The following is a 45,613-nucleotide window of genomic DNA, read 5'->3' as shown; positions in this document are numbered from 1 at the left end:
GGGGGCTGCCCCCCGACCCGCCCGTCATGCTCATGGACGAGCCGTTCGGCGCCACCGACCCGATCACCCGCGAGCACCTGCAGAACGAGTTCGCCCGGCTGCAGAAGCAGCTGCGCAAGACCATCATCTTCGTCACCCACGACTTCGAGGAGGCCATCAAGCTGGGCGACCGCATCGCGATCCTGCGCGAGCGCTCCCACATCGCCCAGTACGACACGCCCGCCGCCATCCTCGCCGCCCCGGCCGACGAGTACGTGGCCGGGTTCATCGGCCAGGACGGCACCCTCAAGCGCCTCGCCCTGCTCAGCGTCGCCGACGTGCCACCGGCGCTGCCACCGGACAGCCGCCTGCCCCAGGTGGGCGCCGACGCCAGCCTGCGCGAGGCGCTGGACCTCATGCTCTCCCACGGCACCGACCGGTGCGGCACGCCGACCGGCGTGCTCACCTACGCCTCGCTGTGCGAGGCCGTGGGCGCCCCGGCCGAGGCGGTGGTCTCCGGTGACCGCTGACACGCTGCCCGCCGCTCCCGCCCTCCCGGCCGCGGGCCGACCGGCGGCCCTGCGTCACCTGCTCACCCCCGCCGTGGTGGCCGTCGTGCTCGTCGCCCTGTACGTCTGGGTCGGCACGCTCGAACTGGACTCCATCGAGCAGCGCAGCCTGAACGCGGCCGTGATCGTGGCCAAGGCGGTCGAGCACCTGGAGATGACCGCCGCCGCCACCGTCCTGGTGGTGATCATCGCGATCCCGCTGGGCATCGTCGCCTCGCGGGCGCGCAACCGCTTCATCGCCCCGATCATCCTGACCGCGGGCAACCTGGGCCAGGCCGTGCCGTGCATCGGGCTGCTGGTGCTGTGCACGTTCCTGATGGGCGTCGGCTTCCAGACCGCGCTCGTCGGGCTCGTCGCGTACGCCGTGCTGCCCGTGCTGCGCAACACCATGGTCGGCGTGCAGCAGGTCGACCCGGCCCTCATCGAGGCCGCCCGCGGCATGGGCATGACCGGTGGCCAGATCCTGCGCCGGGTCGAGCTCAAGCTCGCCGTTCCCGCGATCCTCGCCGGGCTGCGCACGGCGCTGGTGCTGACCGTGGGCGTGGCCACGCTGGGCGCGTTCGTCGCCGCCGGCGGGTTCGGCGAGCTGATCATCAACGGGCTCAAGCTGAACCGCATGCCCGTCACCATCGTCGGCGGCGTGCTGACCGCCTGCATCGCCTTCCTCGTCGACTGGCTGGGCGGCCTCGCCGAGGACCTGCTCAAGCCCCGCGGCATGTGACCCCCTTTCCCTATTCGGTGCACGTTTTCCGATCATCGAGAAACACGAGGTGTTTTCGACATGCTTTTCCGTCCCGTCCGGACGACCTTCGCCCTGCTCGCCGCCGCGGCACTGACCCTGGGCGCCGCCGCCTGCGGCTCGCCCGGAGAGGTCAAGGCGGGCAGCGCGGGCGACGAGCTGGCCGGCGCCACGTTCGTCGTCGGCTCCAAGGACTTCACCGAGAACATCATGCTCGGCAAGATCGCCGTCCAGCTGCTCAAGGCGCACGGGGCGGAGATCGTCGACAAGACCAACCTGGGCGGCACCGTGGCCAACCGCAAGGCCCTGGAGTCCAGCGAGATCGACATGTACTGGGAGTACTCCGGCACCGGCTGGATCGAGCACCTGAAGAACGCCAAGCCCATCCAGGGCTCCGCCGAGCAGTTCAAGGCCACCGCCGACGCCGACCTGAAGCAGAACAAGATCCACTGGATCGGCCCGACCCCGCTGAACAACACCTACGCCCTGGCCATCCGCTCGGAGAAGGCGGCGGAGCTGGGCGTCAAGACGGTGTCCGACGTGGCCGAGCTGGCCAAGACCAAGCCCGACGAGGTCAGCATCTGCATCGAGACGGAGTTCTCCACACGCGACGACGGGCTGCCCGGGCTGAGCAAGGCCTACGACCTGACCATCCCCAAGGAGCGCGTCAAGCTGCTCGACACCGGCGTCGTCTACACCGAGACCGACAAGGGCCAGACCTGCAACTTCGGCGAGGTGTTCACCACCGACGGCCGCATCGCCGCGCTCGGCCTGACCGTGCTGGAGGACGACAAGAAGTTCTTCCCCATCTACAACGCCGCCATGACCATGCGGCAGGAGACCTACGACAAGTACCCCGCGCTGGAGAAGGTGCTGCAGCCGGTTGTCGCCAAGCTGGACGACGCCACCATGCAGCAGCTCAACGCCCGGGTGGACGTCGAGGGCGAGGAGCCGGGCAAGGTGTCGGCGGACTGGCTGGGCAAGCAGGGCCTGCTCGGCTCCGACGCCTGACGACGCTCACGTTCGCGCGGCGCGTTCCGCCCGCAGTCCGGCGCAGCTCTCGCCGATGATGTCGAGGAGCTGCTCCACCCGGTCCCGGTGGGTGCGGTGGCTGACGACGCACACCCGGATCATGTACCGGCCGCCGATCCGCGTGCTGGACAGCAGCGCCCGGCCCCGCGCGATCACGCGGCGCAGCAGCTCGGCGTTGAACGCGTCGGCATCGGTCCCGTCCTGCGGAACCCAGCGGAAGGCGACGGCCGTCAGGCTCGGCCGCCACGGAACCTCGAAACCCAGCTCACGCAGCCGGTCGTGGACGAGTCCGGCCAGGTCGAGCTTCTCGTCCAGGGCGCGGCGGAAGGCGGCCAGGCCGTGCAGCTTGATCGGCAGCCACAGCCGCAGGCCGCGGAAGTCGCGGGTCAGCTCTGGGGAGTACTCGCTGAAGTTGGGGATCTCCTCCTCCTCGCTCAGGTCCTGGAGGTAGGCGGCGTCCATGTGGTGGGCCTGGCGCAGCAGGGCGCCGTCGCGTACCAGCAGCGCGCCGATCCCGTACGGCAGGAACAGGGCCTTGTGCGGATCCATCGTGATCGAGTCGGCCAGCTCGATGCCGCGCAGCCGGGCCCGGCCGCGTTCTGTGAGCTGGAACGGGCCGCCGTAGGCGGCGTCGACGTGGAACCACGCGCCGGCCCGCCCGGCGACGGCGGCGAGCTCGGTGAGCGGGTCGACGGCTCCGGTGTTCGTCGTGCCCGCGCTGCCGATCACCAGGAACGGCCGCAGCCCGGCCCGCCGGTCGTCCTCGATCATCCGCTCCAGCGCGGCCGGATCCATGGCCAGGTCAGGGCCCGTCGGCACGGCGCGTACGTGGGCGCGCGGGACGCCCGCCAGCAGGGCCGCCTTGGCGCAGGAGGCGTGGGTCTGGTCGGTGACGTAGACGGTGCCGTCGAGGAAGCTCTCACCGAGCCGGGCGACGCGGGCGGTCACGATGGCCGAGAAGTTGGCCATCGAGCCGCCGGAGGTGAGGATGCCGCGCGCCTGCTCGGGGTAGCCGAACAGGTCGCAGAGCCAGCGGACGGCCGTCGCCTCGATCTGCGCGCAGGCGGGGGCCAGTTGCCAGACGGAGACGTACTTGTTCATCACCGCGGCCATGAAGTCGGCGAGCGCGGCCGTGTACAGGCCGCCGCCCGGCACGTAGGCGAGATAGCCCGGCCCGGCGCTGGCGGCTCCGACACGGGCCGCCGCGTGCAGCGTGGACAGCAGACCTGGCAGCGGGCTGCCCAGCTCGGGGGCCGGCTCGCGCAGCGCCTTCGCCAGGTCGTCGCCGCCGGCCGGGTCGAAGGCGGGCAGGTCCGGCAGGTCGCGCAGATACTCCTCGGCGAAGGCCAGCACGGCCTCACCCATCTGACGCACCTGCTCCGGGCCCGGCTCCAGGGGGTAGTGCATGGCATCTGACATGGTCCGTATCCTGACATCCGCCCTCTACCGGACGGCAACCGTGGTCCGCGACGGCTGCGGCGCGGATGGCGACCGTGCTCGGCGGTGGCCACGGATAGGCTTTGGCGCATGTTCCCGGAGGGAGAGCCCAGGCCGCGCCTGACCGGCACGGCGGGCGGCGAGCCGAAATATCAGGCCATCTACCGCGACCTCCTCGCCCGGATCGAGGCGGGCGACGTCGCGGCCGGTCAGCCGCTGCCCTCACAGCGGGAGCTCGCCGACCACTACGGGGTCAGCCTGATGACCGTCCGCCAGGCGCTGCAGCGGCTCGGCGCGGAGGGGCGGATCGAGCAGCGGCACGGGCTCGGCACGTTCGTCGCGGGCCCGCCCGTGATCCCCTACCAGCTCAACAGCCTGGGCAGCCTGGCGGAAGAGCTGGCCGGGCAGGGCATCGACCTGGAGACGGTGCTGCTCGGGGTGCGCCGCGGGCCCGCTCCCGCGCCGGTGCCCGCGCAGCTGGGGCTGGGGCCGCATGACGAGGTCACGGTGGTCGAACGGCTGCGCGTGGTGGGCGGGACTCCGGTGATCCACCAGCTCTCCTACCTGCCGCCCGGCCTGACCGCCGACCTGGACGCCGGCTTCGAGGCGGGTCTGGACGCCGACGAGCTGAAGCGGACGCCGCTCTACCGGCTGATCGAGGAACGTGGCGGGGTCACGCCGTCGTGGGCCACCGAGGCGATCAGGCCGGTGGTCCTGTCGGAGGAGCAGGCCCGCCTGCTGGAGCAGCCCGCCGGAGGCGCCGCGCTGCTGAGCGAGCGGGTGACGTACGACGTGGACGATCGGCCGGTGCTGGCCGATCGGGCGATCATGTGCGCGTCGCAGGTGGTGTTCACGACCCGACGCCAGGCCCCCGAACGCCCAGCCGTCGCCCTACGCCTCGACCACCCCACCACGTGACCACCCACCACCCGACCGCTCGGCACCTCAGTGCCGGCTACCCGGCAGCGCCGCGCCTCACGCCCTGGGCGAGTTCGCCGGCCAACGCTTCCACGGCTCCCACGCCGCTTGCCGGGTCGGGGGCGTTCGTCAGGGCGCGGACGAACGCCGAGCCGACGATCACGCCGTCCGCGAACGCGGCGACCTCGGCGGCCCGTGCCGCGTCCCCCACCCCGAGCCCCACGCACACCGGCAGGTCCGTGACCTCCTTCACGCGCGCCACCAGGTCCTTCGCCCCGGTGTTCACCAGCTCACGCTCCCCCGTCACGCCCATCACGGAGGCCGCGTAGAGGAAGCCGCGCGAGGAGCGGGCGGCCACCTCGATGCGTTCGCGGGTGGAGGTGGGGGCGACCAGGTGGACGCGGTCGAGGTCGTGCCGGTCGGCGGCGGCGTGCCAGGCGGCGGCCTCCTCGGGCAGGAGGTCCGGGGTGATCAGCCCCGCGCCGCCCGCCGCGGCCAGGTCGGCGGCGAAGCGGGCGACGCCGTACCGGTCGATCAGCGTCCAGTAGGTCATGATCAGCGCGGGCGTGCCGCGCAGGGCACGGACGGCGCTCAGCCCGTCGGCCGGGGTGGTCCCGCGGGCGAGCGCGGCCTCGGTGGCGCGCTGGATGAGCGGGCCGTCCATGAGCGGGTCGGTGTACGGCAGGCCCACCTCGACCGCGTCCACCCCGCCCGCGACCATGGCCCGCATGGCCGCCACCGACGTCGCGACGTCAGGGAAGCCGACCGGCAGGTAGCCGATGAGCGCGGCCCTGCCTTCCCGCCCCGCCCGCTCGATCACCGCCCGGACACTTCCATGCCCGCCTTCCCGCACCTCCCCAGGCAAGCCCGCGCCCCCGCCTTCCCGAACCCGCTCAAAGCTCGCGTGCCCGGCTTCGGAACGGGTGTTCATGCGTCCTCCTCCATCAGCCCGAAGTAGCGAGCGGCCGTGTCCATGTCCTTGTCGCCGCGCCCGGAGAGGTTGACCAGGACGATTCCGTCCGGTCCCAGCCGCCGCCCCTCCCTGATGGCGCCGGCCAGCGCGTGCGCGCTCTCGATCGCCGGGATGATCCCCTCGGTGCGGCACAGCAGCTGGAACGCCTCCATCGCGGCCGCGTCGTCCACGGCCTCGTAGCGGGCCCGGCCGGTGTCGTGCAGCCAGGCATGCTGCGGCCCGATGCCGGGATAGTCGAGCCCGGCGGAGATGGAGTGACTCTCCCTGGTCTGGCCGTGCTCGTCCTGGAGCACGTACGTCCGGCTGCCGTGCAGGATGCCCGGCGTGCCACCCGAGACGGCGGCGGCGTGCCGGCCGGTCCCGATCCCGGCGCCGCCGGCCTCCAGACCGACGAGTTCGACGCCGGGGTCGTCGAGGAAGGCGTGGAAGACGCCGAGCGCGTTGGAGCCCCCGCCGACGCAGGCGCAGACGACGTCGGGCAGCCGTCCGGTCAGGTCGAGGATCTGCCGCCGCGCCTCGGTGCCGATGATCTGCTGGAACTCGCGCACCATGGCCGGGAACGGGTGCGGCCCCGCGACCGAGCCGATGAGGTAGTGGGTGTGCTCGACGTTGGTGACCCAGTCGCGCATGGCCTCGTTCATGGCGTCCTTGAGCGTGCGTGAGCCCGAGCTCACCGGGACGACCGTGGCTCCGAGCAGGCGCATCCTGACCACGTTCAGTGCCTGGCGGCGCATGTCGACCTCGCCCATGTAGATCACCGCCTCCAGCCCGAGCAGGGCGGCGGCCGTGGCGGCGGCCACGCCGTGCTGGCCCGCGCCGGTCTCGGCGATGATCCGGCGCTTGCCCATGCGCCGGGTGAGCAGCGCCTGGCCGAGCACATTGTTGATCTTGTGGGAGCCGGTGTGGTTGAGGTCCTCGCGCTTGAGCAGGACGCGGGCGTTCCCGGCGTGCCCGGCGAAGGACGGCACCTCGGTGATGATGCTCGGGCGGCCCGAGTACGAGCGGTGCAGCTCCTCCAGCCGGGCGCGGAACGCCGGGTCGCCGAGCGCGTCGCGGTAGGCGGCGTCCAGCTCGTCCAGGGCCACGACCAGGGCCTCTGGGATGAACCGGCCGCCGAATCGGCCGAAATACGGCCCGGCGCGGCCGGTCAGGGTCTCCGTCATCGGGCACCTCCCTTGTTTTTAGTGTTCTAGAAGACTAGAACTCAATGGACGAGCTCGTCAATCGGCGCGCCTTCCGTGCAGTGAAAGCAGGGGGAGCGACCACGACGGCGGGGAGCCGGCCATGAGCGCGCACAGCGACCACCCTCACACCAGCGGCGACGCGATCTCGGTGAGCGTCGTGGGCGGCGGCATCGGAGGGCTCACCACCGCACTCCCACCGCCGCGCCGCGGCGTCGACGCGCACGTTCACGAGCAGGCCGCCGAGCCGAGCGACGCCGGCGCGGGGGTGCAGATCAGCCCGGACGCCTCCCGCGCGCCGCACGGGCTCGGCCTGGCCGGGGACCTGGGGCGGACGGGGGTCAAGCCGGTGGCCCTGCACCAGCGGCGCCGGGACGCCCGCGTCGAGGCCGGCGTGCTGGTGGGCGCGGACGGCATCCACTCCCCCGCGCGCGCCGCCCCGTTCGGGCCCGAGCATCCGCGTTTCACCGGCCGCGTCGCCTATCGCGGCCTGGTGCCGGCCGAGCGGCTGCGCGCTCTGGGGCTGGAGGTCACCACGCAGTTGTGGATGGGGCCCGGCGGGCACTTCGTGCACTACTTCGTCAGCGGCGGCCGGCTGGTCGATTTCGTGGCGATCGCCGAGCGGGACCCCTGGACTCGGGAGTCCTGGACCGACCGCAGGGACGTCGCCGAGGCGCTCGCCGCGTTCGAGGGCTGACATCCGCAGGTGCGGGCGATCACCGAGGCGGTGGACGAGACGTACCTGTGGGCGCTGTTCGACCGCGCGCCCCGCTCCCGCGCTGGTCGACCGGCCGGGTGACGCCGCTGGGACGCCTGCCACGCGATGCTGCCGTTCATGGCCCAGGGAGCGGCGATGGCGGTCGAGGACGCCGCCGCCTGACCGGCTCCCGTCAGTACGCGCCCGGCGGCTGGGCACGTCCGGCCTCGGCGCATGCCCCGCCACGAGTTCAGCCGTGGCGGGTCAGCGAGTGGGCTCAGCCGCGGCGGGCCGGGGCCCAGCCGTGCCCCCAGCCGCCCTGGATCATCGTCTGGAACGCCCACCCCTCCTCCGTGCGGACGAGCAGGTCCGCGTAGTGCATGCGCTCCTCGCGGCCCTCGATCGTCATCGTGGCGTCGGTCTCGACGACCACGAGGTTCGGGCTGACGAAGTGCGGGGTGCGGACCGAGGTCAGGCCGAGGCCCGCGGTGCCGCCGCCCATCGCCTCCTTCATCGCCTCGACGTACTCCCGCCTGCTCCACTGCTTGACGGCGGCGTGCCCGCCGGGCACGTCGGTGACCACGTTCATCGGGAAGACCGCCAGGTCGGCGAGCTCCTCGATCGCCCCCTGCTCGGCCAGGGCGTCGTAGCGTGCGAACCAGCCCTCCACACTCGCCCGGTCATCGTCGCTCGGCTGGTAGACCATGAGAACCCCTTTCTTATCGTACGTTGTACCGTACACCATACGACAGATGTTGGCGACGGCCTTTCACGGCGGGCGACGGAGGCAGGGGCGGTCGAACCGGGGCGGAGGTCCCCGCGTAGTCTCTAGAGACCAGCCAAGACTCGGAGGAACGCTCTGTGGTGAGTGGGATCCCAGGGGCCCGGCCCGCCAGGAGACCGAGACCGAACGCCATCTGCGTCGGCGGCCCCTGTGACGGCATGCTCACCCACATCGAGCAGGATGTCGGCGTCGTACGGGTGCGCTTAAAACCCGACCTCCAGACCCGCGGCGTCCGCTACCGCATCACCGCGGGCCGCGTGCACCATCCTTCGTGCAACGTGCCGTTCGTCGTGCTGAGCTGGGCCGGCGACGACGCCGGCGACTGAGCTCCCGCACCCCTCCGGCGCACCCGATCCACCCCTGATCGCGAAGCGCCGCCCTCATTACGATACAGTGCTGCTCTGTATTTAAATGGGAAGGGACGGGATCAGCCATGGGTGCGTACGTGCTCGGGTTCCACGACATCGGCAGGGCCCAGCTCCCCCTCGTCGGAGGCAAGGGCGCCAACCTCGGCGAGCTGTCGTCCATCGGCGGCGTCGAGGTCCCGTACGGCTTCTGCGTCACCACCGACGCCTACCGGGAGGTCGTGGAGGCCGACGCGCAGGCCGGCGCGCTGATCGACGGGCTGGCCGGCCTGCGGGCGGACGACCGGGACGGAATCGCCGCCGCGGCGGAGCGGCTGCGTACCGTCATCGAGGCGTTGAGCGTGCCCGAGGAGATCCGGCGCGAGATCGCCCGGCACCTGGAGGAGGCGGGCGACGGCGTGGCGTTCGCGGTGCGCTCCAGCGCGACCGCCGAGGACCTGCCCTCCAGCTCCTTCGCCGGCCAGCAGGACACCTACCTCAACGTCCGCGGCGCGGCGGCGGTGATCGACGGCGTGCGGCGGTGCTGGGCGTCGCTGTTCACCGACCGGGCGGTGGCCTACCGCATCAGGAACGGCTTCGACCACCGCGCCGTGCGGCTGTCGGTGGTCGTGCAGCGGATGGTCTTCCCCGACGCGGCGGGCATCATGTTCACCGCCGACCCGGTCTCCGGCAACCGGACCGTGGTCTCGATCGACGCCGGATTCGGCCTCGGGGAGGCGTTCGTCTCGGGGCTGGTCAACGCCGACAACTACCGGGTCAGGGGCGGGCGGATCATCGGCAGGAAGGTCGCCGTGCAGACGAAGGAACTGCGCGCCGCCCCCGACGGCGGCACCAGGGAGCAGCCGGTCGGTCCGGGCCGCCAGGGCGTCCAGAAGCTCACCGACGGCCAGATCCTGCGGCTGGAGAGCCTGGGCCGGCGGATCGAGGCGCACTACGGCGAGCCCCAGGACATCGAATGGGCGCTGCACGACGACCGCCTCCACGTGCTGCAGAGCCGCCCCGTCACCACGCTCTACCCCGTGCCGCCCGCGCACGACGGCAGGAACCACGTGTACGTCTCCTACGGGCACCGGCAGATGATGACCGACGCCTTCGCCCCGCTCGGCCTGTCGTTCTTCGCCCTGCTGCACGACCGGCTCGGCCGCAGCGCCGGCGTCGTGGCGGGCAACCGCTTCTACAAGGACGTCTCCGCCGAGCTCACCTCCGCCTGGGCCAGGCCGGCCACCCTCAAGAGCCTCGCCCAGGTCGACGTGCTCATGGCGGACGGCCTGCGCACCGTGCTCAAGGACAGGGACTTCACCGCCTCGCTGGCGCGCGGCCGGACCTCGATGCTGGACTTCGGCGACGCCGGCCTGCTCACGATCGCGCGCCAGTATCTGAAGCTCTCCCGTGAGGACGACCCCGGCGTCGTGCCCGCCCTCATCGCGCACACCGAGGAGACGGTGGAACGGCTGCGCGCCGGCCTGGCGGGCAAGTCCGGCGACGAGCTGTTCCAGTACATCGTCGACGACCACGCCGTCCTGGCCGAGCTCACCTTCGACCCGCGCAGCGTGGCCGCGGCCTTCGTCGGCATCCAGGCGGTGAACTGGGTCGACAAGCACCTGGAGTCCTGGCTGGGCGTGAAGAACGCCGCCGACGCCATCGCCCGCTCCGCCGACCACAACGTGGTGGCCGCCATGGGGCTCGGCCTGCTGGACGTGGCCGACGTCGTCCGCGAGCACCCGCAGGTCGTGCGTCACCTGGAGACCGCCCCGCGCCACACCCTTCTTTCCGGCCTGGACGGGCTCGACGGCGGCGCCGAGGTGCGGGAGGCGCTGGAGGGCTACCTGCGCGCGTACGGCATGCACTGCGCCGGCGACATCGACATCACCAGGACCAGGTGGAGCGAGGACCCGGCGCCGCTCGTCCCGCTCATCCTGGCCAACGTGCGCGCCTTCGCGCCCGGCGAGCGCCGCCGCAGGACGGAACAGGGCCGCGCCGAGGCGGAACGCACCATGGAGGACCTGCTCGGCCGGGTCGGGAAGCTGCCCGGCGGCGCGGCCAAGGCCAGGCGGGCGGCCAGGAAGATGAGCCTGATCCGCCACTTCATCGGCTACCGCGAGTACTCCAAGCACTCCTTGCTGCTGCGGTACGGGCTGTACAAGCGGGCCCTCATGGCGGAGGCGGCGCGGCTGGCGGAGCGCGGGGTCGTCGAGGCGCCCGAGGACGTGTTCTTCCTGTCCATCGAGGAGTTCAGGACCGCGGTCGCCACCGGCGAGCTCGACCCCGCGCTCGTCACCGCCCGGAGGGAGGCGCACGAGGTCTACCGGAAGCTGACCCCGCCGCGCGTGATCACCTCCGAGGGGGAGGTCTTCTCCGGCGCCTACGACGCCGGCGCCCTGCCCGAGGGGGCGCTGGCGGGCATCGCCGTGTCGTCCGGCGTCGTGGAGGGCCGCGCCCGGGTCATCCGTGACCTCGCCGATGCCGACGTGGAGGAGGGGGACATCCTCGTGACGGTCTGCACCGACCCGAGCTGGTCCCCGCTGTTCGTCTCGGTCAAGGGGGTGGTGATGGAGGTCGGGGGCGTGATGACGCACGGCGCCGTGGTGGCGCGCGAGTACGGCCTGCCCGCGGTCGCCGGGGTGGACGGGGCCACGGAGCGGATCGAGGACGGCCGGCTCATCCGGGTCAACGGCAGCGAAGGCTACGTCGAACTGCTCCCCGCCCCCTGACCTGTGGCAGCGGCCAGGCGGGCTCGGCGCGGTCGTACCGCTCCACCGCGGCCAGCGCCTGCTCGACGTGGTCGTGCACGGTCACGGCCCGATCGGCGCCGGTGATCTCCAGCAGCCGGGCCACCCTGGGCCGGACCCCGGCCAGGTGCTCGTCCAGCCGTCGGCGCACCCGAGCGAGATACGACGGTCAGAGTGCCGACAGAGTGCCCGGGCATTGCGGTGAATGCCGTCCGCTGCTCAGGTTACGACTGAAGACTGTTGCACGAAAGACTATTCGTCATAGGATCTTCATGTAAAACTTTTCATCCATCTCCGCAGAGCCGGAGAAGCCGCGGAGGAAGCACACACGACCGTGCACGCAACCGAGAACGAACCGTCCACCTGGACCTTCCTGACCCACCACGCCCGGGTGCTGGTGGCGATCACCCGCGACCCCGGGGTGCGGCTGCGCGAGATCGCCGGGGTCATCGGCATCACCGAACGGGCGGTGCAGAAGATCGTCTCCGACCTCTACCAGGCCGGCTATCTGACCCGGGAGCGGGTCGGCCGGCGCAACCACTACAGCCTCAACCTCGACCAGCACTTCCGCTATCCGACCGAGGCCGACCTGCCCATCAGCATGCTGATCGGGATCTTCACCGACCGCGAGCCGCCGCACCAGGCCGACTGACCGCGCTCCCGGCGCGCTCCCGGCGCGCTCCCGGGAAGCCGTCGCCGGGAGCGCCTTTGCCAAGACCATGCGCACCCGGGCAGGCCGCGACGACGGCTCCCGGGTACGGGTGAGTCGATGGGAGAAAGGGGATCGCCGTCGGCGGCGGTCGACTCGAAAGGGGGCCCGCCGATGTCCGGCTGGAGCATCCACGAGCTCACCGCGATCGGCACGGCCGAGAAGCTGCAGCTCTCCTCCCGGCGGAGCGACGGCAGCCTGCGCAGGCCCGTGGCCGTGTGGGTGGTGCGCCACGGCGACGAGCTGTACGTCCGCTCCCTGCACGGCCGCGAGGGCGCCTGGTTCCGGGGCACGCAGACGCGGCACGAAGGCCACATCTCGGCCGGCGGCGTCGAGCGGGACGTCGAATTCGCCGACGCCGACCACTCCCTCGACGACGAGATCGACGGGGTGTACCTCGCCAAGTACCACCGTTACGGCCCGAACCTCCTGGCCGGCGTCGTCAACCCCGCCGCCAGGGCCGCCACGATCAGGCTCGTTCCCCGCTGAACCCACGACCGCCCACCGCCGGAACCACCGGAAACCGCCCTGAGCCCCGGGGCGTCACCGCCGCGCGGTCTCGGCCGGCTCAGGCGTGCCCGCGCGTACGGGAGCGGCGGGGCGCATGAGGTGGACCAGCAGGGCCAGCCCGGCGAAGATGGCGGCGCCGACGAGGCCGGTGACGTGCAGGCTCGTCGTGAACGCGGCCCGCGCGGCGTGCAGCAGCTCCGCGGCCTGGCCGGCGGGCAGGTGCGCGGCGGCGGTGACCGCGCCCGCCAGCGAGGCGGACAGCGAGGCGGACAGCGAGGCGGACAACGAGCCGGACAACGCACCGGGCAGCGAGCCGGACATGTCGTTCATGCTGCTGGCGTAGACCAGCGTGCCGACCGCACCGAGCAGCCCCAGGCCGAGGGAGCCGCCGAGGTAGTTGCCGGTCTCCGACATCGACGCCGCCGAGCCCGCGCGGCGCGGCGGCACGGATCCGACGACCAGCCCGGTGCCGAGCGCGAACAGCGGGCCGGTGCCGAGCGCCAGCACGGCGATGCCGGTCATCACCAGCGGCAGCGAGCCGGCACCGCCCACAGCAACCAGCAGCAGGGCGCCCAGCGCGGAGCAGGCCAGGCCGGCCGCGATCGCGGTCGTCCCGTCCATCCGCCTGGCCAGGGCCGGCGCGAGCATGGTGCCGGCCGCCGTGCCCAGGCCCATCGGCGCGAACAGCACCGCCGCGGCGACCGGCGAGTGTCCCAGCACGCCTTGCAGGTACTGGGTCACCATCAGCCCGGTCCCGGCCATGGCTACCCCGGCCAGGACCAGCGCGACGAGCACGGCGGTGAAGGGGCGGTTGCGGAACAGCCGCAGGTCCAGCAGCGGGGTCTCCAGGCGGAGCTGGCGGCGTACGAACACGGCTCCGACGGCCGCCCCGGCGACGAGGGTCACGGCCGGCCCGGCCTGCGCGCCCTCGACGGTCAGCTGCTTGATCCCGTACACCACCGACAGGACCGCCACGAGGGACAGCCCGACGCTGACCGGGTCCAGCCGGCCGGCCTGGTCGCCGCGGTGCTCCGGCAGCAGGAACGGCCCGGCGAGCAGCAGCACCGCCATCGCCGGGACCGCGACCAGGAACACCGATCCCCACCAGAAGTGCTGCAGCAGCAGCCCGGCCAGCACGGGCCCGAGCGCGCCGCCGGTGAACTGGCAGGTCGCCCAGATCGCGATGGCCCGCCCGCGCTGCCGTTCGTCGCGGAACAGGTCGATGATCAGGGCTAGGGTGGACGGGGTCAGCGTCGCCCCGGCGACGCCCAGCAGCGCACGCGCGACGATCAGCATCAGCGGGCTGACCGAGAACGCGGCCACGACCGACAGCACCAGGAACGCCGCCCCGCCGATCATCAGCAGCCTCCTGCGCCCGATGCGGTCGCCGAGCGTGCCCATCGTGATGACCAGGGCGGCCACGGTGAACCCGTACCCGTCGGTGATCCACAGTTGCTGGACGCCGGTCGCGCCCAGGTCGGCGCTCAGTTGCGGCAGCGCCAGGAGCAGGGCCGTCATGTCCATGGCGACGAGCAGGGTCGGTAGTGTGAGGACGGCCAGTCCCAGCCAGGCCCGTTTGACACGCATGTGGCGAACTTCCTGTTCTCTCGACGTTTCGCCGGGAGGTCGGAGCGGGCGGACGTTTCTTGACATCGGCGCCGGTGGATTTCCGTACGAATCCGCGCCGCCTGGCATGCCGGGGCCCCGCGGAAAGATTTCTGCAGAAAGTCCGGACGAGGACGTCAAGACCGCGGCGGCGGCTCCGACCAACCGGCGAAGGGCCCCGCCCCGGGGCTCGCCCACACGAGGAGTACGCGATGAAGTTCCTGATCAACCTGCACATCAACCCGGCCGTGCTGGACGCGCTGACCGACGAGGAGAAGGCGGCGATCGGCGACGGCCACGCCGCGTTCATCAAGGCGCTGAAGCGGTCCGGCGAGCTGATCACGACGCAGGCGCTGACCGACCCGTCGCAGGCGGCGGTGGTGACCGTGCGCGACGGCCAGCCGGTGGTGTCCGACGGCCCTTTCCTGGAGGCCAAGGAGTATCTGGGCGGCTTCTACCTGATCGACTGCGAGAGCAAGGAGCGGGCGATCGAGCTGGCGGCACGGATCCCGGACAGCGCGATCGAGGGGCTGGGGGTGGAGGTGCGGCAGGTGATGTTCGCTGACGGACAATTGGAGTCATGACGACTCCGGCCGTGGAGGACCTGCTGCGTGAGCTCACGCCGCAGGTCCTCGGCACGCTGACCCGCCGCCACGGGCAGTTCGAGGGGTGCGAGGACGCCGTGCAGGAGGCCGTCCTCGCCGCGACCGTGCAGTGGCCGGCCGAGGGCGTGCCGGACAACCCGCGCGGCTGGCTGATGACCGTCGCGTCCCGGCGGTTCATCGACCAGGTGCGCAGCGACCACGCGCGGCGCGAGCGCGAGTCGGCGACGGCCGCCGGGGTGACGCCCGAGGAGGTCCCGGGCACCGACGACACGCTCGTCCTGCTGTTCCTGTGCTGCCATCCGACGCTGACCGCGGCCTCGCAGACGGCGCTGACACTGCGCGCGGTCGGCGGCCTGACCACCGCCGAGATCGCCCGCGCGTTCCTGGTGCCCGAGGCCACGATGGCGGCCAGGATCAGCCGGGCCAAGCAGCGGATCAAGGCCGCGGGCAGCTCGTTCAGCCTGCCGGACGGCGCGGAGTGGCAGGAGCGGCTGCGGGTCGTCCTGCACGTGCTCTACCTGATCTTCAACGAGGGCTACACCGCCTCGTCGGGCAGCGAGCTGCACCGCGCCGACCTCGCCCACGAGGCGATCCGGCTGACCAGGATGGTGCACGCGCAGTTGCCCGGCGACGCCGAAGTGACCGGGCTGCTGGCGTTGATGCTGCTGACCCATGCCCGCCGCGAGACGCGTACGACGGCGGCCGGTGACCTGGTGCCGCTGGACGAGCAGGACCGCAAACGGTGGGACCGGGAGCTGATCGACGAGGGCATCGAGCTGGCCAGATCGTCGCTGGGCGCTCCGGAGCTGGGGCCGTACCAGCTCCAGGCCGCCATCGCCGCCACGCACGCCGACGCCGCCTCGGCCGAGGAGACCAACTGGCCGCAGGTGCACGCCCTCTACCTGATCCTCGAACGCATCGCGCCCAACCCGATGGTCACCCTCAACCGGGCGGTCGCCCTGGCCGAGACCGAGGGGCCGGCCGCCGGGCTGGCCCTGCTGGCCACGCTGGACGGTGACGCGCGGATGGCCGGGCATCACCGGCTGCTGTCCGTGCGGGGGCATCTGCTGGAGAAGGACGGGGATCCGGGCGGGGCGTACGAGCACTACCGGCGCGCCGCGAAGGCCACCGCCAGCCTGGCCGAGCAACGCTACCTGGAGTCCCGGGCCCGCCGGGTGCGGCCTTAGGTCCGCGCGCCGCTGCCGCCCGGGTCACGGGCGGTGGGTGCGGGCGGCGGGCCTGGACGGCGGGTCTGGGCGGGTCTCGGCGGTTCGGTCACATGAGTGGAGGAACGACGTAAAGGTCGTCCTTACGTGCGGTCAGCTCGCACACGACATCGATGACGCCTTCGACCGCTCTGGCGGCCTCGGTGAGGGCGATGGCCCGCGACCGGGTCGCGACCTCGCCGGTGATCGTGACGACGCCGCGGTCGATCCGCGCGCCGACCTCGTCCGGACCGGCGAGCACCGCGTCGATGTCGGCCGCCAGCTCGTGCTCGGGGCGGGTGAAGACGCGCAGGACGTCGCGCTGGTGCAGGGTGCCGGCGATCCGCCCGGTGACCGGGTCGATCACGGGCAGCTGCTTGACGCGCCGCTCGTGCATCAGGCGGGCGGCGTCGCGTACGGGGGTCTCGGGCGTGACGGTGATCGCCGGTGAGGTCATGAGGGTGCCCGCGATCACCGCCGCGGCCTTGCGGTGCTCCTGGCGGCGCCTGGACGACTCGAAGATCGACACGCTGTGCCGTACCGGATCGACCTCCTTGAGCAGGAGATCGTCCTCGGAGACCACGCCCACCGGCCGCCGGTCGGCGTCGATGACGGTCACCGCGCCCACCGCGAACCGCTTCATCGCGGCCACGATGTCTCCGAACGACGCGTCCTGCGGCACCGCTATGGCCACCCTGCCCATGACGTCCTTGACTTCGATCGGCATGACGTCCACCTCACCTTCACCTCCAACGGTCCTCCGCGCCGGGGTGGACCGGCAGCGACGAACGTCCTGACTCCCATGGGCCCAACGACCCTGCGTGCCGGGGCCGGATGGGGAGACGGCCGCGCCGATCGGCACATGCCCTACCTTCTACTGAGCGAGTTCCGACAGAGAGGATCTTCCGTACATGAGGCACCACGAGAGCGGCGCAGAGCTGATCGAGCGCGTGCACGCCGTCCTGGAGGCGCCCCGGCCCTGGTCCGTCACCCAGGTCGGCGACCCCGTGCTGCGCCGCGCGGCCGCGCCCTACGACGGCCAGTTGCCCGACGGGCTGCTGCGCGAGCTGCTCGACGCGATGTTCCGGCACCTGCCCGGAGTCGGGGTGGGGCTGGCCGCGCCGCAGATCGGCATCCCGCTGGCGCTGGCCGTCATCGAGGACCCCGCCGACGTCCCGCCGGACGTCGCCGCCGAGCGTGAACGCCCGCCACAGCCGCCGCTCGAACTCGTCAACCCCGTCGTCACCCCGCTCGGCTCCGACTACCGTGCCTTCTACGAGGGCTGCCTGAGCGTCGAGGGGCTGACCGCCGTCGTCGCCCGCCACGCTCGGGTCCGCCTGTCGGCGCTCGACGGGAACGGGCGCGCGTACGACCTGGAGCTGTCCGGCTGGCCGGCGCGCATCGCCCAGCACGAGACCGACCACCTGAACGGCCGGCTGTACCTCGACCGGGCCGATCTCCGCTCGCTCTCGACCGTCGCCAACCACGAACGATTCGTCGCCTCCCCGCAGCCCGGTCCCGCACCGGCCTGAACGACCCGCTCCGGGTGGCCGGCTCGGAGGGCGGGCATGCCCGGCCACCAGAAGCACGTGCTTCCGGCGGCACGGGACCACGTGATCCGCCTTTGAGCTGCCGACGTTTGGGCGGCGTACGGCGGGCGATCATCTGATCTGGGGGAAACGGTCACGATGTGTCACATTCGGGGGTCGTATCCCGTCATGAAGGTGTCTGGACGAAAGTCTGAAACCGCACGGGGACGAACATGGCGACCTCTTCACACATCGATCACACCGGTCCAAGCGCATGGCGGATCGCCATGGACGCCACCGAGGCGACGCTGTCCGTGGGCACGTCAGGGCGGCGGCGTTCGCTGTCCGATCCGCCTGGCGTCAGCGGCGCCTTCTACCTGCGGCCGAGCGGCACCCTGGCGGGGTTCGCGCTGCGCCTGCCGCTGCGGCCGCCCGCCCCGGGGGCCGAGGCGCCGGTGCTGGCATGGGAGTCGGCCGAGCTGGAAAACGAGGGGCGGGCCTGGCTGCGGTTCGGACGCCAGGAGGTGTGCCGGGCGGTGTCCGTGCTGTGTGCGGAGGTTCCCGGCGCGCATCCGTATGTGAAGATCGTCCTGGAGACGGCGTTCTCGTCCTGGAGCCTGCGCCTGCCCGGGGTGAGGTGGCCCCGGCCGCGGATGGTGACGCTCCGGCTGTTCAGCGAGATCCGGCCGGCGTGATCCGCTGCTGGGAGATCATGCCACCGGCGTGCGGAGCAGGGGTTCGGCGGCGCTGCGCAGTTCGTCGCTGAACGGCTTCGGCCGCAGCGTGGCGGGGTCGAGGTTGACGTTCACCCGGTAGCCCTCGGCGTGCACCACCGCGCGGTCGGCCGACACGACACGGAAGCCGTACACGCCGCTGGTGCGTCCCATGTGGTCCATCCAGAAATGCACCGCCACCTCGCCCGGTCCCGCGATGGGCACATGGTAGGTGACCTTGAACTCCCGCACGGCCATGAACACGCCCTTCAACGCCGACGGGTCCTTGTCCGTCACCCAGCCGAGGCGCTGCCAGTAGGTGCCGATGGCCCGTTCGACCAGCAGGGCGTAGCGGGAGTTGTGCAGCAGGCCCATGGCGTCGAGCTCGTCGAAATGCACATATACCGGCTCGTAGATCACGTCAGTCCTCCGGGAGAAGCGATGGGTCGGGACAGAGCGCGCGCAGGCGCTGCAGGACGGCGCGGCGGGCGCGGACGAGCGCGTCCGATCCGGCGAGCAGGTGGGAGTGGACGACGGCCACCTGGCCGAGGGCGTCGATCTCGTACGAGAGCTGGGCCGCGTCCACGTCTTCTGCCAGTTCGCCCAGGGCCATGGCCTGCTCCACCTGCCACTGGACGTACTTCACCCATTCGCGCATGACCTCCGCGACCCGGTCGCGCACCGCCCCGGGACGGTCGTCGAACTCGGCCTGCACGGTGAAGAAGAAGCAACCGCCGGGCAGCACGCCGTCGGCGTAGAACCGCAGCCGCGACTCGTGCAGCGCGAACAGCCGCCGCACGCCGGCCGGCGCTCGCAGGGCGGGCCCCACCACCTGCTCCCTCCACTGGCGCCGCGCCCACTCGACGGCGTCGAGCTGGAGTTGCTCCTTGCCGTTCCAGTGGGCGAAGAACCCGGACTTGCTGGTGCCGGTCGCGGCCGCCAGCCGCCCCAGGGACAGCCCCTCCAGCCCTTCGACCGAGGCCAGGCTCACGGCCCGTTCCAGGATCGCCTCGCGGCTACGTGATCCACGCAGTCGCCGGCCGTCGTGTGTCATGCCGGCCAAACTACATTAACGACCGATCGTTTGCATAGTTCGCGACCTGTGGACGGTGGCGGTGCGGTGTCGTCGTCGTACGCGCGAAGCGCTGCGGCGCGGGGCGCTTGGGCGGGACGCCTGCGTGCCGCCGACGGCTTGGGTGCGGCGCGGGGCGTAGTGCCGGCGGCTTCGGGCGGCGCGGATGTGGCCCGGCGACCTCGGCGCGGCGCGGAGCCTCGTTATGAGACCTCGTACACGCGGGTGGTGCCGAACACGCCCTCACCGCTCCGCCGCCGCCAGGGCGCGACCGTGCGCAGGTGGCGGAAGCGTCCCGTGCCCAGCAGGCGGTGCTCCTCGACCGGGTTGAAGTAGATCAGGGTGAGCGGGCGCGGGTTGCGGTCGACCGAGTCGAGCACGCTGCTCATCGCGGCGGCGAACGTCTCGCCCCTGAACGGGTTGTTCAGAAAGACCACGCTGACGTCGTCGGGGATCCGGTAGTCGAGCACGTCGGAGCGGACGAACTCCACCTCCCCGGCCCGCAGCCGGAGCCTGGCGCCCGACAGGTTGGCGCGGGCGACCTCGGTCAGCTCGGCGGACAGCTCGACGCCGATCACCCGTTTGAACGCGTACGCGCTGGCCGCCTCCAGCACCATGCGGCCCTTGCCGGCGCCGAGGTCGAGGAACACGTCGTGGCGGGCGATGTCGCGGGCGGGCAGCGCCCGGCGCAGGGTGCCCCAGTGGGCGGGCGAGTAGTAGACGCGTTCGGGGTGGTCGAGGCCGAAGTCGGCCAGATCGGCGAAGTCGGCGGTGCTCACGCCGTAGCGGCGGTCGTACAGGAGGCGGGCGAGCCTGCGGCGCAGCGAGCGCAGCCGCATGGGCAGGCCGCCCATCATCAGGACCTCTTCGACGGGCAGCGCCGCCTCGCAGGCCAGCACGATCGGCGCGCTGGTGGCGAGGGCGCCGAGCAGCAGCGGGATCCGCTCCCGGACGTACGCGCGGGGAATCGGGCCCGTACGAGGAGCCGGGGCCGTCGGAGGGATCGGGAAGGAGGGGATGGCGGCGTGCGGCGGGCAGGGCAGGTCGTCGATCAGGGTCACGGCACGTCTCCTCGGGAGAAGCGGGGTGGCTCCGGACGGCGGCACGGGCCGGGACATGACGCCGCTCGCCGTCTCGAGTATGCCCCGCCACCCATCGCCGCATCACCACCACTCCTCATCACCACCACTCCTCATCACCACCACTCCTCATCACCACCACTCCTCATCACCGCCGCCACCGAGCACCACGCCGCGTATCCTCAGCCCGAATCACCCGTCAGCACACCGCCCACCCTCAGCCCGCGCCGCTCGCCAACGGGCACCCCAGCGCGCATCCTCGGCTCGAATCACCCGCCGCCGGCTCACTGAGGGCGCCTCCCTACGATGGTCGTCCGTTCGTCGATCCACCGGGGCGTCGTCAGGCGGCCGGGCGGACGCGGGGCACGTCCGCGCGCCGCCGGGCCGTGGCGCGTACCGCGGTGACGGTCAGCAGCAGCGTCAGCGCCGACACGCCGGCCAGCAGGACGAGCCCCAGCCCGTACGAACCGGACCGGCCGTACACGAAGCCCATGACCAGCGGCGGCACGAACCCGCCCAGCCCGCCCGCGGCCCCCACCAGACCCGTGACCGACCCCACCTTGTCGGCCGGGGCAGCCGTCGCGACCAGGGCGAAGGTGGCGCCGCTGCCCGCGCCGAGCGCCGCGGCCATGATCAGGAACGCCGCCGTGCCCGCCATCATCAGCGGCGGGGTGAACGCCTGGGCCGTCGCGCAGAGCGCCACCACGGCGAAGACGGCGGCCAGGACGGAGATCGGGCCCATCCGGTCCGACAGCCAGCCGCCGGCCGGGCGCGCCACGACGGCCAGCAGCACGAACCCGGCCATCCGGTTGGCCGCGTCCGCCTGCTCCAGGCCGTAGGCGGACTCCAGGTAGACGGGCAGGTAGACGGAGAAGGCGACAAAACCGCCGAACGCGACCCCGTACAGGATGCAGGCCTGCCAGGTGATCGGCAGGCGCACGGCCGCGGCCAGGCGTGCCGTGATCGGCGCGACCGGCGCGGCGCGGCCGGGCGGGTCGCGCATCAGGAGCCGGGCGACGGCGGCGTACAGGGCGAGCACGGCGGCGGTGAGCAGGAACGGGGTGGCCGCGCCGCCGGTCCTGACCAGGTTGACCGTGGTCAGCGCGCTGATCGCGGTGCCGCCCATGCCCATGCCGAACACGCCGACGGCCAGGCCGCGTCGCTCGGGCGGGAACCAGCCGCTGACGTACGGCACGCCCACGGCGAAGACCGTGCCGCCGATGCCCAGGAAGAACCCGCCGACGAGCAGCGTCGCCAGGGAGCCCTGCCCGATCAGGCCGATGAACAGCACCGGCACGATGGTGGCCGCCGAGATCAGCGGGAACATCGTCCGGCCGCCGAAGCGGTCGGTGAGCGCTCCGACGGGGATGCGGCCCAGCGAGCCGACGATCACGGGGACCGCGACCAGCAGCGCCTGCTGGGCGGCCGTGAGGTTGAGTGTCTCCTTGAACCTAGGGCCCAGAGGGCTGAGCAGGGCCCAGGCCCAGAAGTTCACGGCGAACCCCGCCGTCGCCAGCAGCAGCATCAGCGCTCGCGTCCTGTCCGGCCGCACGCTGATCTTGTCGGTGCTCATCCTGGTCGTCCCCCCCATAAGACCTGATCAGGGCTTTCCCCTGGGGTGGATCCCGGTAAGCATCCGACCGCACGTTCGCCTCTCCCACAAGCCTCCCGAACGTCTCCAGAACGGCTCCCGAACGTCGCACGGGCCTCGCGGGCCTCGCACGCGGCTCGCACGGGCGAGGGGCGCCCTCTTGCGACAATCCCGCCGCCTTTTATACTTAACCTACATGTAGAGTAGGTTTTTAGCGGAAGGCCGCCGATGAGTCCCACGTTCCTGTGGTACATCCCCAACCAGGCCCAACCCGGCCACCGGGGCGACGACGTCGCCGAGGACCACAACAGCTTGACGACCCTCACGAGCCAGGCCCTGGCGCTCGAACAGCACGGCTGGCACGGGGCGCTGCTCGGCACCGGATGGGGGCGGCCCGACACGTTCACGGTCGCGACAGCGCTCGCCGCGCGGACGACGACGTTCCAGCCGCTGATCGCGGTGCGGCCCGGTTACTGGCATCCGGCCAAGTTCGCCTCGGCCGCCGCGACCCTCGACCACATCAGCGAGGGGCGGGTGCTGGTCAACATCGTCTCGGGCAAGGACAATCTGGCCGCGTACGGCGACAGCGAAGGCGACCAGGCCCACCGCTACGCCCGTACCAGGGAGTTCATCCGGATCGTGCGCAGGTTGTGGACCGAGGAGAACGTCACGTACCACGGCGAGCACTTCGGCGTCACCGACTCCACCGTGGTGCCGCGCCCGGTCGTCCGGGGCGAGCGCCGGCATTCCCTGCTCTACTTCGGCGGCGCCTCCGAGGCCGCCGAGCGGGTGAGTGCCGCCGAGGCCGACGTGCAGTTGTTCTGGGGCGAGCCGCTCGATGGGGTCGGCGAGCGCATCGAGCGGCTCAAGGCGCTCAGCGAGGAGGTCGGGCGCGAGCACGCCCCGCTGGAGTTCGGGCTGCGCATCACCACGCTGGTACGCGACACCACCGAGCAGGCCTGGGCCGACGCCGAGGCCAAGGTCGCACAACTGGCACAGGGCCACATCCCGCGGGACCCGAACTGGCGCGCGGCCGTCGGCCAGCAGCGCCTGCTGGACCTGGCCGCACGTGGCGACGTCCTCGACGACAACCTCTACACCGCACCCGGCCGGTACGGGGCCGGAGGGGCGGGGACGACCTGGCTGGTGGGGTCGGCCGAGGACGTGGCGAAGTCACTCCGCCGCTACCAGGCTCTCGGCATCACCCACTTCGTCCTCTCCGACACCCCTTACCTGCCGGAGATCGCCCGCCAGGGAGAACAGCTCCTGCCGCTCCTCCGCGCCTGAACACATCACCGACGGGACGACCGCCACTCGGGGCCCGACGGCCGAAGTCGCACTTCGTCGGACCGAGTCACACCTGACCGGCGCAGACCGTACCCAAACCGGCGGGTCCGATCAGCCGTGCCGTGATCGGTCGGTCGATCTGCCGGTCAGCCGATCTACCGGGATCAGAACGCGCTGAACGTCGTTTCCGGGCGCTCGCGCTTGGTGAACAGCTCCCAGCCTCCGTCCGCGATCGCGTCCGGGTCGAGGGATCGGATGTTCCCGCCGAAAAGCTCGGGCTGGGAGGCGACCAGCTGGTAGATGTCGCCGCGTTCGATCAGGCCCCCAATGATCAGGTTTCCGGCGTACACGCCTTGCTCGGCCACCGCCGCGTTCAGTGTCAGCCCGTAGTTGCGCAGTGCCGCCGCGGCGAGTGCCAGGCCGCCGAGCGCGGGCATCGGCATGACGGCGCTGAGGCCGCCGGCGAACAGCAGCCCGCCCTCTCCCCTGGCGAGCATGCCCGGCAGCACCTTGGCCACCACGTCGACCGCCGGGTAGAGCAGCTCCATGGCCTCCCGGGCCTGCGCCGGGGTGGTGTCGGTGATCGGCTCGGGCCAGACGGACGGGTCGGCGGCCCCGGGGCCGTAGTAGGCGACGTCGATCGTCCCGAACCGTTCGGTGATCTCGTCGAGCGCGCCGAGCAGCCGATCGCGGTCGTGCACGTCGGCGGCGAAGCCGGCCGCCTCGACGCCCGCCTCGGCCAGGGACGCCACGTATCCGGGGTGGCGATCCCCGGAACGGGAGACGAGCGCCACGGCGTACCCCTCGCGCCCGAACCGGTGCGCGACGGACAGGCCGAGCCCGGGCCCCGCCCCGATGACGACGATGGTCTTCCTTGCCGCTGTGGACATGACTGTCCCCTTCCAAACAAATCGAGGGCTGCCTCAACTTTCTCTTCAGACCGTACCACGGAACTTGAGGGCGCCCTCGATTTCGTATGATGGGAGGCATGGCAGCCGAATCGAAGCCGCTGCGGTCGGATGCCGCACGCAATCGCGACAAACTGCTGGTCGCAGCCGCCCAGACCTTCGCCGAACGCGGCCTCGACGCGCCCCTGGAACACATCGCCCGCCGCGCCGGGGTCAGCATCGGCACCCTCTACAACCACTTCCCGACCCGGGAGGCGCTGCTGGAGGCGATCCTCCCGCAGCGACTGGCCGCGCTGACGGAGATCAACGCCTCCGCCCTGGCCGACCCCGACCCATGGTCCGGGTTCGTCGGCCTGCTGGAGGGGATCTTCACGCTGCAGGCCGAGGATCACAGCCTCAACGACGCCATGGTCCAGAGCTTCTCCCTGAACACCGACATGAGCCAGGCCTGCGGCGGCGGCCTGGCGGACGTGGAACGCATCATCGAACGCGCCAAGGCCGCCGGCCGGCTCCGGGCCGACTTCGACGTCCAGGACCTGGTCACGCTGGTCTGGGCGATGTCGCAGGTCATCCGGGAGTCGATGAACACGGCGCCGGACATGTGGCGCCGTTGCCTGTCCTTCTTCGTCGACGGCCTGCACGCCGAATCCGCCCAGCCGCTCCCCTCCCGATGACCTCCCGTCAGCCGCTGTCAGCCTCCGTCAGCCCACCCTTCCGGTCCGGACTGACCCGTCCGTCACGGTGAAGGGCGTCGAAGGTCAAGACCTCTCCGGCACCGCGTACGTCAGCCCGAGCAGGTCGTCGCGGAGTGACGGATCCAAGAACGTCATCGTGGAGTTCTTCGACGGGCCGCACGACGCCGGGTTCGACCTGCGCTGTCACTGACCGCCTGGTTACCCGAAGCGCCCGGTCCCCGGGCCGGTCACAGCGGGGTCACCGGCTCTGCCTCCGGTATGTAGACCAGGGCGTCGTAGGACTTGGCGGGCACCATCTCCACCGTGTACGCCCACAGGACGGAGCTGTAGGCCGACCGGAAGCCGTCGCCGACGCTGCCCATCCTGATCTTCGAGGTGAGCAGCTCACGGTTGCCCGGCTCGGCGGAGGCCCGCGCGATGTTCACGTAGCCCATCGGCTCGCCGCCGAACAGCTTGGCCAAGGGCGAGTCGTGGCTGACGGTGAAGCGCCTGCGTTCGCCGGAGCCGTCGTCCTTGCTGATGAAGGTGCTCTTGCCGAACTCGGTGCCGATGGCGAAGTAGCCACCGCCGTAGGTCTTGGCCAGCCGCTGCCCCATCGACTCGAACGGGAACGCCGCGCCGCTCTTGTCGATGTGACCGTTGTGCCCGGCCACGATGAGCTTCTCCCGTTTCCTGGTCGCTTCGGTGTCGGCGATCCAGCCGATGTTCTCGGCCATCCAGGCGTCGCGTTTGGCGGCGTAGTCGTTGCCCGAAGTCTGCAGTTGCGCGCCGCGCCAGATGGTCCCGGCGTGGTGCAGGGCCAGCGCGTACGAGTCCGCGGAGCTCGCCTTCACGTACCGCTCCCGTCCGGCCCGCATCGTGGCGACGAGCCGGGCGGCGGCGGAGGCCGCGGCGGTGGTCTTCTTCGGGTCCTGGGTGGCCCGGGTGGCGTCGGTGAGGTCGGCCAGCGCTGTCTCCGCCTCGCGTCTCAGGGCGGGGTCGACTTCGGCCAGATAGCGCAGCAGCCGCTCCTTGTTGCGGTCGTAACGCTGCATGTCGAAGCCGTAGAGGCGGATCTTGTCCCGGTCCGGGGCGGCGGCGTTGTGGTCGTGGATCCACTTGATCAGGCCGGCCGTCTCGCGGGTGCGGTAGAGGTCGAACCCGAGCGCCTTCGCCGCGTCCTCCGCGCTGCCCTCGCCGCCCATGACGTAGTCGCCGGCCACGGCCGTACCGCCGAAGTCGGCCTCGATGGCGACGGCGCGGAAGCCGTGGTCGCGCACCAGCTTCTGGATGACCAGCAGCCGTGTCTCGACGAACTCCTTGTTGCCGTGGGTGGCCTCGCCGATGCCGACCACGCGGGCGGGCGCGGCGTCGGAGAGCGGGGCCCGGTCGAGGGGGACCACGTCGCCGGCAGTCACCCGGGAGGTGTCCGCTCCCCCACAGCCGGTCGCCGTCAACACTGTCAGGCCGCTCAGGACGATGGTCGCAAGCTTGCGGAACGGCCGGACCCTCATGCCGGCCTGCCCCGGACGACGGCGGAGACGGCGACGGAGGGAAGGGGGGTCGGCGCTCGCGCCGAGGTGGTCGTGCTCGATCATGGATAGATTTCAGCGCAGGCGGGGTCGGCTGGTCATCGGACCCAGGTCGAGAGCGGGCGGGCGCAGGGATAGCCGGCTCGGGCCGGACGTAGACCCGGGGCCAGGCTGATGTGGACCTGGGTAGCCAATGCGGCCTGGGGCGGCGGGTCCGTTCGGAGAACGGCGGGTCCGGGCAAGAAGAACGGCATGGCCGGGCGACGCGACCGGCTGCGGGGCGACCCGAGCGGGATGCCTGGTCAGGGGGTGGGGTTCCGGGAGCCGGCGAAGGCGGCTCTGTAATGTGCGGCGGCGGCGGCCATGTCGTCGCTGAGCAGTTGGAAGAAGCGGCTCGCGGTCAGGAGTCTGATGCTGGCCGGGGTGTTCGCGCCGAGCACGTCCGCGCCCTCCCTGACGGTGGCGGCCCACAGTGCCATCGACCGGGTGCCCACCAGCCACGCGCGGTACCAGACGTCGTCGTCGATGAAGTACCGTTCGCGCCGGTTGTCACGCTCGCGTTTGACGAGTCCGAGCTGTTCCAGTGCGCCGACCGCCTTGGAGATCGACGCGGGGCTCACCCGCAGCCGTTCGATCAGGTCGGCCACGGTCAGGTTGCCGCTGTCGCTGGTGAGCAGGCACACCATCACCTTGGCCGCCATCGGTGGCCAGCCTCCGGCCAGCAGGCCGGTGAGCTTCTGCTCGTACTCCCGCACCGCCTCCGGGTCGCGTCCCGCTTGGTCAGGTCGCGCCATGTCACCGGCGTCAGGCGGCGTCAGCGGCGGGGCGGGGCGGCGGCGGGCTCGCCAGGTGGTCGCCTGCTGTGCCCGGGCCGCGTGGTAGCCGTGCGGGCCGCCGTTGCGGGCGATCTCGCGGCCGATGGTCGACCTCGGCCGTCCCAGGCGGCGGGCGATCTCCGCGTAGGCGAGCCCTTCGGCCAGCCCGTCGGCGATCCTGCGGCGGTCCTCGTACGTCAGATGGCCTCCAGGCATGAGCCCCCTCCCGATCGGTACTGCCCGCCCGAGTATGCCGCCGCCCGAGGGTCGTTGCGACACGCGGCGGGCGGATGTTGCATTCGGTGGCAACGTCGTTGCGCCAATCGATCCGCTCTGACCTGGTGATATCTCGATTTCGCGTTGCCGTCTGCTCGAACGCGGGCGTAGCTTTCCCGGTGCGTGAACGATGGCCGTTCCCGCAGAAAAGAACCGACATGACCCAGTCAAACCTGCCGATCGAGCGTGCGGCGGAACGCCCCTTCGATCCTCCCGCGGACCTCACCCGGCTTCGTCTTCCGGCTGCCAGAGGCGTTCAAGAGCGTCCCGTGGCGTGGGAGGCGTGATGGCGTCACATCGTTCGGGGGCCCGGGAGACTGCCGGCCGGGTCTGCCTCGTCACCGGCGCCTCGTCGGGCATCGGGCTGGCCACCTCACTGGAGCTGCTGCGCGCCGGCCACGTCGTGTACGGCGCCGCCCGCCGCGTGCCCAGGATGGCGCCGATCGTGGCGGCGGGAGGGCACGCCCTGCCGCTGGACGTCACTGAGGAGGACGACCTCCAGCGCGCCGTCGGCACCGTCCTGGATCGGCACGGGCGGATCGACGTGCTGGTCAACAACGCCGGAGCGGTCGTCCACGGCGCGGCCGAGGACACGCCGGCGGCCATGGCGCGTGATCTGTTCGAGGTGAACGTGTTCGCACCGGCGCGGCTGGCTCAGCTCGTGCTGCCGGGGATGCGGGTGCGCGGGTCGGGCACGATCATCAACGTGTCGTCGATCGGCGGCGTGATCGCCCTGCCGCTCGGCGCCTGGTACTACGCCTCCAAGCACGCGCTCGAGGCCTTCTCGGACACGCTCCGCATGGAGGTGGAGCAGTTCGGGGTCGATGTGGTCGTCATCCGGCCCGGCATCATCAGGACCGGCTTCGAGGCCGATGCCGCCCGGCAGCTCCGGGAGATCTCCGGGCACGGCCCTTACGGCCGGATGGCCGAGGCCATGGCACGCGCGACCGAAACGCAGAGGGAAACGGAACCGGAGATGGACGCGACGCCGGCGCAGGCGGACGCGCAGGCGGACGCGCAGGCGGACGCGCAGGCGGACACCCAAGCGGACCCGGACGGCCCGGGATCAGACCGGGCCTCGGTGAGGGCTGCTGAGCTGGGCCCGGGCCAGGCGTCCGACCCGTACGTGGTGGCGGAGGTGATCCGGCGGGCCGTCGAGGCGGATCGGCCGGAGACACGTTACGTCGTCGGCTGGCAGGCCGAGGCGCTCCTGACCCTCCGCAAGTCCCTCACGGACCGAGATTTCGACGCCCGCGTCACCGCCCCACTGCTCTGAGCCGACCCCTCCCCACCGGAGAAGCACCCATGACCCCTGCCATCACCATCTCAGGACTCGTCAAGACGTTCGGCACCACCCGCGCGCTCGACGGCCTCGACCTCACCGTGAACACCGGCGAAGTGCACGGCTTCCTCGGCCCCAACGGCGCCGGGAAATCCACTACCATCCGTGTCCTGCTGGGCCTGATGCGCGCCACTTCCGGCACCGTCCGGCTGCTGGGGGGCGATCCCTGGGCCGAGGCGGTCGCGTTGCACCGGCGGCTGGCGTACGTACCCGGTGATGTCGAGCTGTGGCCGGGCCTGACCGGAGGTGAGGTCATCGACGTGCTCGGGCGTCTGCGCGGCGGGATCGACGAGCGGCGCAGGAACGAGCTGATCGAGCGGTTCGAGCTCGATCCGAAGAAGAAGGCACGCACCTACTCCAAGGGCAACCGGCAGAAGGTCGCCCTCGTCTCCGCCCTGGCCGCGGACGTCGAGCTGCTCATCCTGGACGAGCCGACGAGCGGGCTCGACCCGCTGATGGAGGCGGTGTTCCAGCAGGTCGTCGCCGAGGTGAAGGCCGCCGGGCGCACCGTGCTGCTGTCCAGCCACATCCTGGCCCAGGTCGAGACGCTGGCCGACCGGATCACCATCGTCAGGGACGGAAAAGCGGTGGAGTCGGGGACGCTGGCGCAGTTGCGGCATCTGACGAGGACGACGATCGTGGCGCGGACCGCCACCCCCGTCACCGGCCTCGACCGGCTGCCCGGCGTGCACCGGGCGCGGGCCGAGGCGGGGAGCGTCAGCGTCAGCGTGGACGCCGAGCACCTGGACGCGGCCGTCAGGCATCTCACCACGTTCGGCATCACCTCGCTGGTCAGCCATCCGCCGACGCTGGAGGAGCTCATGCTCCGTCACTACGGGACCGGGCGGGCCGCGGCATGACCGCCACGTTGTCGCCGGCGCACGCCCGTTCCCTGCCGCGGGCCGGAGGCCGCTCGCTGGCCGGGACCGGGGCCATGGTCCGGCTGGCGCTGCGCCGCGACCGGCTCAAGCTGCCGATCTGGGTGCTGGTCATCGTGGCCCTCGTCCCACGCTTCTACTACGCGGCCACCTCCGCGGTCGTCCCGACGCCGCAGGCGCTGGCCGACGCCACGCGGCTGATCCGGGCCTCGTTCATGCGGGTGCTGGCCGGGCCCTTCTTCGGCGCCGAGGCCGTCACGACGCAGAAGTACTTCCTGGCCGCGTACTGGGTGGAGTTCCTGCTGGCCGCGGCGCTGATGAACATCATGCTCATCACCCGGCACACCCGCGCGGAGGAGCAGAGCGGCCGGGCCGAGCTGGTCAGGGCCGCGGTCGTGGGGCGGCACGCGCAGCTCACGGCGGCGCTGGTCGTGGCCGGGGCGGGCAACGCCGTGCTCGCGCTGCTCGCCGCGGGCGCGGCCGCGGGCATCGGGTTCGCGGCCGGTGGCGCGCTGCTGTTCGGCGCCTCCCTCGCCGCCGCCGGGATGGTGTTCGCCGCGGTCACGGCGGTCACCGCGCAGCTCACCGAGCATCCGAGGGGAGCCACCCGGCTCGCCGGGGCGGTGCTGTTCGTGGCGTGGCTGCTGCGCGGTGCGGGGTCGTTGCAGGCGGAACAGGGCGGGCCGCTGTTCTGGCTGTCGCCGATCGGCTGGTCGCAGCAGACCCGGGTGCTGGCCGGGGATCGGTGGTGGCCGCTCGGCCTGTCGGTGCTGCTCGCCGCGCTGCTGGTGGCGGGCGCGTACGCGCTGGCCAGCCGGAGGGATCTCGGCGCCGCCCTGGTGGCCGCGCGTCCCGGCCGGGCCGGCGCCCCCGGCTGGCTGCGTTCGCCGTTCGCGCTCGCGCTGAGGTTGCGGCGGGCGGCCGTCGTCTCGTGGGCGGCGGCGTTCCTCGCCGTGGGGCTCGTCCTGGGCGGCATGACCGGCGGCATGTCGGTCACCGACCTGCCGATCTTCGCCGGGGCGGACTTCGGGCGGGCGTGGCTCGGCCTGATGGTGTTCACCGGGTCCCTTTACACGGGCGTGCACGCGGTGCTGTCGGTGCTGCGGCTGCGTGCTGAGGAGGTGCGCGGGCTGGCCGGCCCTTTGCTGGCCGGGCCGACGAGCAGGGTGGCGTGGCTCGGGTCCTCCCTGTTGGTGTCGGCGCTCGCCGTGGTGGCGCTGCTCATGGTGTACGGGGCGGGGCTCGGGGTCGGCGCCGCCCTGTCGACCGGGGACGGGGGGCTCGTGGCCGAGGTCGTCTGGGCGAGCCTGCGCCGCGTTCCGGAGGTGCTGGTCCTGCTCGCCGTGCCCGCCGCCCTGCTCGGGCCGGCTCCACGTGCGGCTGGTGGGGCGGCTTGGGGCGTGCTCGTCTTCAGCGGGTTCGTCGCGGTTCTGGGGGCGTACCTCCGGGTTCCGGAGTGGGTGGTGAACGCGTCGGTGCTGTCCCACCTGCCGTGGCATCCGCTGGGGGCGGCGGCGCCGGTGGCCACGGCGGTGCTGCTCGGGCTCGCCGCGACGCTGACGGCCCTCGGCCTGTACGGTGTGCGCCGCCGCGACCTCAGCACGGGCTGACTCCCCTCGGCCTCGGTACGGGTCAGCCCCCGCGGGCTCAGCACGGGTCAGCCTCCGCGTTCTCGGCCCGGGTCGGCCCCTGTGCGGTTCTCGCCGCCGGTGCGGCCGGGGGCATAATCGGGCCATGCGGGTGCGTGCCCGGCCCGCCGGATGGCGCTAGCGGCGACGATCACGGCGGCAGCCCCCGAGTTACTCCGGGTGCCGGGCAGCCGGCGACGACGCGTTCGTGACGGTGAGGTTGCGCAGCCGTCGCCCCGCCGAGCAGCATTCCAGGCCGGACGCGTGGATCCGACAAGGCGGCCTGCCCCGAGTCGCGGCCGGGTCGGCGGTCACCGCGGTGGGCGCACGGCCGGGAGGGCTGCCTCGACGGTGTCGAAGACGGGCAGATGGGCGTACAGCCCGGTGATCCGCAGCCACTGCCGCACCAGCGGCGCGGGCTGGGTGAAGGCCATCCGCACCCCCGCCTGGCGCAGGCGTTCGCTGGTCGAGAGCAGGCTGGAGATGCCGGCCGAGTCGAGGAACGTCAGCGCCGACAGATCCACCAGGAGGGGTACGCCCGAATCGCCCGCCACATGCCCGTCGAGCCACGACTGCCAGTCGGCGACGGTCTCCCACACGAGCTCTCCGGCCGGTCTGACGACGAGCACGCCGTGTTCCTCGGCCACGGTCACGGCGATCGCGTTGCCGGTCATCCCGCCTCCCCATGGTGGCCGCGTCGGCTGGCGAGCAGACGTGAGCTGCGTCGCCGCCGGGGCCGGCACCGAACCCCAGCGCTCACCCACAGTACCCGCAAGGGACCGCCGCGTTCGATCGCGCCAACTCGCGCCCGCCGGTCGACCGCGCGGGTTGATCGTGCGGGTCAGAGGCTGTAGACGCGGGTGGCGGTGGCGGTGAAGACGTCGTGGATCTCCTCGACCGTTCGGCCGGCGAGCGCGTCCTGCCAGGCGGTCAGGAGGGTGCGCAGGTCGGTCCAGAGTTTCTCGATGGGCAGGTTGCTGCCCCACATGCAGCGGCGGGAGCCGAACAGCTCCAGGCACGTGGACGTCACCCGTTCGATCAGCTCCCGGTCGACGCGGTGGACGAAGGTGCCCTGGCCGCTGAGCTTCACCACGACGTTGGGCCGCTCGGCCAGCAGCTTCATGCCGCGCGTCCACTCGGCGAAGGCGCCGGGACCCACCGGCATGCCGGCGTGCACGAGCACGAACGTGACCTCGGGGAAAGCGGCGACGAGGTCGGCGGTGTCGGGCATCTGGGCGGGGAAGACCTGGAGCTCGAACAGCCAGCCGAGCTCGGCGAGCGTGGCGAGGTTGCGCCGGAAGGTGGCGTCCTTCATCCGGTCGGGGGCCTCGGCGAAGCGGAACTCGGGGCGTTCGTGCCAGTGGAGCTGCAGCCGGGCGCCGCGGACGAGCGGCGTGAGCGCGGCCTGGCGGCGCAGGACGTCGGGGGCGCCGGCGTCGAAGAGGTCGGCGCTGCCGACGACGGCGGTGGGCCAGCCGGTCTCGGCGTGGACGTCGCGCAGCCAGCGGACCTCGTCCAGGGCGCGGTCGAGCGGCCAGTTGGTCTGGACGTAGACCGACGAGGTGATGCCGCAGGGCGCGGCTTCTGCGAGGTATTCGGCGATGGGATAGTCGCGGCGGATCGGCTCGTACGGGCCGAAGATGCGCGGGACCATCTCCCCTGACAGCCAGGGCAGGTCGGCGGCGCGCCAGATGTGGTGGTGCGCGTCCACGATGCCGGGGCGGTGATGGGACGGATCGGTCATCGGGCGGCTCCCATGGGGGGCGGGGTCGGCCCATGCGGGGCGGGCCGGTGCGGGTCGGGCCAGTGTCGGTCGGGCCGGTGCGGATCGGACCAGTCTCTGGCTGCGGTGTGGCGCGGGCCGGACAGGACGGCGGGCAGGCGCCGGGCCTCCGCCAGCGCGGTGGCCAGGTCGCGGACGCCGCCGAGATGGTCCAGGCTCGGCAACTGGGCCGACATGGCGCGGGTGACAGGACGGTAGCCGGGCGAGCAGGCCAACGGCGTCCACCAGACGAGCCGGTGGCCGAGCCGCGACAGCCGGGCCGTGGCCCGGACCATGGGTGCGGTGTCGCCGCGTTCGAGCCCGTCGGACAGGACGATCACGAGCGCGCCGCGGGCGAGCGCCGCGTAGCGCGGGTTGGCCAGGAAGCGGTGCAGCGCCGCGCCGATCGCCGTTCCGCCGTCGGCGTCGGTGACCAGCCGCGAGACCGACGTCAGCGCGTGGTCGGCATGCGGGTGCGACAGCGCGGCGGTGATCCTGGTGAGCCGGGTGCCGAAGGTGAACACCTCGGTACGGGCCGGCGCGGCACGCAGCGCGGTGTGCGCCACGCGCAGCAGGTCGGGGGTGTGCTGCCGGAGCGAGCCCGAGACGTCGACCAGGAGGAGCAGGCGGCCGGGGCGGGGCGGGCGGGCGAGGTGGCGCAGCTCGGCGATCTCGCCGTGGTGGCGGCGGGCGCGTCGCCAGGCGTGCCGGACGTCCAGCCGGTCGCCGGTCCTGGCCGGGCGGCGGCGTCTGGACGGGGTGGCGGGCAGTGCGGCGGGCCAGGCGGCTTCGAGCGCGCGCATGAGGGCGCGCTCGCGTTCGCCGGTGCGGCCGAGGTCCCGCGTGCCGTAGGTGCTCAGGGTGCTGGCCCGCGTGCCGTCGCCGGGGCGCAGCTCGTGGGGCGGCGGGTCGTCGTGGCCCGGCGCGCCGGGGGACGGTGTGCGCTCGTCGTCGCGCGCGAGCGGCGGGTCGTCGAGGAGGCCGTGCCGGAACCAGGCGTCGAAGACGCGGTCGAAGGCGGGCAGGTCGGCGGCGTCCTGGAGGAGGGTGACGCGGGCGTACCAGTACAAAGCGGTCGGGTCGGGCGGCGGTGTCTCGGCGATCACACGCAGCAGGTCGGCCCGCTTGGCCGGCGCCGCCGGCAGCCCGGTCGCACGCAGCCCCATGAGGAACCCCCACAGGTGGTCGGCGGCCGGCTCAGCCGGGTCAGGCATCGGTGAACAGCTCCTCAGCGTGGTCCAGGAGGAGCCGGGTGTCCTCCTCGTCCTTGATCAGCAGCCCGAGAGCGCGGCGCAGTGCCAAGGGCCACGGGCTGCCGTCCTCCGCCAGCGCGACCGCCCCGCGCGCCCACTCCACCGACTCGGCGATGCCGGGCCGTTTGAGCAGCGGCAGCCGCCGTACCCGCTGCACCGCCCCGACGAGCCCCTCGGCCGCCCGTTCCTCCAGTCCGGGCACCGACGCGCGCAGGATGGCCCGCTCCCGGTCCGGCTCGGGGAAGGCGATCCAGTGGTAGAGGCAGCGCCGCTTGAGCGCGTCGTGCAGTTCGCGGGTGCGGTTGGAGGTCAGCACCACGATCGGCGGCGTGCCCGCCCGTACGGTGCCCAGCTCGGGGATCGTGATCTGGAAGTCGCCCAGGAATTCGAGCAGGAACGCCTCGAACTCGCTGTCGGCCCGGTCGATCTCGTCGATGAGCAGCACCGCGCCCCGCTCCGCCCGTACGGCGCGCAGCAGCGGCCGGCGCAGCAGGAACTCCTCGCGGTACAGCTCGCCGACGTCCTGGCCCCGGCTCTCGGCCACGCGGACCTGGAGGAGTTGCTTGGGGTAGTCCCACTCGTACAGGGCCTGGCCGGAGTCCAGGCCTTCGAAGCACTGCAGGCGGATCAGCTCCAGCCCGGTGACCCGCGACAGCACCGAGGCCACCTCGGTCTTGCCGACGCCGGGCTCGCCCTCCAGCAGCAGCGGCCGGCCCAGCCGCAGCGCCAGGTGGACGGCCGTGCACAGCCCTTCGTCCGCGAAGTACCCCTCGCCCTCCAGCGCGGCGGCCAGCTCGCCGGGGCTGAGGGTCACAGCTGCGCGTGCTCGGTGGTCAGCAGGTGGACGCGCTGGGAGGTGTGCGCGGCCGCGTCGGCCGCCGCGGCCTTGCCGTGCTCGGAGCCGAACGCGGCGGCGCGGGCGTCCTCGTCGTCGAAGTACAGCTCGTTCACCGAGTCGTACGCGCCGTCCTCGCCGTTGCTCACGCTGACCGTGTACTTGCGCAGGCCGGGCAGCTTCCTGGCGAACGCGACGTGCTCCTCCACCACCCACGTGGCGAACTCCTCGTGGGACAGGTGCTCGGCCCGCTTGAGCAGGGAGATGACCTTCAGCATGTTTCCTCCGTCTTCAGGGCGTCCAGCCCTCGCAGGACGCGTTCGGGGGTGAACGGCATCGACGTCAGGCGTACGCCGCAGGCGTCGAAGATCGCGTTGGCGATGGCCGGAATGGGGGCGTTCGCCGTCATCTCGCCGATCCCCTTCGCCCCGTACGGGCCGGTGGCGGACGGGCGTTCCAGCAGCAGGCTGTGCTGGACGGGGAGGTCGGCGGGCCCTGGCATCAGGTATCCGGCGAAGTCGCGCGGCCCGTGGTCGCGGGCCGGATAGTACGGCTCGGTGGTCTCGAACAGGGCATGGGACAGCCCCATCCACGCCCCGCCCTCCACCTGCTGGGTCGCCATGGCGGGGTTGAGCGCCCGGCCGATCTCGTAGGCGTTGAACAGCTCCAGCACCTCGACCACCCCGGTCTCGTCGTCGACCTCGACGACGGCGACCGTGCACGCGTGCGCCTGGCAGGAGTCGGGGTCCATCTCCCCCGTCTCGGGCACCGGCACGCTGGGCTCCTTGAGGTAGATGCCGCGCCCGGAGATCGTCCGCCCGTGCTTGAAGTGCGCGGCCAGCGCCAGGTCGGTGATGTGCACGCGTTTGTCCTGGGCGCCCTTGACCGCGATGTAGCCGGTGCCGTCGGGCTCCAGATCGGCGGCGTCGACCTCCAGCTCCTCGGCGGCGACCTCCAGCATCACGCCGCGCGCCTCGGTGGCGGCCATGATGACGGCGTTGCCGACGCGGTGGGTGCCGCGGCTGGCGAACGTGCCCATGCAGTGCGGTCCTGTGTCGGTGTCGGCGGTGTCGACCAGGATGTTCTCCATCGGCAGGCCGAGCGTCTCGGCGGCGCACTGGGCGGCGATCGTCTTGATGCCCTGCCCGAGGTCGACGGAGGACAGCGAGATCACGAACGTGCCGGTGGTGGTGGCGTGGACCAGGGCCTGCGAGGGGTCTCCGCCCAGGTTCATGCCGGTCGGGTAGTTGACCGACGCGTACCCCCGGCCGCGCAGCTTCGCCATCACAGCCCCTCTCGTGTCGTGGACGACATGCGGCGGTAGGGCTCGGGCAGCTCGTGCCCGGACATCTCCGCCGCCTTCTGGATCACCTCGACCAGGGCCGTTCCCTCGGCGACCTTGCGGTGCGCCTTGACGTCGCCGTCGCGGTAGGCGTTGATGAGCCGGAGCTGGAGCGGGTCCATGCCGATGGCGCGGGCGACCTGGTCCATCTGCGACTCCAGAGCGAAGTCGGCGATGGTGACGCCGAAGCCGCGCATGGCGCTGGACGGGGTGCGGTTGGTGAACACGCAGTGGCAGTCGGCCCACACGTTCGGGATCGCGTAGGGGCCCGGCAGGTGCGCGGCGGCCTTGGTGACGCCGTACGGGCTGTGGCGGGCGTACGCGCCGGCGTCCACGTACAAGGTGATCTTGCGAGCGATGATCCGGCCGTCGTTCATGACGGCGTCCTTGATGCAGAGGCGTTCGGCGGCGCGCGGCGAGGAGACCTGCATCTCCTCGGCGCGGTCGTAGACGAACTTGACCGGGCGGTCGATCGCCATCGCGGCCACGCACGCGATCGGCTCGACCACCACGTCCACCTTGCCGCCGAAGCCGCCGCCGACCGTCCCGCCGACGATGCGCAGCTTGTTGAACGGGGTCTGCAGGATCAGCGCGGTGTTGTCCAGGGTGAAGAAGCACGCCTGGGTGTCGGAGTGGATCCGCAGCCGGCCGTCGGCCTGCGGGATCACCACGCAGCCGGTGGTCTCGACGGGCGCCTGCTCGATCGGCGCCGACTGGTAGCGCCACTCGAGGACGTGGTCGGCGCGGGCGAAGGCGGCCTCGACGTCGCCGAAGCGGATGCGCCGGCAGTGGTGGCCCTCGTAGATGAAGTGGTTCTGGCCGTGGTACTCGTTGACCAGCGGCGCGCCCTCCCGCAGCGCCTCCTCGACGTCGAAGACGGGCGGCAGGTCCTCGTAGGTGACCTGGATCCGGGCGGCGCCCTCCAGCGCGGCGGCCTCGGTCTCGGCGACCACGGCGCAGATGGGCTCGCCGAGGTAGCGCACCTTGTCCACGGCCAGGATCGGCTCGTCGTCGGGCCCGACGCCGATCAGCTTGAGCGGGGTGTAGAGGTTGTTCGGCACGTCGGCGTGGGTGAGGATCCGCAGCACGCCGGGCACGGCCAGGGCCTGGCTCAGGTCCACGCCGGCGATCCTGGCGTGGTGGCGGGCCGAGCGGTGCATCTTCAGGTGCGCGAGCCGGGGCGGGGCCACGTCCTCGAAGAACTCGGTCCTGCCGGTGACGTGCCCGCGGGCGTCGGAGCGCTGGACCACCGAGCCGATCACGGTGAGGTCGCCGCCGTCCCGCTCGGCGGCGAAGGTGGTGGTGTCGATGGGAGCGAGCCGGTACGTCATCGCGTCACCGCCCCCTCCCCGCGCCGGCGGGCCGCCTCCATGACGGCCTGCACGATGGGCCGGTAGCCGGTGCAGCGGCAGATGTTGCCCGAGATCGCCTCGATCACGTCCTCCTCGCTCGGGTCGGGGTTCCGGTCGAGCAGCGCTTCGGCGACCATGATCATGCCGGAGGTGCAGAAGCCGCACTGGGTGGCGAAGCACTCCACGAAGGCGCTCTGCACCTCGTCCAGGTCGCCGCCGGTGGCGACGCCCTCCAGCGTGCTGACGGAGGCACCGGCCACGGTCTCGACGGCGACCAGGCAGGACGCCTGCGGCCGGCCGTCGACGAGGACCGTGCAACTGCCGCAGGCGCCCTGAGCGCAGCCGCGCTTGGCGGCGGTGAGGCCCAGCGACTCCCGCAGGCAGGCGAGCAGGGTGGCTCCCGGCGCGGCGATGAACTCACGGGGCTCGCCGTTGACGACGAGCGAGACGATCTGTGACGGCACGGTCCCACCTCTTCTGATGCGGGCGCTTACAGGGGTGCTTTCAGGAGTTATGAGGTGTCTCGGGGAAGAATGCGCGGCGGAAGTGCACGGGCAGGACGCGGGCCCGGTACCACGCGCTGGCGTAGGCGTCGTCGAAGGGGTCGATGTCGGCGCGGGCGGCCAGGCCCGCCTCGCTGACGCTCTCCTCGGTCAGGGGACGGCCGCGCAGGACGCGTTCGGCGGACAGCGCCCGTGCGGGGCGAGGGGCCACGCCGCCCAGCGCGATCCTGCAGTCCGCGTCACCCTCCACGGCGACGGCGGCGACGGTGACGATCGAGGCGGAGTTCAGCCGGCGGCGCATGGCCTTGTGGTAGTGCCAGGCGCCCGGCGGGGGCGGCGTGAACCGTACCGCGACGACGAGCTCGCCGGGGGCGAGGCCGGCGGCCAGCACGTCCGCGACCGGCGCGTCCCGGCGGCCGGCGGGGCCGGCGATCTCGCAGGTGGCGTCGAGGGCGAGCAGGCAGACGGCCAGGTCCCCGTACGGCTGCGCGACGAACAGGTTGCCGCCCACGGTGGCCTGGTTGCGCAGGGTCGGGGAGGCGATCGTGCGCAGCGCCGGGCGCAGGAAGGCGAGAGCGGGATGCTCGGCGACGGCGGTGAGCGTGGCCGCGGCCCCGATCACGGCCACCCCGTCGCTCACCTCGATGCCGTCCAGGCCCGCGCGGCGCAGGCTGATCAGTTCGGTCACGCCCGCGGATCCGCTGTTGACCAGCGGCATCACGACCGTTCCCCCGCCCATGACCAGGCCGCCCGCGGCCGAGCGGGTCACCACGGCTTCGACGGACTCGGGCACGTGCACCGCCTCGATCAGCATGTGCGGCCTCCCTGCTCGGGGTTTCCGGCGCTATAATTCTCGATAATTGATTATCGAGATTCCCGCGTCAAGAGATCTTCCCTCATCGCCGATCGGTAGGATCCGCCCATGACCGAAGAGCCCCCGAAGCTGCCGCGGCTCACGCTGGCCCGGCAGATCCGCGACTCGCTGGTCAGCAGGATCGTCTCCGGGCAGGTCAGGCCGGGCGAGCGGCTGGTGGAGACCCGGCTCGCGGCCACCTACGGCACCAGTCAGGCCCCCGTACGCGAGGCACTGCGCGAACTGGAGGCCATGCGGCTGGTGGAGACGTTGCCGCGCCGGGGGACGTTCGTGCGCCCGTTCGTCCAGGAGACCCTGCGCGAGAGTTACGTGGTGCGGGCCGCGCTGGAGGAGACCGCCACCCGGCTCGCGCTGCTGGCCGGGACGGTTCCGGCGGAGGCGATGCGGGCCGACGTCGAGGCGATGAAGGCCGCCGCCGATCGCGGTGACACCGAGGCGTCGGCGCGGGCGAGCGTGTCGTTCCATCGTCACATCGTCGAGGCGGCCCACAACGAGCTGCTCAAGCTCACCTGGGACAGCCTGCAGATCGAGGCACGCACGTCGGTCACCATGGTCGCCACCGAGGTCGATCTGCACGACGTGGCCCGCGATCATGCCGAGTTGCTGGCGGCGATCGAGGAGGGTGATCTGGAGACGGCGTGCCGGGAGGCCCGCGACCACCAGTGGCACTACGCCGACCTGCCGCACGACGCCCACGGCCGTACCCGCGACTCCGCCACGGGCTGACCGCCCAGCCGGGGCCGCGTCGAAATGCATCGATATTTGATATAAATATGGGCGTGACGCCCGCGCCGCCCGATCCGGAGCCCGCCTCCGCACCCGGCCCTGCCCTCGACCTCGACCTCGACCTCGACCTCGACCTCGACCTCGACCTCGACCTCGACGAGCTGGCCACCGCGATCGAGGACTTCAACACCTACTTCATCCGGCTCCCGTCGGTCAGGAAGCTCAGCTTCTCGACGCTGTCGGTGCTGCACACGCTGCAGCGCCGGGGGCCGATGCGGCTGACCGCGCTGACGGCGACCGAGCAGCTCAAGCAGCCCGCGCTCACCAGCCTGGTCGCCAAGCTGGAGCAGGACGGGCTCGTCTCGCGCCGCCCCGATCCGCGCGACGGCCGGGCCGTCCTGCTGGAGCTCACCGAGGAGGGCCTGGGGATCGTCCGCTCCCGTCACGCCGACCGGGTGGCGCGGCTGTCACGGCTGGTGGACCACCTCAACGACGAGGAACGGGCGGCGCTGGCCGGCTCGGCGCGGGTGCTCGGACGGCTGACCGAGATCGCCGCGAGCCTCGACGACTGATCCCGTACGACCAGCCCATCAGCTCCAGAACCCAGGAGGAACCCATGCCGACCCGGCCGTTCCCGCTCGAACAGCAGCCGCTGCACGTCCCCGACGACGTCCTCGACGACCTGCGGCGCAGACTGGTGATGACCCGGTGGCAGCCGGACGTGGGCAACGACGACGGCTATTACGGCGTGCGCAGCGCGTACCTGCAGGAGCTGGTCTCCTACTGGGCGGACGGCTTCGACTGGCGGGCCGCCGAGCGGGCGATCAACGCGTTCGAGCACTACCGCGTGGACGTCGGCGGCGTGCCCGTGCACTTCATGCGCAAGCCCGGCGTCGGCCCCGACCCGGTTCCGCTGGTCCTCAGCCACGGCTGGCCGTGGACGTTCTGGCACTGGTCGAAGGTGATCGGCCCGCTCGCCGACCCGGGCGCGCACGGGGGCGATCCGGCGGAGGCGTTCGACGTGATCGTGCCGTCGCTGCCGGGCTTCGGCTTCTCGACCCCGCTGACGAACCGGCCGGACATGAACTTCTGGAAGATCGCCGAGATCTGGCACGAATTGATGACCGGCGTGCTGGGACACGACAGGTACGCGGCCGGCGGCTGCGACGTCGGTGCGCTGATCACGGGGCAGCTCGGCCACAAGTACGCCGGCGAGCTGTACGGGATCCACATCGGCTCGGCGCTGAAGCTCACCCTGTTCAACGGCGACCGCGCCTGGGACTTCAGCGGCGGCGCGCCCATCCCCTCCGGCCTGCCCGCCGACGTCCACGCGAGATTCCTGGAGATGGACCGGCGCTTCGCCGTGCACCTGGCCGCGCACATGATGGCGCCGTCCACGCTCGGCCACGGGCTGAACGACTCCCCCGCCGGCATGCTGGCCTGGATCCTGGAACGCTGGGCGAAATGGTCGGACAACGGCGGGGACGTGGAGAGTGTCTTCAGCAAGGACGACCTGCTCACCCACGCGACGATCTTCTGGGCGGGCGGCGGGATCGGCACCTCGATCCGCACCTACGCCAACAACAACCGCTACCCGTGGACGCCGTCGCACGATCGGTGGCCGGTGGTCGAGGCGCCCACAGGCATCACGTTCGTCGGCCACGAGAACCCGCCCGGCGTGCGGACCAGCGAGGAGCGGGTGCGCGGGTTCCTCGGCAGCGACCGGGCGGCCTGGTACAACCACGTCAACATCACCGCCCACGACCGCGGCGGCCACTTCATCCCGTGGGAGACCCCGGCGGAGTGGGTGGACGACCTGCGCCGCACGTTCCGCGACCGCCGCTGACGACCCCGCCCGCCCCAGGACCGCGCCCACAGCCCCCACGCACAGGCCCCGCTCACAGGGCCCGCTCACAGGCCCAGTCTGATCGGCTCGTCCGGTACGCCGCCGGCCGGCAGCGCGCGCAGATCCGACTCGCCCGGCTCCACCCCGCCGCCCGGCATCGCCCGGACGACGGGGCCGTCCAGGGTGGTCAGGTCGTGGCGGCAGAGCAGGACCCGATCGTCCGGGTCGAGGACGATGGCGCGGACGGACCTGCGTTTACGCGGCATCACCGCACCTCACCCGAGCGGATCTTGCTCAGGGGCGGTGCGGCGGGTCACGGGTTGCCGGAGCGGCAGACCGGGGACGAGCGGAACTCCACGGACGCGCCCGTACCGTCCGAGATCACCGCCCGGATGTCATAGCGGAAGGTCGGCTGGCAGCCGATCCCGACGAACGTCCTGTTGTCGTACGCGGGCACGTGGGACCCGTCGACGAACCAGCGGACGCTGACCGGCGCGACCGCCCCGGTGAAGGCGACCGAGCACAGGAAGCGCCGCGCGAGCCCCTCGCAGCTGCCGCCGGTGAGGGTGAGGGCCGCCGCGCTGATCACGGATGACGAGGTGGCGGCCGAGGCCGACGCGGGGAGCGCGCCGGGGAACACCAGCATTCCGGCCGCCGCCACGGCAGGCAGGGCGAGCTTGTACGACGTACGACGCATGTCCGTCTCCTCCAGGTAGGGGCCTCGGACGGAACCGGCGCCGCGCACGGACGCCCCCGGGCACGGCGATCCCGCCCACCCCTTGCTTCGCACGACCCGCGATCCCGGATGACCATCACCGGACGCCGTTTCCAGCCGAGAACCCCGAGCGGCGCCGACCGGCCAAAACGCGCGGAAAGCCCTCAGATACGCTCCTGAACGTCCACTTTTGGGAGGGAACAGGTTGTCGGGGGTTGTCGCGGCGTTCGCCGCTCTGGTGTCGGTCGCCGTGCTCGGGTACGTCATCGGTGTCATCGGCCTGCTGCGCGTCAGCGACGAGCTGGTGCTGTCGCGGCTGGCCTTCTTCGTGGCCACCCCGGCGCTGATGTTCGCCACCGTGTCCAGGGCCGACCTGAGCGCGCTGCTGTCGCCGGTGCTGCTGACCCAGATCGTCGCGGTGACGTTCACGGCGCTCGTGTTCGTGCTGGTGGCCAAGCTCGCCTGGCGGCGCACCGCGCGGCAGCTCACGATCGGCGCGCTCGCCTCCTCCTACGTCAACGCCGGCAATCTGGGCGTGCCGATCTCCCTGTACGTGCTCGGCGACGCCGCCCTCGTCGCCCCGATCCTGCTCTTCCAGCTGCTCGTGCTCACCCCGCTCTCCTTCCTCGTGCTCGACAAGGGCTCCCGCTCGCCGCGGGCCGCGCTGCTGCTGCCGCTGCGCAACCCGCTCACGGTGGCCTCGCTGGTCGGGCTCGCGTTCGCGCTGTCGAGGGTCGCGCTGCCGGTCACGGTGATGCGCCCGATCGACCTGCTCGGCGGCGCGGCCGTGCCGGTGGCGCTGCTGGCGTACGGGCTCAGCCTGTACGGCTCGCGCCGCGCCGCCCCGGCCCCGGAGGAGGACGGCGTGGCCAGGGACATCTTCCTGGCGGTGGCGCTCAAGGCGTTCGCCCAGCCCGCGGTGGCGTACGCGACCGCCCGCCTGCTCGGCCTGGAAGGCACCCAACTGCTGGCCGCCACCCTCTTCGCGGCGCTGCCCACCGCGCAGAACATCTACGTGTACGCCGTCACCTACGACACGGGCAGGCGGCTGGCCCGTGGCGCCGTGCTCGTGACCACGGGACTGTCCATCCCGATCATGACGGCGCTCGGCGCGGTCCTCGGTTAGAAAAACTTTCCCGCGCGGGTGTCGATCCGCGCCCGGCGTGTTCGACGCTCTGGTGAACGACCACGACGACGACTCCCGATGGAGGGACTCACCATGCGGAAGATCACCACGTGCCTCTGGTTCGCCACCCAGGCCGAGGAGGCCGCCACCCTTTACACCTCGCTCATCCCCGGCTCCGAGATCCTGGAGGTGCAGCGGTTCGGCGAGGAGGGCCCCGGCACCCCCGGGACGGCCATGGCGGTCACGTTCGAGCTGGCCGGGCAGCGGTTCATGGCGCTGAACGGCGGCCCGGACTCCGCCTTCACCGAGGCCACGTCCGTGCACGTGGCCTGCGAGTCGCAGGAGGAGATCGACGAGCTGTGGGCCCGGCTCACCGAGGACGGGGGCGAGGAGGGGCAGTGCGGGTGGCTGAAGGACCGCTGGGGCGTCTCCTGGCAGATCATCCCCCGGCAGTTGCCGGAACTGCTCGGCCACGCCGATCCGGCGGCGGCGCAGGGGGCGATGAAGGCGATGCTCGGCATGCGGAAGATCGACCTGGCGGCGCTGTACGAGGCTGCCGGGCTCTGAGGGTGCCCTCGAATCGCCCAGAACCGACCCTGAGCGCCTGACGAGCCGGGATCACCGTCGCTACCTCTCAGCGCTACCCCACGATCATCAAGGCCTTGGGGGATACCGGCTTCAAGAACGCCGCCATCGCCAACCCCACACGATGGCGTCCAAGCCGTGCCGGGCTCCGACGGGCGTGACCTCGCGGCCCTGGGAATCTTCGTCGCCGTGAAGGATGTCGATCAGTTGATCGGCACGACGACCGTTCCGGACCGCGGGGTGTCACAGGAGGGTACGTGTCAGGCGGCATGGGCGAGCGCATCATCCGGACGCTCGTGGAGAGCATCGACGCATCGCAAGCGGGCCGCACCCCGCTTGCGATGCTCACCCGGTCGGCCCGGACCAACGACCAGTCCGAAACCTTGATCCGCGAATACATCGACCGGGAAATCACCAGCCGGGTGGCGACACTGCTCGGCACACCGGACGCCGCGATGCGGGCTGGCATGGTCAACGTCCAACTTCTGGGCCTCACCGTGGCGCGCTACATCGTACGGATCGAACCGATCGCATCATCGTCCGTCGACGAACTGGTCAGCTGGTTCGGACCGCTCGTGCAGCACTGCCTGACCGGCCAAACCGCATCGTCCTGAGTGACGCTCACCAGCGCGGCACCGAGCATCGGTTCCACCGTCCGGCCGCTGGAGGGACAAAGGTGATCACCGAAGGCTCTCGGTCGCCCCATCTCAACCAAACAGGCAAAGGGGCGCGTCGTCGCCGGGCTCTGAGGCGGGTCGGGCTAAGGGCTGACGTAGTGGTGCACCAGGGCGGGCTCTCCTGCCGCGTTGAGCCAGGTGGCCCGGTCGCTGCCGATCCTGCGCCAGCCAGCGCGCTCGTAGAAGGCGATGGCCGCCTTACCCTCCGAGGACACCTGCAGCTTCAGCGGGCCACCCGCGGCGGTTCTGGCGGTTTCGAGGAGCCGGGCGGCCAGGCCGCCGCCACGCGCCGCCGGGGTCACGAACAGCCGCACGACTTCCCCGTCCCCGGTCAGCCCCACGTGCCCGACCACCGCGCCCGGCTCCACCGCGATCCAGGCCGCCGCGAGGTCCTCGGGCGTCAGCCAGCCGCCCGGGTCGTCCGGCCAGTCCACCGGGTACCGGTCGGCGGCCTGGACCTGGGCGAGCGCGTCGACACATGCGGGGAGGTCTTGCGGGGTTCTGGGGCGGATCGTCACCCGGGCAAGGGTAGCCGCGACCTCATCCGGGCATGACATCGCGGTCCAAACCGCATCCGCGCGTGACGCCACGGCCGGCGGCCTCCGGTGTGGCGGGCGCGGCCGGCGGCCCGGCACAGGTTGCCCCTGTGGCAGGGG

The 45,613-nt window shown here is 72.1% G+C and carries 51 protein-coding genes; 25 read left to right on the top strand and 26 right to left on the bottom strand.

The features are described from left to right. The 3 genes from ABFX54_RS05500 to ABFX54_RS05490 all read left to right on the top strand — a co-directional run. The coding region (locus ABFX54_RS05500; RefSeq protein WP_487047317.1) for an ATP-binding cassette domain-containing protein at positions 1-509 on the top strand (509 nt) is incomplete at its 5' end. Next, positions 499-1,269 (top strand): ABC transporter permease, encoded by a 771-nt coding sequence (locus tag ABFX54_RS05495; protein ID WP_346101923.1) that lies wholly within the window; start codon positions 499-501, stop codon positions 1,267-1,269. The genes ABFX54_RS05500 and ABFX54_RS05495, both read left to right, overlap by 11 nt. Positions 1,270-1,329: 60 nt before the next feature. Continuing rightward, positions 1,330-2,298: a glycine betaine ABC transporter substrate-binding protein gene (locus ABFX54_RS05490; protein WP_346101921.1), complete on the top strand. Its 969-nt coding sequence runs from the start codon at positions 1,330-1,332 to the stop codon at positions 2,296-2,298. 6 nt (positions 2,299-2,304) lie between these two features. Here ABFX54_RS05490 and ABFX54_RS05485 read toward each other — a convergent pair whose 3' ends face one another. Beyond that, positions 2,305-3,738, bottom strand: a complete 1,434-nt coding sequence (locus ABFX54_RS05485; RefSeq protein WP_346101919.1) for a pyridoxal phosphate-dependent decarboxylase family protein — start codon at positions 3,736-3,738, stop codon at positions 2,305-2,307. A gap of 108 nt (positions 3,739-3,846) precedes the next feature. On the opposite strand from ABFX54_RS05485, the gene ABFX54_RS05480 reads away from it, so the two are divergent. Beyond that, a complete protein-coding gene (locus ABFX54_RS05480) occupies positions 3,847-4,674 on the top strand; it encodes a GntR family transcriptional regulator (protein ID WP_346101917.1) in 828 nt (275 codons plus the stop codon). A gap of 37 nt (positions 4,675-4,711) precedes the next feature. Here the strand turns inward: ABFX54_RS05480 and trpA are convergent, their stop codons facing one another. Then, a complete protein-coding gene (gene trpA, locus ABFX54_RS05475) occupies positions 4,712-5,605 on the bottom strand; it encodes a tryptophan synthase subunit alpha (protein WP_346101915.1) in 894 nt (297 codons plus the stop codon). Next, positions 5,602-6,810 carry a tryptophan synthase subunit beta gene (gene trpB, locus ABFX54_RS05470; RefSeq protein WP_346101914.1) on the bottom strand — a complete coding sequence of 403 codons (1,209 nt, stop codon included), beginning with the start codon at positions 6,808-6,810 and terminating at the stop codon, positions 5,602-5,604. Before trpB ends, trpA begins: the two co-directional genes overlap by 4 nt. 121 nt (positions 6,811-6,931) lie before the next feature. On the opposite strand from trpB, the gene ABFX54_RS05465 reads away from it, so the two are divergent. After that, positions 6,932-7,525: a Rossmann-fold NAD(P)-binding domain-containing protein gene (locus ABFX54_RS05465; RefSeq protein ID WP_346101913.1), complete on the top strand. Its 594-nt coding sequence runs from the start codon at positions 6,932-6,934 to the stop codon at positions 7,523-7,525. Positions 7,526-7,802: 277 nt separating this feature from the next. Here ABFX54_RS05465 and ABFX54_RS05460 read toward each other — a convergent pair whose 3' ends face one another. Continuing rightward, positions 7,803-8,231, bottom strand: a complete 429-nt coding sequence (locus ABFX54_RS05460; protein ID WP_346101912.1) for a nuclear transport factor 2 family protein — start codon at positions 8,229-8,231, stop codon at positions 7,803-7,805. A gap of 236 nt (positions 8,232-8,467) precedes the next feature. On the opposite strand from ABFX54_RS05460, the gene ABFX54_RS05455 reads away from it, so the two are divergent. Together ABFX54_RS05455 and rph are read left to right on the top strand one after the other, a co-directional pair. Then, entirely contained in the window at positions 8,468-8,635 is a 168-nt protein-coding gene (locus tag ABFX54_RS05455; RefSeq protein ID WP_346101910.1) for a hypothetical protein, read from the top strand. A gap of 107 nt (positions 8,636-8,742) precedes the next feature. After that, positions 8,743-11,385 carry a rifamycin-inactivating phosphotransferase gene (rph, locus tag ABFX54_RS05450; RefSeq protein ID WP_346101908.1) on the top strand — a complete coding sequence of 881 codons (2,643 nt, stop codon included), beginning with the start codon at positions 8,743-8,745 and terminating at the stop codon, positions 11,383-11,385. Here the strand turns inward: rph and ABFX54_RS05445 are convergent. Next, the gene (locus ABFX54_RS05445) at positions 11,342-11,554 is read right to left on the bottom strand and encodes an STAS domain-containing protein (protein ID WP_346101906.1); all 213 of its coding nucleotides are present in this window, start codon (positions 11,552-11,554) and stop codon (positions 11,342-11,344) included. The two genes, rph and ABFX54_RS05445, sit on opposite strands and share 44 nt — an antisense overlap. Before the next feature lie 183 nt (positions 11,555-11,737). Here ABFX54_RS05445 and ABFX54_RS05440 point away from each other — a divergent pair, with 183 nt between their 5' ends. Both ABFX54_RS05440 and ABFX54_RS05435 read left to right on the top strand, forming a co-directional pair. Further along, entirely contained in the window at positions 11,738-12,055 is a 318-nt protein-coding gene (locus tag ABFX54_RS05440; protein WP_346101905.1) for a helix-turn-helix transcriptional regulator, read from the top strand. Positions 12,056-12,226: 171 nt separating this feature from the next. After that, the gene (locus ABFX54_RS05435; RefSeq protein WP_346101903.1) at positions 12,227-12,601 is read left to right on the top strand and encodes a DUF2255 family protein; all 375 of its coding nucleotides are present in this window, start codon (positions 12,227-12,229) and stop codon (positions 12,599-12,601) included. A gap of 54 nt (positions 12,602-12,655) precedes the next feature. Here the strand turns inward: ABFX54_RS05435 and ABFX54_RS05430 are convergent, their stop codons facing one another. Beyond that, the gene (locus ABFX54_RS05430) at positions 12,656-14,209 is read right to left on the bottom strand and encodes an MFS transporter (protein ID WP_346101901.1); all 1,554 of its coding nucleotides are present in this window, start codon (positions 14,207-14,209) and stop codon (positions 12,656-12,658) included. Positions 14,210-14,439: 230 nt separating this feature from the next. Between ABFX54_RS05430 and ABFX54_RS05425 the strand changes: the two genes are divergently transcribed. Both ABFX54_RS05425 and ABFX54_RS05420 read left to right on the top strand, forming a co-directional pair. Beyond that, entirely contained in the window at positions 14,440-14,811 is a 372-nt protein-coding gene (locus ABFX54_RS05425) for a YciI family protein (protein ID WP_346101900.1), read from the top strand. Next, on the top strand, positions 14,808-16,019 hold the full coding sequence (locus tag ABFX54_RS05420; RefSeq protein WP_346101898.1) for an RNA polymerase sigma factor: 1,212 nt from the start codon (positions 14,808-14,810) through the stop codon (positions 16,017-16,019). The genes ABFX54_RS05425 and ABFX54_RS05420 overlap by 4 nt, the downstream gene beginning before the upstream one ends. Before the next feature lie 88 nt (positions 16,020-16,107). Here the strand turns inward: ABFX54_RS05420 and ABFX54_RS05415 are convergent, their stop codons facing one another. Continuing rightward, a complete protein-coding gene (locus tag ABFX54_RS05415; protein WP_346101896.1) occupies positions 16,108-16,764 on the bottom strand; it encodes a CBS domain-containing protein in 657 nt (218 codons plus the stop codon). Positions 16,765-16,948: 184 nt separating this feature from the next. Here ABFX54_RS05415 and ABFX54_RS05410 point away from each other — a divergent pair, with 184 nt between their 5' ends. Both ABFX54_RS05410 and ABFX54_RS05405 read left to right on the top strand, forming a co-directional pair. Then, the gene (locus ABFX54_RS05410) at positions 16,949-17,569 is read left to right on the top strand and encodes a peptide deformylase (RefSeq protein ID WP_346101894.1); all 621 of its coding nucleotides are present in this window, start codon (positions 16,949-16,951) and stop codon (positions 17,567-17,569) included. A gap of 284 nt (positions 17,570-17,853) precedes the next feature. Further along, on the top strand, positions 17,854-18,261 hold the full coding sequence (locus ABFX54_RS05405) for a hypothetical protein (RefSeq protein ID WP_346101893.1): 408 nt from the start codon (positions 17,854-17,856) through the stop codon (positions 18,259-18,261). 15 nt (positions 18,262-18,276) lie between these two features. On the opposite strand, the gene ABFX54_RS05400 is transcribed toward ABFX54_RS05405, so the two are convergent. The 4 genes from ABFX54_RS05400 to ABFX54_RS05385 form a co-directional block, all read right to left on the bottom strand. Continuing rightward, entirely contained in the window at positions 18,277-18,699 is a 423-nt protein-coding gene (locus tag ABFX54_RS05400; RefSeq protein WP_346101892.1) for an acyl-CoA thioesterase, read from the bottom strand. 1 nt (position 18,700) lies between these two features. Further along, a complete protein-coding gene (locus ABFX54_RS05395; protein WP_346101890.1) occupies positions 18,701-19,333 on the bottom strand; it encodes a TetR/AcrR family transcriptional regulator in 633 nt (210 codons plus the stop codon). A gap of 221 nt (positions 19,334-19,554) precedes the next feature. Continuing rightward, positions 19,555-20,412 carry a methyltransferase domain-containing protein gene (locus ABFX54_RS05390; RefSeq protein ID WP_346101888.1) on the bottom strand — a complete coding sequence of 286 codons (858 nt, stop codon included), beginning with the start codon at positions 20,410-20,412 and terminating at the stop codon, positions 19,555-19,557. A 358-nt stretch (positions 20,413-20,770) separates the two neighbouring features. After that, positions 20,771-22,003 (bottom strand): MFS transporter, encoded by a 1,233-nt coding sequence (locus ABFX54_RS05385; RefSeq protein ID WP_346101887.1) that lies wholly within the window; start codon positions 22,001-22,003, stop codon positions 20,771-20,773. A 246-nt stretch (positions 22,004-22,249) separates the two neighbouring features. Here ABFX54_RS05385 and ABFX54_RS05380 point away from each other — a divergent pair, with 246 nt between their 5' ends. Continuing rightward, entirely contained in the window at positions 22,250-23,308 is a 1,059-nt protein-coding gene (locus tag ABFX54_RS05380; RefSeq protein ID WP_346101885.1) for an LLM class flavin-dependent oxidoreductase, read from the top strand. A gap of 164 nt (positions 23,309-23,472) precedes the next feature. Here the strand turns inward: ABFX54_RS05380 and ABFX54_RS05375 are convergent, their stop codons facing one another. Next, positions 23,473-24,198, bottom strand: a complete 726-nt coding sequence (locus tag ABFX54_RS05375) for an SDR family NAD(P)-dependent oxidoreductase (protein ID WP_346101883.1) — start codon at positions 24,196-24,198, stop codon at positions 23,473-23,475. A gap of 98 nt (positions 24,199-24,296) precedes the next feature. On the opposite strand from ABFX54_RS05375, the gene ABFX54_RS05370 reads away from it, so the two are divergent. Together ABFX54_RS05370 and ABFX54_RS05365 are read left to right on the top strand one after the other, a co-directional pair. After that, on the top strand, positions 24,297-24,890 hold the full coding sequence (locus tag ABFX54_RS05370) for a TetR/AcrR family transcriptional regulator (protein ID WP_346101881.1): 594 nt from the start codon (positions 24,297-24,299) through the stop codon (positions 24,888-24,890). Positions 24,891-24,957: 67 nt separating this feature from the next. After that, complete coding sequence (locus ABFX54_RS05365; RefSeq protein WP_346101879.1) at positions 24,958-25,101, top strand: hypothetical protein; 144 nt, start codon at positions 24,958-24,960, stop codon at positions 25,099-25,101. Positions 25,102-25,138: 37 nt separating this feature from the next. Here ABFX54_RS05365 and ABFX54_RS05360 read toward each other — a convergent pair whose 3' ends face one another. Next, positions 25,139-26,308: an erythromycin esterase family protein gene (locus ABFX54_RS05360; protein ID WP_346101878.1), complete on the bottom strand. Its 1,170-nt coding sequence runs from the start codon at positions 26,306-26,308 to the stop codon at positions 25,139-25,141. Positions 26,309-26,724: 416 nt separating this feature from the next. Next, a complete protein-coding gene (locus ABFX54_RS05355) occupies positions 26,725-27,453 on the bottom strand; it encodes a helix-turn-helix domain-containing protein (protein WP_346101877.1) in 729 nt (242 codons plus the stop codon). A gap of 346 nt (positions 27,454-27,799) precedes the next feature. Between ABFX54_RS05355 and ABFX54_RS05350 the strand changes: the two genes are divergently transcribed. From ABFX54_RS05350 to ABFX54_RS05340, 3 genes are read left to right on the top strand one after another with little or no spacing between them, the layout of a single operon-like run. Further along, positions 27,800-28,789 carry an SDR family NAD(P)-dependent oxidoreductase gene (locus ABFX54_RS05350; RefSeq protein ID WP_346101875.1) on the top strand — a complete coding sequence of 330 codons (990 nt, stop codon included), beginning with the start codon at positions 27,800-27,802 and terminating at the stop codon, positions 28,787-28,789. A 29-nt stretch (positions 28,790-28,818) separates the two neighbouring features. Next, on the top strand, positions 28,819-29,715 hold the full coding sequence (locus ABFX54_RS05345) for an ABC transporter ATP-binding protein (protein WP_346101873.1): 897 nt from the start codon (positions 28,819-28,821) through the stop codon (positions 29,713-29,715). Further along, a complete protein-coding gene (locus ABFX54_RS05340; RefSeq protein ID WP_346101871.1) occupies positions 29,712-31,343 on the top strand; it encodes an ABC transporter permease in 1,632 nt (543 codons plus the stop codon). Before ABFX54_RS05345 ends, ABFX54_RS05340 begins: the two co-directional genes overlap by 4 nt. Positions 31,344-31,672: 329 nt before the next feature. Here the strand turns inward: ABFX54_RS05340 and ABFX54_RS05335 are convergent, their stop codons facing one another. The 9 genes from ABFX54_RS05335 to ABFX54_RS05295 all read right to left on the bottom strand — a co-directional run bounded on the left by ABFX54_RS05335 (position 31,673) and on the right by ABFX54_RS05295 (position 39,222). Further along, positions 31,673-32,035, bottom strand: coding sequence for an STAS domain-containing protein (locus ABFX54_RS05335; protein ID WP_346101870.1), 363 nt, complete (start codon positions 32,033-32,035; stop codon positions 31,673-31,675). Positions 32,036-32,202: 167 nt separating this feature from the next. After that, on the bottom strand, positions 32,203-33,105 hold the full coding sequence (locus ABFX54_RS05330; protein WP_346101869.1) for an amidohydrolase family protein: 903 nt from the start codon (positions 33,103-33,105) through the stop codon (positions 32,203-32,205). Further along, entirely contained in the window at positions 33,102-34,337 is a 1,236-nt protein-coding gene (locus ABFX54_RS05325) for a vWA domain-containing protein (RefSeq protein ID WP_346101868.1), read from the bottom strand. Before ABFX54_RS05325 ends, ABFX54_RS05330 begins: the two co-directional genes overlap by 4 nt. After that, complete coding sequence (locus ABFX54_RS05320; RefSeq protein ID WP_346101867.1) at positions 34,330-35,190, bottom strand: AAA family ATPase; 861 nt, start codon at positions 35,188-35,190, stop codon at positions 34,330-34,332. The genes ABFX54_RS05325 and ABFX54_RS05320 overlap by 8 nt, the downstream gene beginning before the upstream one ends. After that, entirely contained in the window at positions 35,187-35,489 is a 303-nt protein-coding gene (locus tag ABFX54_RS05315) for an EthD family reductase (RefSeq protein ID WP_346101866.1), read from the bottom strand. The genes ABFX54_RS05320 and ABFX54_RS05315 overlap by 4 nt, the downstream gene beginning before the upstream one ends. Then, positions 35,483-36,496: a xanthine dehydrogenase family protein molybdopterin-binding subunit gene (locus ABFX54_RS05310; RefSeq protein WP_346101864.1), complete on the bottom strand. Its 1,014-nt coding sequence runs from the start codon at positions 36,494-36,496 to the stop codon at positions 35,483-35,485. The genes ABFX54_RS05315 and ABFX54_RS05310 overlap by 7 nt, the downstream gene beginning before the upstream one ends. Then, the gene (locus ABFX54_RS05305; RefSeq protein WP_346101863.1) at positions 36,496-37,884 is read right to left on the bottom strand and encodes a xanthine dehydrogenase family protein molybdopterin-binding subunit; all 1,389 of its coding nucleotides are present in this window, start codon (positions 37,882-37,884) and stop codon (positions 36,496-36,498) included. The genes ABFX54_RS05310 and ABFX54_RS05305 overlap by 1 nt, the downstream gene beginning before the upstream one ends. Continuing rightward, positions 37,881-38,369, bottom strand: a complete 489-nt coding sequence (locus ABFX54_RS05300; protein ID WP_346101862.1) for a (2Fe-2S)-binding protein — start codon at positions 38,367-38,369, stop codon at positions 37,881-37,883. The genes ABFX54_RS05305 and ABFX54_RS05300 overlap by 4 nt, the downstream gene beginning before the upstream one ends. Before the next feature lie 40 nt (positions 38,370-38,409). Next, positions 38,410-39,222, bottom strand: a complete 813-nt coding sequence (locus tag ABFX54_RS05295) for an FAD binding domain-containing protein (protein WP_346101860.1) — start codon at positions 39,220-39,222, stop codon at positions 38,410-38,412. 108 nt (positions 39,223-39,330) lie between these two features. Between ABFX54_RS05295 and ABFX54_RS05290 the strand changes: the two genes are divergently transcribed. Genes ABFX54_RS05290 through ABFX54_RS05280 form a run of 3 tightly spaced genes read left to right on the top strand, consistent with a single transcriptional unit; the run spans position 39,331 to position 41,854 of the window. Then, a complete protein-coding gene (locus tag ABFX54_RS05290; protein WP_346101858.1) occupies positions 39,331-40,008 on the top strand; it encodes a GntR family transcriptional regulator in 678 nt (225 codons plus the stop codon). 47 nt (positions 40,009-40,055) lie between these two features. Further along, positions 40,056-40,580, top strand: coding sequence for a MarR family winged helix-turn-helix transcriptional regulator (locus ABFX54_RS05285; RefSeq protein ID WP_346101856.1), 525 nt, complete (start codon positions 40,056-40,058; stop codon positions 40,578-40,580). A gap of 44 nt (positions 40,581-40,624) precedes the next feature. After that, positions 40,625-41,854 (top strand): epoxide hydrolase family protein, encoded by a 1,230-nt coding sequence (locus tag ABFX54_RS05280; protein WP_346101854.1) that lies wholly within the window; start codon positions 40,625-40,627, stop codon positions 41,852-41,854. Between the two features lie 65 nt (positions 41,855-41,919). Here the strand turns inward: ABFX54_RS05280 and ABFX54_RS05275 are convergent, their stop codons facing one another. Beyond that, positions 41,920-42,120, bottom strand: a complete 201-nt coding sequence (locus ABFX54_RS05275; protein ID WP_346101853.1) for an NUDIX domain-containing protein — start codon at positions 42,118-42,120, stop codon at positions 41,920-41,922. A 47-nt stretch (positions 42,121-42,167) separates the two neighbouring features. Further along, on the bottom strand, positions 42,168-42,551 hold the full coding sequence (locus ABFX54_RS05270) for a hypothetical protein (protein ID WP_346101851.1): 384 nt from the start codon (positions 42,549-42,551) through the stop codon (positions 42,168-42,170). 223 nt (positions 42,552-42,774) lie between these two features. Between ABFX54_RS05270 and ABFX54_RS05265 the strand changes: the two genes are divergently transcribed. From ABFX54_RS05265 to ABFX54_RS05255, 3 genes are all read left to right on the top strand, one after another. Next, a complete protein-coding gene (locus ABFX54_RS05265; protein WP_346101850.1) occupies positions 42,775-43,695 on the top strand; it encodes an AEC family transporter in 921 nt (306 codons plus the stop codon). Positions 43,696-43,788: 93 nt separating this feature from the next. Next, positions 43,789-44,262: a VOC family protein gene (locus tag ABFX54_RS05260; RefSeq protein WP_346101848.1), complete on the top strand. Its 474-nt coding sequence runs from the start codon at positions 43,789-43,791 to the stop codon at positions 44,260-44,262. A 275-nt stretch (positions 44,263-44,537) separates the two neighbouring features. Continuing rightward, a complete protein-coding gene (locus tag ABFX54_RS05255; RefSeq protein WP_346101846.1) occupies positions 44,538-44,894 on the top strand; it encodes a TetR/AcrR family transcriptional regulator in 357 nt (118 codons plus the stop codon). A gap of 146 nt (positions 44,895-45,040) precedes the next feature. Here ABFX54_RS05255 and ABFX54_RS05250 read toward each other — a convergent pair whose 3' ends face one another. After that, the gene (locus tag ABFX54_RS05250) at positions 45,041-45,475 is read right to left on the bottom strand and encodes a GNAT family N-acetyltransferase (RefSeq protein ID WP_346101844.1); all 435 of its coding nucleotides are present in this window, start codon (positions 45,473-45,475) and stop codon (positions 45,041-45,043) included. Between the last annotated feature and the right edge of the window lie 138 nt (positions 45,476-45,613).

It is taken from the genome of Nonomuraea maheshkhaliensis, assembly GCF_039529435.1.
In the GTDB taxonomy this organism is placed as follows: Bacteria; Actinomycetota; Actinomycetes; order Streptosporangiales; family Streptosporangiaceae; genus Nonomuraea; species Nonomuraea maheshkhaliensis.
The sequence above is the reverse complement of the archived record's forward strand: the minus strand, read 5'-3'. Positions and strand labels throughout refer to the sequence as shown.

Coding starts and splice junctions, on each gene's coding strand:
- ABFX54_RS05490 (WP_346101921.1), top strand. CDS start 1,330: ATGCTTTTCCGTCCCGTCCGGACGACCTTCGCCCTGCTCGCCGCCGCG.
- ABFX54_RS05485 (WP_346101919.1), bottom strand. CDS start 3,738: ATGTCAGATGCCATGCACTACCCCCTGGAGCCGGGCCCGGAGCAGGTG.
- ABFX54_RS05480 (WP_346101917.1), top strand. CDS start 3,847: ATGTTCCCGGAGGGAGAGCCCAGGCCGCGCCTGACCGGCACGGCGGGC.
- trpA (WP_346101915.1), bottom strand. CDS start 5,605: ATGAACACCCGTTCCGAAGCCGGGCACGCGAGCTTTGAGCGGGTTCGG.
- trpB (WP_346101914.1), bottom strand. CDS start 6,810: ATGACGGAGACCCTGACCGGCCGCGCCGGGCCGTATTTCGGCCGATTC.
- ABFX54_RS05465 (WP_346101913.1), top strand. CDS start 6,932: ATGAGCGCGCACAGCGACCACCCTCACACCAGCGGCGACGCGATCTCG.
- ABFX54_RS05460 (WP_346101912.1), bottom strand. CDS start 8,231: ATGGTCTACCAGCCGAGCGACGATGACCGGGCGAGTGTGGAGGGCTGG.
- ABFX54_RS05455 (WP_346101910.1), top strand. CDS start 8,468: ATGCTCACCCACATCGAGCAGGATGTCGGCGTCGTACGGGTGCGCTTA.
- rph (WP_346101908.1), top strand. CDS start 8,743: ATGGGTGCGTACGTGCTCGGGTTCCACGACATCGGCAGGGCCCAGCTC.
- ABFX54_RS05435 (WP_346101903.1), top strand. CDS start 12,227: ATGTCCGGCTGGAGCATCCACGAGCTCACCGCGATCGGCACGGCCGAG.
- ABFX54_RS05430 (WP_346101901.1), bottom strand. CDS start 14,209: ATGCGTGTCAAACGGGCCTGGCTGGGACTGGCCGTCCTCACACTACCG.
- ABFX54_RS05425 (WP_346101900.1), top strand. CDS start 14,440: ATGAAGTTCCTGATCAACCTGCACATCAACCCGGCCGTGCTGGACGCG.
- ABFX54_RS05420 (WP_346101898.1), top strand. CDS start 14,808: ATGACGACTCCGGCCGTGGAGGACCTGCTGCGTGAGCTCACGCCGCAG.
- ABFX54_RS05415 (WP_346101896.1), bottom strand. CDS start 16,764: ATGCCGATCGAAGTCAAGGACGTCATGGGCAGGGTGGCCATAGCGGTG.
- ABFX54_RS05410 (WP_346101894.1), top strand. CDS start 16,949: ATGAGGCACCACGAGAGCGGCGCAGAGCTGATCGAGCGCGTGCACGCC.
- ABFX54_RS05405 (WP_346101893.1), top strand. CDS start 17,854: ATGGACGCCACCGAGGCGACGCTGTCCGTGGGCACGTCAGGGCGGCGG.
- ABFX54_RS05395 (WP_346101890.1), bottom strand. CDS start 19,333: ATGACACACGACGGCCGGCGACTGCGTGGATCACGTAGCCGCGAGGCG.
- ABFX54_RS05385 (WP_346101887.1), bottom strand. CDS start 22,003: ATGAGCACCGACAAGATCAGCGTGCGGCCGGACAGGACGCGAGCGCTG.
- ABFX54_RS05380 (WP_346101885.1), top strand. CDS start 22,250: ATGAGTCCCACGTTCCTGTGGTACATCCCCAACCAGGCCCAACCCGGC.
- ABFX54_RS05375 (WP_346101883.1), bottom strand. CDS start 24,198: ATGTCCACAGCGGCAAGGAAGACCATCGTCGTCATCGGGGCGGGGCCC.
- ABFX54_RS05370 (WP_346101881.1), top strand. CDS start 24,297: ATGGCAGCCGAATCGAAGCCGCTGCGGTCGGATGCCGCACGCAATCGC.
- ABFX54_RS05355 (WP_346101877.1), bottom strand. CDS start 27,453: ATGCCTGGAGGCCATCTGACGTACGAGGACCGCCGCAGGATCGCCGAC.
- ABFX54_RS05350 (WP_346101875.1), top strand. CDS start 27,800: ATGGCGTCACATCGTTCGGGGGCCCGGGAGACTGCCGGCCGGGTCTGC.
- ABFX54_RS05345 (WP_346101873.1), top strand. CDS start 28,819: ATGACCCCTGCCATCACCATCTCAGGACTCGTCAAGACGTTCGGCACC.
- ABFX54_RS05340 (WP_346101871.1), top strand. CDS start 29,712: ATGACCGCCACGTTGTCGCCGGCGCACGCCCGTTCCCTGCCGCGGGCC.
- ABFX54_RS05335 (WP_346101870.1), bottom strand. CDS start 32,035: ATGACCGGCAACGCGATCGCCGTGACCGTGGCCGAGGAACACGGCGTG.
- ABFX54_RS05330 (WP_346101869.1), bottom strand. CDS start 33,105: ATGACCGATCCGTCCCATCACCGCCCCGGCATCGTGGACGCGCACCAC.
- ABFX54_RS05325 (WP_346101868.1), bottom strand. CDS start 34,337: ATGCCTGACCCGGCTGAGCCGGCCGCCGACCACCTGTGGGGGTTCCTC.
- ABFX54_RS05315 (WP_346101866.1), bottom strand. CDS start 35,489: ATGCTGAAGGTCATCTCCCTGCTCAAGCGGGCCGAGCACCTGTCCCAC.
- ABFX54_RS05310 (WP_346101864.1), bottom strand. CDS start 36,496: ATGGCGAAGCTGCGCGGCCGGGGGTACGCGTCGGTCAACTACCCGACC.
- ABFX54_RS05305 (WP_346101863.1), bottom strand. CDS start 37,884: ATGACGTACCGGCTCGCTCCCATCGACACCACCACCTTCGCCGCCGAG.
- ABFX54_RS05295 (WP_346101860.1), bottom strand. CDS start 39,222: ATGCTGATCGAGGCGGTGCACGTGCCCGAGTCCGTCGAAGCCGTGGTG.
- ABFX54_RS05290 (WP_346101858.1), top strand. CDS start 39,331: ATGACCGAAGAGCCCCCGAAGCTGCCGCGGCTCACGCTGGCCCGGCAG.
- ABFX54_RS05285 (WP_346101856.1), top strand. CDS start 40,056: ATGGGCGTGACGCCCGCGCCGCCCGATCCGGAGCCCGCCTCCGCACCC.
- ABFX54_RS05280 (WP_346101854.1), top strand. CDS start 40,625: ATGCCGACCCGGCCGTTCCCGCTCGAACAGCAGCCGCTGCACGTCCCC.
- ABFX54_RS05275 (WP_346101853.1), bottom strand. CDS start 42,120: ATGCCGCGTAAACGCAGGTCCGTCCGCGCCATCGTCCTCGACCCGGAC.
- ABFX54_RS05270 (WP_346101851.1), bottom strand. CDS start 42,551: ATGCGTCGTACGTCGTACAAGCTCGCCCTGCCTGCCGTGGCGGCGGCC.
- ABFX54_RS05260 (WP_346101848.1), top strand. CDS start 43,789: ATGCGGAAGATCACCACGTGCCTCTGGTTCGCCACCCAGGCCGAGGAG.